The following is a 55793-nucleotide window of genomic DNA, read 5'->3' as shown; positions in this document are numbered from 1 at the left end:
ATTTCGACGCGACGCGTTCGGGGCCCTTCGTCGGCTCCCCGCTCGGTTCTCGCGTGAGGAGTTCGAACGACCCGATAACGGTAGCCAGCACGAACGCGACGGTGAAGAACCCGACCAGGAGCGTGTCGTCGGCCCACGGCCATCCGGCCGTCCCCTCGATTACCGGGCTTGCCAGGACGACGAGTCCGATACCGAGTGAAAGGGAACCCGCGGCTAACAACAGCAGACGAATCCTCGTGGCCACCCTCGTCATTCTATATCATCTTCGAGTTGATGCAGGGCGCGGCGTGCTCGTCGGCGATGCTCGGCGGTTTCGTCGATTTCCCCGTACTGCCGCTCTCGAAAGGTACGCGTGAGCTCGTTTACGGCATCGGCGTCGAGTCCGGCGTCGATCGCTGCATCGCCCCACTCCGCCGGCGTTCTGGCGGTCGGACGATCGACGTCGATCGCCGTCGTCATTTTCGCCCACGCTTTGTCGACGTCGGACTCGGGATCGATCGGCGGCCAGCTCTCGTCCGTCGACGATCGCGTGGGCGACTGCTCCGAGCGGGACTGACCCAGCAACCGGGAAGTGAGTACGTCCGTCGAGGAGACTGAAAACCGACGTGCGGCAAGGTAAAACGCCCCGACGACGAGACTGACCGTCAGAAGGGGCACGATGACTAGGACCAGCCCGCCCGAAGCGCCGGACGCGCCAGAGAGTCCGATCTGATCGAGTTCGACGCCGAAAACCAATTCGACGAACGCGGACACGAACAGGAACAAGACGCCCATCAGCGAGAGTCCGTCAGCGCCAGCGTCCGCGTCGGCTGATACGTCGTACGGAGTGGAGATCGCTGTCGACTCGAGAACGGGAGCGGCGGTCGCCAAGACGAGAACCGCGAGAAGCGTGGTACCAAGTGGAAGAAGCCGGTTCCGTCGCATTAGTCCACCTTCTTGTTGTGTGGACAAAAAACTATTCTTACCGAATACTGTCGGAGATTTTCCTCGTCGACATCTCCCCTACATACCTGCCGAAGTGAGCTTCGCCTCGGTACGGCTGTCTATCGAATACTGTTGTCGAAACGAACAGGTGACATCGTTGCCGAGACGGATAGCTAACGTCGTCTCCGAGACGGCAACTCAGTAACCGACAATCGGTAGTATCGCTTTCCGCTTCTCTCTGTCCGACAACGCCTAAATACAGCCGCGGATCGATCGCGGAAAATCATGTTCCACGCTATCCGACTTGTGGATACCATTAATGCACGGCTCGAGGTCCGTTCACCGTATCATGGCATACGGCACTAATCCCGGAGAACGATACAGTTACGGCGAGGTGAGTAGTGAAGACCGACGCGAATTTTTGAAAGCGCTCGGTGTCGTCGCCGGTGCGGGCGCCGTCGGTGCGACGCTGACCGACCTTCGCGCCGAAGTCTCGAGCGGGGCCACCGGAGAACTCGCCGAGATGGGCGAGGCGATCCGCGCCGGAATGACGGGGTCGCTCGACGCGGCGCTTTTGAACAGCGAACTGTCGGCGCTCGCGGAGCGATTCGAGAAGCTCCCCGAACTCGAGGCGATGGGTATCCCCGGGGCGGGGTCGTCGGCCTACGCGGAGCTGACAGAGCCGGCGTGGGCGATCAACGAGCACCTGGCGGACGTCAGTTTCTTCGCCAGTGCCGAACAGAACCTGCCGGCGTTCGAACCGGAACACATCGAGACGACGACGCGCCAGCTGTTGAACATCGAGACGCTGCCGGCCACGCTCTCGGAAGTCGGCTTCACCGAACCCGAACAGACGGCGCTCGTCGTCAACATCGTAAACACTCGAGAGCAGCTCTCGTGGTGGATGCCGACGGTCGACTATCCGTCGGCCGAGGTCGCCGAGGAAGGTGTCGTCCACGAGTACGTCGCACCGCTCCACCAGCGATCCGCCGAAGGCTCTCTCCTGTGGATCGACGGACTGGACAACTTCCTCTGGCAGAACGAGGTGCTGTTGACCGACCAGATGATCGATCGTGGTCTGTGGGACGTCAAGTCGATGCTCGGTGGCTACTATCTGATGGGTGCCGCCGCTCGAGACCTCGCCGAGGGATCGATAGCCGACGAGCACCTCTCGACGCTGATCAGCGGCAGTTCGGCGATCATGATCATCGGACAGGAGTTCCTGATCGACGACGTGATCCGCATTACCGACGACAAACGCGCCTCGATAGCGGTGTCCGGGTGATACCAATGACGTTCGAATCACACCTCGAAGACTTACCGGAGGATGCACCGTGGGACGAAAAGCCGGGCGAATCGGAGGTCGAACAGTACGATACCGACCAGATTCCCGAAGTCGACATCACCGAAGAGGATCTCCGCGAGTCGCGGGAGAACCCCGAAAACTGGCTGCTCTACGGGAACGACTATCAGAACCGCCGTCACGTGACGGCCGACATCATCACGCGGGACAACGTCGAGGATCTCGAACTCGAGTACCGACTCGAGCCTGGCGACGAGACCAACGACTTCCAGGGATCGCCGCTGATCATCCACGGCGATCCGCCGATCATGTACTTCACGATCGGACCGGATATGCTGTACGCGATAAACGCGCGTACCGGGGACCTCCTCTGGACGCACTTTTACGAACCGTACGTCGGTGCGTCGGACGAAACGCCCTCGGCCGAACGGGGGCCGGTGGTGCTCGGAGACACAATCTACAAGAGCACATTAGATCTCGGCGTCCTCGCGATCGATCGGTACACCGGCGAAGAGGAGTGGTACTACAACGGCGCGGCGGTCTACCGCGGCGAGGTCGCGGATAACCTGATGCACGAGGAGCTCCAGTGGGAGCGTTCGCGAGGGACGACGTCCTCGTGGCCGCCGCTGATCTACGATGGCCTGTTGATGAAGGGCAGTTTCGGCGGCGAGTTCGGGGTTTCCGGCTTCTTCGACGCGATCGACCTCGAGGGTAACCCCGAGTGGCGAGTCAACATGACGCCGGAGCATGAGTGGGTCGGCGATTCCTGGATGCACGGCGGTGGCACCGCGTGGCCGCTCGGGGCCATCGAACCCGACGAAGGGACAATCATCGTCCCGTCGGCGAACCCCGGACCCTGGTACGGCACCGTTCGGCCCGGATTCAATCCGTACACAGCAGGGAAAGTCGCGATCGACATCGAGACCGGCGAACACGAGTGGCACTATCAGGACGCACCTCACGACTGGTGGGACTACGATTCCTCGGCCCCGCCGCTGGTTTTCGAGGAAGAACTCGACGGCGAGACGACGCAGTTTGCGACGTGGCCGTCAAAGACCGGCTGGGTCTTTACGGTCAACATGGAGACCGGACAGCTCCACCAACGCAGCGAGGAGTACGTCCAGCACCTGAACACGTTTTCCCTGCCGCCCTACGACGACCTCGAGTCCGCGCCGTGGATCATGCCCGAACTGGCCGGCGGGACCAATCCGTATCCGGCCGGATACGATCCCGAAACGCGAACGATGATCGTCAAGGGGTTCAATCGGCCGATGCGATTCTCGTGGTTCGAGGTCGAGTACGAACCCGGCGAGAATTATATCGGCATGGACACGATCCGGGCGGAACTGCCGGGTGACGCCGACGTCGAGGAGCCGGACGATCCGGTCCACGAGGGAGAGGTCGTGGAAGATCCCGACGACGAGGTGGATGACGAGGAAGAAGAAGAGGAGGAAGAAGACGAAGAGGAAGACGTCGACGATGAACTCACGGAACCGCCGGAAGAGTGGAACGGCCACCCGGGTGCAATCGCCGGGATCGATCCACTCACCGGCGAGTTGAAGTGGCGCGAGTGGACCGCTCCGGGTGATCCGCCACCGCGAGGCGGCGCGTTGACCACGCCGACCGGGGTCACCTTCGCGGGTATCGCGACCGGTCTCATGATCGCCTACGATACCGAGACAGGCGATCAGCTAGCCCAGCTCGAAGTGGGCCCTCACGGCGTCGACGGCGCACCGATCAGCTGGTACGATCCCGGCGAAGGAAAACAGTTCGTCGCGATCACCGGCGGCGGCGGAACCCACACCGACGCCGAAGACGGAAACACGCTCGCCGTCTTCTCGCTCGAGGAGTAGTCGGCCGCCCTCGAGTCGAACAACGTCAACCGCCACTTCGATTTTCAACTCGTACGGAAAAGCAAAGAGTCGTCAGTCTGATTCGTTGCCGTCGTCTCCGGTTTCGCTGGGTGCGTTTTCGTCGGTATCCGCGTTGTCCTCGCCGTTGTCCGTCTCGGCTTCCACTTCGTCATTATCCTCGTCATCTTCCGTCTCTTCGTCGTCCTCGCCGGGGACGATCCGGTGAACCTGCCCCTCGCCTTCGATGGTCGACGTGTTGGAGGTGAGAACGTACACTTCGCCGTCGTCGTCCCGGCCGAAGCCGTAGACGAGGTGGTTCAGTTCGCCGTCCTCGACGACGTCGCCGTCTCCCTCGACGGAGAGCTCTTCGATCTGCCACACGCCGAGTTCCTCCTCTTCGTCTTCCTCGTCCGCTTCATCGTCGTCCGCTTCATCGTCGTCTTCGTCGTCTTCGTTCGGTGGGTCGACGAACATGTCCTCGAGTTCGTCTTCGTCGTCCTCGTCAGCTCCGTCGTCCTCGTCTTCGTCCGGCGGGTCGACGAACATGTCCTCGAGTTCGTCCGCCTCGTCGTCGACGTCTTCGGGCCAGTCGTCGGGTTGGCGCGCCAGAAAGAGCGTTCCCGGCCCTTCGCCGTCTTGACTCCAGTCGCCGAAGACGTACGTGTCCTCGAGGTCAGTCACCTCGTCGCCTTCGTACGTGTACCCGCCGACGACGGCGGTTCCGATACGCTCGTCCGCTTCTTCCTCGCCGCGGTCGACGTCCTCGTCGTAGGCCAAATCGTCCGGATGCTGGGGATACTCTATCACCGGTTCGAGCAACGATTCGCCGCCGCGGACGTCTTCGGGCGTCTCGAGAGGGCACTCCTCCGGAGGGTCCTCGGGTGAGTCCGTACTGAAACAGTGCCGTCCTTCACGAACGTTCCAGCCGTAGTTGCCACCGCTCTCGACGTGGTTGATCTGGTTGAAGTTGTTCTGGGCGACGTCCGCGGCCAGGAGTTCGCCGTCTTCGGTGAACGACATCCCCCAGGGGTTGCGCATTCCCCACGCGTAGTACTCCTCGAGACCTTCTCCCTCGAGGTCCTGCCCTTCGGCGAAGGGGTTGTCGTCGGGGATACCGTACGCTCGGTCGTCGTTCGCGTTCTCTTCGTCCGTCTCCTCCCCGTCGACGTTCGCTTCCTCACCGTTCGCTTCGTCCGCGTCCTCTTCGTTTGCGTTTTCGTCGTCTTCATCCGCTTGCGCCTCGCCGTCGGCTTCGTCGTTCGCACCGTTTCCGTCATCGACATCGATCCGAAGGATTCCGCCCAGGAGGTTTTCCTCGGTGTCCTGTCCGTTGCCGCCCTCGTTCTCGTCGTACCAGTCCTCGACGTGGCCCGGATCGGCGTCGTTCTGGCCGCCGCCGTCGCCGGTCGCCACGTACAGGTAGCCGTCGTTGGGCCCGAACGCGATCGGCCCCGCGTTGTGATTGAACTGGGGTTGGGGGATCCGAAGGATGATCCGCTCGGAGTCAGGGTCGCCCTCCTCGAGCCCGCCGCCCGCCTCGAATTCGGCCAGCACGTCCGTGTGGTCGAACGCTTCGGGAACGTCGTCTCCGGGAATCTCTTCTTCGTCCGGCGGCGCGCTGTAGCGGACAAAAAATCTGCCGTTCTCTTCGAACTCGGGGTGGAACGCCAGCCCGAGGAGGCCCCGCTCGTCGAATCCCTCGTCGAGATCCACCATCCGATCCTCGATGTCGAGGAACGGTTCGTCTTCGACGCCGTCCTCACCGAGGACGTGTATCTGTCCGGTTTGGTCGACGACGAACCGCCGATCCTCCTCCTCGTTCGCGACCTGAAGGCTGACCGGAGCACTTAGGCCGTCTGCGACAGTCTCGAGGCCCACGGTCGGTCCGTCGCCGATGATCTCGTCCGGGTCGTCTTCGATTTCCTCTTCTGGTTCTTCGTCCTCGTCGACGAACTCGATCTCGCCGCGCATCGATTGGGGATGCGGGCCGCAAAAGTACTCGGCCATGCCCTCCTCGGCCGTGAACTCGACCGCTTGAGTCTCTCCCGTCCCGGAGATCACGTCGGTCTGGACGAACTCCTCTTCTCCCTCCTCGTCTTCGATGACGAAATTGTGTCCGGCTCCGTCCCCGTTCTCCCAAGTGAGGGTGTACTCTTCGCCCTCGACCAGTTCGAGGGTCGGATTTCGCTCACCTTCGATTTCGTCGGGCGATTCGCCGATCCAGCCGCTCGTCCGGCCCTCGAGTTCGATCTCATCGTCGACCTCGTTCTCCTGACCGACGGCGACCGTCGCTCCGAAAATCGTTGCCGAGCCCACTGCGGTCGATTGTAGTACGGTTCGTCGTGAAACGTGGTAGTTTTGATTTCCTGACATTGTTGGCGTATGATCGCTCACTATCTCCCTGTCGCGCCGTGACAACTCCCAATCGCTACCGCTCACTGGTGGTAGAAAGAGTAAGTCGCGTTCAATAAGCGGGGCCGATCGTTCTTCTCACAACACGATCTTAGCCGAAACTCTCGGCCAAAACGTCGAATTTTCCACAGTAATCCGATTTTTCGCCGAAGCGTGCGACTAGGGAGTCGATCGAAACCTGATCTCGTCGCTGGCGAATCTCGAGGGGTCTCTCGGGTTCTCGTGGTCGTTGCAGCGGTCGGGAGGGCGATACTCGCACCGACGGTCTTCAACGCCGTTCGTCGGGTAAACTGGACTATCGGGAACGCCTCCACCAAACCTGTCGGTATGCATCCCACCACCGGTCACATTTTCCGCAACCTCGCTTCAGCGCTCGATCAGGAACAGGAAACGATCGATTTTCGACATCATAACAGATATGTGATTGTTCCGCCCAGTTACGAACAGCCCTGGGGTTGTGGAAATACGTCCTTTGAGTCCGTGCAATTTCCTCACGAGGACATTGCGTGTATACGTTTCCAAGGGAAGATCCTCTCCAAATACCGAGGTTTATACTCGCGTCCCCTGAGTCAGTGATATGCTCGAGTCGAACGGACTCTCGAATCGACGGACGTACCTCCTTGCGACGGGCGCGCTCTCGGCGAGTCTCTTGGGCGGGTGTCTCGACGCCGACGACGGGTCGGATGTTCTCGGGGATCCCGAGTACGCGGAAGATCGACCCGATCCGGGAGGGGTTTCGATGGAAGAGATGCCGGACCTGAACGGATCGCTGACGGTGTACTCGGGGCGCAGCCAACCCCGAATCGGCGAACTGATGGAGTACGTCGAGAATCTGTACGACGATTTCTCCCTCGAGGTTCGGTACGACGATACGGCGGATCTCATCAGCGCCATCGAAACGGAGGACGAAACGCCGGCGGACGTGTTCTACGGGAGCGAGACCCAGTCGATGACTCACCTCAAAGACGAAGGATACACCGTCTCGCTTCCCAACGATGTCCTCGAGTTGGTGGCTGAGGACTCCGTGGATCCGGACGGCTACTGGACGGGGTTTACCCGGCGGTTCCGGGCGATGGCGTACAACACCGACAGCTTCGACGCGGACGAACTCCCCGACGACATTTTCGCGTACGCGGAGGACGAACGCTTCCGGGGGACGCTGATGTGGCCTCCTGACCAGGGCTCGTTCCAGGCATTCATCACGGTGATGCGACTGCTCGAGGGGGAAGAGGCGACTCGGGACTGGCTTCGTGCGATGGTCGACGAGCAGGATGTCGTCGCATCGCCCGGGGGCGACAGCGCGTTGGCACAAGCCGTGGGCGACGGCGAGGTCGGCGTCGGGTTGACCAATCACTACGTCGTCCGCGATCACGGCGGCGATTCGATCGACCTGGCGTTTACGAACGATGACGCGGGTGCGATGTACAACGTCACCGGCGGCGCGGTTATGGCCGACAGCGACGAGCAGGAAACTGCCGCCGACTTCGTCCGCCACCTCGTCTCGGCGGAGGCTCAGGAGTACTTTGCGACGACAACCTGGGAGTATCCCACGATAGACGGTGTCGAACCGCTTGAGGAACTGCCCGGAACCGACGAGTTCGATCCGCCCGATTTCGACCTAAACGAACTGGCCGATCCCGAACCGACGCTCGAACTGCTCCGATCGGAGGACGTGCTGTAGTCACCCAGCGGGAAATCACCGGTTTCGAACCCCGGTGGGACACCCGAAGACGGTCGATCACGGAGATTCAGAATGCCAGTCACTGATCCGTTCGAAGTCGACGAGAGGGACCCCGACGCGGACGATCACGTCCGCGACGACGAGCGCGAGTCAGCACTTCCGGTCGGACTCACGTTGCTCGCCGCCGCCGTCGCAGCGGTGGTCGTCGTTCCGGTGCTCTGGATCGGCTTCCTCGCGCTGAGCGTCGACCCCGAACGGACGCTTTCGATCGTCGTTCGACCGACGACCCTCGAGGTGCTGTCGAACACGCTCTTGCTCATTACACTCGTCACGACGTTCTCCGTGCTCATCGGCGTCCCGCTGGCGGTACTGACCGTTCTGACTGATCTCCCCTACAGCCGGTTCTGGATGGTAGTGCTCTCCCTGCCGCTGGTGATTCCGAGTTACACCAGCGCGTACGCCTACATATCCGTCTGGGGCCCGCACGGACTGGTCCAGTCCCTGCTCGACCCGTTTGGCGTCGCATCGCTTCCCGAGATATACGGGATGCCCGGAACGGTGTTCATCCTCACGCTGTATAACTACCCGTTCGTCTACATTACGACGGTCGCGGGATTGCGCTCGTTCGACAAAACGTACCTCGACGCCGCGCGCACGCTCGAGACGGATCTGCTCTCGGTCTTCAGACGCGTCGTGCTCCCGATGGCGAAACCCGCGATCGCCGCGGGGGCGCTTCTCGCGGCCCTCGAGACGGCCGGCGACTTCGGCGTGCCGGCGATGTTGCGGCTGAACGTCTTCACGCGCCAGATCTATGTCGAGTACAACGCGCTGGCCCACGATTACGCCGCGCTTCTGTCCTTGCACCTCGTCGCGATCGCGCTCGTCATCCTCGCGATCGAATACCATGTTCGCGACCACCAGTCCGTCCACGGCGGTGCACGCGGGGGATCGCGCTCGTACACGATTTCCCTCGGGCGTTTGAAATGGCCCGCCCTCGCCGCCTGTTCGCTGGTCGTTCTCCTCGCAATCGTGCTCCCGATCGCCTTTTTGCTGTCGTGGCTCGTTCGCGGCCCCGAGACGTACGTCGGGGCCTTCGGATTTCGGCCGGAGTACGCGATCAACTCGATGTTCGTCTCTCTGCTCGCCGCACTCGCTGCCGCAGTGCTCGCGCTGCCGGTTGCGTATCTGGCCGCCAATCATCGGTCGCCCGTTTCGACCGTCCTCGAGCGTGCGACCTACGTCGGCTTTGCAATCCCTGGCGTCGTCATCGGGCTGAGTCTCGTCTACTTCGGGTCGTCGTACCTGCCGGCGCTGTACCAGACGCTCCCGATTCTCGTCTTCGCGTACGTCGTGCTCTATCTCCCGCTGGCCGTCGGAGCGGCGCGCACGTCGTTCGTATACGTCAACCCTCATTTCGTCGAGGCCGCTCGGACGCTGGGGTGTACCCCGACGCAGGCATTTCGACGGATAACGCTCCCGCTGGTGGTTCCAGGAATCGTCGCCGGCGGCTCGCTCGTCTTCCTCCACGCGATGAAGGAACTCCCGGCGACGCTGTTGCTTCGACCCACCGGCTTCGAGTCCCTCGCCACGTTCATCTGGATGGCCGAGCGAAACGCCTACTACAGCTACGCGGCGGTGCCTGCGCTCGTTCTCGTCTGCGTTTCCGGCATCGCGATCCTCGGTGCTCTCCCCGGAGACGGGCGCAAGTACTGGTCGTTCCTTCGCCGCGGCACCGGTTTGACCGACGATTCGGATACGGGAACCGACGGCGAAGGGACGAGTGGGGACCAAGAAAATCCGGGTGACGGTGGTTTCGGCCGCGCGAGTGAGGACTTCCGTACTGAACGGGACCACGACCGTTCCGGGACTCCCGCTCAACCGAAGGGTATTACGAACCCTACGGACCGAACTCGAAGCGCGCCGGACGGCGGCTACTCGAGAGCTCCCGCCGAATCCGGTTCGGCTATCGTTCCCCCGGATGAATACGGGGAGGCTACCGCGGACGAGGATGTCGTGCTCGAACTCGAGACGGTGACAAAGGCGTTCTCCGGGGAAGCCGCCGTCGACGGCCTCTCGATTACGGTTCGCGAGGGCGAACTACTCACGCTCCTCGGCCCGTCCGGTTGTGGCAAGACGACGACGCTCCGGCTCATCGCCGGGTTGGACCGTCCCGATACGGGTACCGTCCGGTTCCACGGTCGAGCCATCGCCGGCGAGGCCGAGTTCGTCCCGTCCGAGAAGCGCGACGTGGGGATCGTATTTCAGGACTTCGCGCTCTTTCCCCACAAGACGGTCGCGGAGAACGTCGCCTTCGGGCTCGAATCCGAGACGGAGACGGAACGGGACGAACTCGTCGAGGAGGTACTCGAGTTGGTCGGCCTCGCACAGTATCGAGAACGGTATCCAGACGAGCTGTCGGGCGGACAGAAACAGCGGATCGCGCTCGCACGCTCGCTCGCTCCCGAACCCGACCTTCTGTTGCTCGACGAACCGCTCTCGAACCTCGACGCCGGGCTTCGCGTCCGGATGCGCGAAACCGTCGCCGAGATTCTCAACGCCGTCGACGTGACCGCCGTCTGGGTCACGCACAACCAGGAGGAGGCGCTCTCGGTCGGCGATCGAACCGCCGTCATGAACGGAGGATCGATCGAACAGATCGCGTCGCCCCGACGGCTCTTCATGCGGCCCGCGTCGAGAATGGTCGCCGACTTCCTCGGCCGGGCGAGTTACCTCACGGGTCGCCCCGCTGACGGTGCGCTCGAAACCCCAATCGGCCCTGTCGAGTTCGACAAACTCGTGACGTCGGGGGACCGGCCGTCGGAACCGCTCGAGGTCCTGCTCCGTCCGGACGATATCGCCGTTACACCGCGGTCGGCCGACGACGCGGACGGGTGGATCGTCAACCGGCAGTTCAACGGGCCGACGGTTCGGTACCGGATCGAACTCGAGAACGGTACCGTCCTCGAGAGCCGACACTCTCACGAGGAGTGGCTCGAACCCGGGACGCCGGTTGCGGTGACGATCAGCGCCTCGCACGAGTTACCGACGTTCGAATCGGCGCGCGAATAACTGCGTCCGAAATCCCTCTCAAGTGATAGCCGTCTGTCCTCGAGCGATCGCTGTCCGCAGTCAAGCGATAGCCGTCTCCCACTCGAGCGTAACCGCCCTCGTCGTCCCGCTTGCGTTCACTGACCCGCCGTTTCCGTCTCCGTCTCGATTTCTTCGGTCTGAAGGACGAACGTGCGTTCCGGCGGCGGGGCGATACGCAACTCGAGGGACTGACGGAGCACGTAGTACTTCCGGTTCCCCCGCATGTACCACTCGACCAGTTCCGCTTCTTCGAGCGTCGAGAGGTGATGCACCGCCGTTTTCCCGTCCATTCCGGTCGCCTCTGCGAGCTCGGAGACGTACATCGGTTCCCGGGAGAGTTCGCGCAGAATCTCGAGGCGCGTCCCGTTCCCGAGCACGTCGATGAGTGACATACGTACATCTTCGACGGCCGGCACAAGAAGGATTTCGCAGGTACGATGCACCTACGTTTCGGATACGCTGAACGTTGGTCCCGACTTTATCACGTGGATCGTCGTACGCTGACCTATGAGCGACCGGGTCACGTTGCCTGAGGATCGAGACCGAGAACTGCGTACGATCACCGACGGCTTTTTCGAACGGGAGGTGTACCTCTCCCGGACCGAAACGGCCGCGTTCCTTCGGGATCTCGCCGACCAGCTCGAGGCCGACACGTCGATTACGGTCGCCGGGTCGGACTGGGAGATCCCCTTCGAGTACCGCGATCCGATCGAGGTCGAAATCGAGTTCACGAAACAGCGAGAGCGCGAACTTGAGATCGAACTCGAGTTTTCCGAAGACAGCGGCGGGAAGGGACTCTCGATTCGATAACTCTCGTCCGGTTCTCGGCGATAGCTCTCGGCCATTCCCCACCGATAACTCCCGTTTCAGTCGCTCCGTCGGCCGCGCATCATTTGGGACCTGACCGATAGTCGGTAGCGGTGTTTCTCATCGATAAGTTACCTGTCTACCTGGATGAACGTTTTGAAAGGTGACCGTCTCGAGATACAATTGATGGTGAACGAAGGCTATTAACACATTTCCTGGAACCGTTTTTCACCCTCGCTTCTGGAACGGCCCAATATGGTTCGCACGCGAAGAGCACCTCGCGGCGGCGGGCGGGACTGCGATGGGCGCGCTGGCGGGGTGTTTCGGCGACGATAGCCCCGGCGAATTGCTCGAGCCGGGCACGGATAGCGTCGGTCTATTGTTAAACTGGCAGCCCGGAGGGCTCCACGTGCCGTACTACGTCGCCCGCGATCAGGGGTTCTACGAGGAGCACGGCATTTCGGTCGATCAGATCGAACGCGGCCAGGGATCGGACTTCTCCGCCACCCGGCCGGACTCGAACACGTCGAGTAGTTTCCGGGTCCGTTCGGGCCGCGGCGTTTTCCCCCGCGACCCGCCGGAGGAAGGTGACGTTCTGAAGCGCTGTCTTCCGGGGGAAAGAGGCTGAGCTGCTGAAAGACGTACCCTAGGTTCGCCGCCGCTCGCGCAGCCGACGGATCGTCCCCGTCGACCAACACCCGTCCGCTCGTGGGTTCTTGCAGGTCGCCGATCGCACGCAACAGCGTGGTCTTCCCGCAACCGGACGGACCGCTGATCGTGACGAACTCGCCGGAATCGATCGAAATGTCGACATCTTCGACCGCCATACCATCGTCGAAGGCGACCGTCACCCCGTCGACTTCAATCATCGTTGGATACTCCATTCTGCGTGCCTCCCCGACTTTCGTCGAACGCTCCACCCTCCGCGAGCGCCGCGCGGAGGTTACTCCACGGCTTCGGTGCGTGCCACCCCCAACCGTGTTTTCGCACGGCGTCGCTGGTTCCAAACGCCTCCCGCGCCCGTTCGAACGTGTTGACGATCCGGTCGGCGGATTCGTCGGAATCGGCGGCGATATCGGCCGCCGCAGGCTCGGGATCTTCGATCGCGCTCGCCCAGCCGTCGACGATCGCCGCCAGCACCCCTTCGAGCATCGTCGGTCGGGTCTCGAGCGTCGATTCGTTCGCGATAACGACGGGTCCGTAGACGGGGAACTGGTCGGTCATCGTGAGAACCTCGACCGTCCGCGTCGACGACTCGACACGATGGGGATCCGGTCCCATTCCCGTCACGACGTCGACCGAACCCGATTCGAGCGCGTCACGCTCTTCCCCCTCGACGTCGACGACTTCGACGGCCTCGCGAATCCCCGCCTGCTCGAGGAGCAACCGACCGAGCAACCCCGTCTCCGTGCCGGTCGGCATTCCAACTCGTCGCCCGCGAAGACGCTCGAGCGAGTCGAACGATCCGCCAAATTGCTCGCGCGTCGTAAAAAGCACGACCGTCGAGCGCTGGAAGAGGACGGCGATCGGGACGATCGGCCGCCCTCGTTCCCGTTCTCGAACGACCGTCGCCGCGCCCGCGATTCCGACGTCGCTCTCGCCCGATTCCACGCCGTCGATCACTCGTCGGGACCCGGTGTATTCTCGAAACGCGAACTCGACCGAGGAGCGGGAATCGTCGCTCGCCCGAGCGGCAAACAGCGGGAGGTGAAGTCCGTTTGGCTGCCAGTTGAGACCGATCGAGACCAGGTTCGGCCGGGCCAAGCGATCCGCTTCATCGTCCGAATCGCTACCGCCCGTCCCGTCGGCGGCTCGAGTCTCTGGCAACCGAGCTTCGACGCGCTTGCTTTGCTCGAGCAACCGCTTCGCGTGGTGTGCGTACAGCCGACGAGCTGTCTCGTCTCGAGTCGAGACCGCGCGCCACGCTTTGGGCGGGCGACCGGGATCGGTCGTTTGCACCGTGGTTTCTTCGATGATCGTCGCCGAGGTCAGTTCGGTGAGAGAGCGTTTGGCGGCGCTCTTGCTAACGCTCGTTCCGACGTGAACCGCCGTTTCCGTCGACGTGTCCGAAAACTCGTCGTCCTCGCGCCGACACTGGAGGTAGGCGAGCACTCGAGCGGCGTCGTCGCCGAGACCGATCGCGAACTCGTCGATCAGCTCCCGGTCGGCCTCCGTAAGCACGGGGAATTCTCGAACATCCATCAGCCGACGTACCACAGGGAGGGATAATTTTGTTGGTGGTGGGTCGATTATCGAGCGTCCGATTTGGCGGTCACACCGACGAGGCGTCGTCCGGAATCGGCTGACAACGCGCGCTGTGGGGGCCCGAATTCGAACGTTCGGTTCTCCTCGGCGGGCAGAGATGTTTCGGTAAAGAGAAAGGCCCGAAGCGATCGGGCGTACTCGTACTGGATAACGTGCGTTTCGTAGGTGCTATCTATCCGTTCGGGCCGCCAGTCGAGGTCGTTCTCGATTACCGTGAACCGCGCGTTCGGCGTGAATTGATAGGGGAACATCATCCCTCGCGCGTTCTCCACCTCAACCTGGGCGGTCTCGTCGGGGGAGGCGGACGCACCGACGGCGTGTGGTCCGCCGAGGAGGACGCCGGTGGTCGCGAGCAGTCCGTGTTTTATTAGCCGTCGCCGCGACGGTCCCGCGCTCGTGGAGGGGTTGTCGCTCGTCATCTGAAATCAGTCTCTCAACCGGACTACTCGATCCGCAAAAAAGCTTCGTGAGGCCTGAAAGAGACCTTCTCCAGGACGATCCCTTCCCGAACACCGGTATCTCTCTGCAGAGTATATTTCCAACTACTGCAAGTGAAATATTTATCCGTCGAATCAATGTCGGGAGCGTGAAGTATGTTCTTCCAAGAACCAGAACTCCAGTATGAGGTTACGGTCGAAGAGCCGGATCCGCACTTCGCGAAACTTCTCCAGCAGGCCATCGGCGGCGCTGAAGGCGAAATTCGCGTCGCGATGCAGTACATGTTCCAGGCGTGGGCGCTCCCGGCCGAGTACAGCGAATTTCGAAACCTGTTGATGGAAACCGCAGCGGAAGAGTTGGGTCACATCGAAATGCTCGCGACCGCGGTGACGGAGAATCTTCGGGGTGCGCCCGACGAACTTCGCGAAGAGGCAAAACAGAACTCGGCCGTCAACGCGGCGATGACGGGCCAGAACCCGCGTCACTTCCTTTCGGCCGGCCTCTCGGCGATGCCCGTCGACAGTAACGGCGTTCCGTTCAACGGCGGCTACGTCGTCGCCTCGGGGAACCTCGCGGCGGACCTCTACGCGAACGTGATGGCCGAATCGACCGGTCGTCTGCTCGCGACGCGGCTGTACGAGATGACCGACGATCCCGGGATGGAGGACATGCTCTCGTATCTCATCGCTCGAGACACCATGCACCAGAACCAGTGGCTCGAGGCGATCGAGGCGCTCGACGATCCGATTCCGATCCCCGCGAGTTTCCCACAGGAAGCGGAAAATCAGGACGTCAATTACGCGTTCATGTCGACGCGCAGGGATCCACAGGAGGATCCGAACCTGCCGTGGACGGAGGGCTCCTCACCGGACAGCAAGGGCGAGTTCTCCTATCTCGCCGAACAACCAGGCGACGGAGAGGTGGCCGCCCCCGAACCGGATCCGCGAACCTACAACGACCCGAAATAAGGGGTATACGACCCGAAGTAACGGATCTACGACCCGAAGTAACGAATCTACGACCCGAAGTAAGAGGTCTAAACGACCTCGATTCGCACGGATCGAGTTGGCGACTCACACCGACCTAGACCAGATCTCCCGTCCCGCGTCCGGACGGGTTCGTCTCGAGCGAGGGAATTTCTCCCGTCTCCGCGAGGCTTTTGAACCGATTGAGCGTTTTCTCCGCGAGCGTGCCGGGAATGATATCGATTCCGTTCATCACCGCGTTTCCGAACGGGCCGCCGGGTGGATGGAACTCCAACTGGAGGGTTACTTCCGTTCCTCGATCGGCGGGTGCCTGCTGAAACTCGACCGATCCGTTGCTCGAGAGACGTTCCCCATCGAGCGTTTCCCAGTGGATGTACTCCCCGGACTGTTCGTCGACGAGTTCGGTCTCCCAGGTCACGGCCTGCTCGAGCGGTCCGGGGATCGTCCACCGCCAGCGCCCCTCGTCTGCGTCGACGGTCTCGATCTTCCCGCCGGGGCCGACAATCCGTTCGAGCGTGGCCGGCTCGAACCAAAGTTCGTAAAGCTCCTCGGGCGACGCCCCGATGGTAATCGACCGCTCTATTCGGGGCGTATTCGTGTCGATCTCGGAACGAATACGGTCGACGATCGCACTCGTATCGACGCTAGAGAGGGGGGTAATTTCGGAATCGATGCCCGGTTCGGAGTCCGCTTGGGCTTCTGAATCAGTGCCGGACCCTGCGTCGTGACCGAGTTCCATACCCGTCTCGGCATCGGCATCGTATTTTGGCTCGGGCCGGTCCCGGCCCGTGACTCCACGGTAGACGAGCCATCCGCCGGCGATCGCGGCTATCGACCCGATCACCGAGCGGTTTTTGAGTCCGAACAGGACGAGCCCGCCACCGATCGCCGCGGAGGCGATTCGCCTCCACCGCGGGGGTTCGGTAGCGGCGCCGATCATCGCACCATCTTCACCGGTTTCGAAGGCGGCTTTCAGTGACATAGCAATAACGAGCCTCGGTCTGGTATCGCGCCAACGTGGCTCTTGGTTGTTTGGGGTGCAACTGCAGTGTGTGGCGAACAACTCCGCGTTGTGTTTCTCGAGACGCGTCGATATGCGGTCGCTCATTGTCTCGGCGAGGGCGCTTCCGACGGCCCGGGTGTGAATCTCAGCAACGTCTCTGGGGACGCTCTCGCGTTGGGAGGCCCGCTGGACGAATTCGTCGAACGAGTAGTCCGTGGTGGGTTCTTTCTCCGAGTCGGTGATCGCCTTCTCGGACGGATCCGCTCGCCGAACGTGTACAACGTCGCGGTCGTTACGGCTCGCGCCTCGTCTGTCGATTCGAACGGTCCATTCTGGCGAACGGTCTCGAGGACTTCCTCGTCGTTCATGGTGTTCGAAAGCAGTGACGCTCTGGGTGTGTGCCGACGACGCTTCGTTTGAATATAGTCCAGGCAGCGTACTGCAGGCAGCTCGGGCACGGAAACGCCTCGACAGAGGTTCGGAGTTTGGTTCTGCTACAAACGAAGAGACGTTCAATACAAGAAAACTATCTCTGAATTATTGTAAAGAAGACTAACTGGACTGCACGGATGATACTCACCTTTCAGAGACGAAAAGTGTGGTGTGAAAATAAGGAAGAGAAGAGAAGGCTGTTGCTACCCGAAATCGAGAACTCGAGAGAAATAGACCTGCTTAGTCCGGTGGATCGAAGCCATCGAGGAACGTATCGATACAGCCCGACGACGTGACTACCGGCTTCAAGCGGATCTCGTCATCACCCTTCTCGTAGTCATCATACGTTGCCTTGACGAGTACCTTCACGAGGTGGTCAACCATTCGCCAGAGGTTATAGAGTAGCACGCCGAAGATGAAGGTGAAACATCGCATCCGGTAGTCCGTCGACGCGATCGACGGCAGGAACGACTTGATCGACTTGTACTCATTTTCGATATCCCAGCGGCGAGAATACTGTGACGTCAACCCCATTGCTTCATCAGGAGATACCTCGTCTCGGTTCGTGATGAACACGGCATAGTTGCCCCCATCTGTGGCAGCGAACTTCTTGTTTCTTGAGGCCACGAACATGAAGTTCACATCATGACTGTGTTCATCATCAATGTGTAACGGAACATCTGGGAGGACAGCAGCATCTGCAACTGGATGGTCTTTCACCTTCTCAATATCCTCCAGATCTTTCTCGTATTTCTTCTTTGGAATGAGATACGTTACTCCCCATTGATCAAGGATATCCTGAACACCGTGGGAGCCAAACTCCCTATCTGCCATCACTTTATGAATATCGACATGTTGGGTCGCCTGCTCCATAAGCCGATCGACGATCTCGTGGTTCGGCATTGATTTCCCGTCGTCGCCTTCCCATCCCGAGTTCCGCCGGACTGGTTCAACGGCGATGACGATCGGAGCGTTGCGTCCAACGATTGAGAGTGTTGCATACTCATACCCATACGAGTGCTCGTCCTTCTACCCGTGTACCATTTCTGGATAGTCTTCTTTCGGTACTTTCGTCTTCCCTGTCGTCTCGTTCACAACCATTCGTTCGTCATCTGGTTCGATATCTTCGGGTGATTTCCACGGTGACGAATGGAATGGGACAACTGTGTAGTCGATCGCAGCGATTACTGGCTCTTGAAAGCCCTCAGTTCCTCGAATCGAACTCAGTAGACACGAGGTCGCCTCATGGAACGGATCTTGAATTGTCTCCGCGATCCGATTTGGTGATGGGATTGCGGACTGATCAGGAGTGGTAAAGTCATCCAGAGAATACTGATATGTTTTCGGTGTAGCCAGCTTCTTGATAGCTCTCACGTGCGTATCATTATGGAGTGTATCCTCCTGCTTTCGATTCAACATTCGATAGATACCTCGTGAGCCAACTCGCTTCATCAGGCTCATTTTTGTCTGGGATTCCCAGATTGCCATATCACTGTGTTTGGTATTCGATGCTCTCTCCGTATCAAACGCTGAGAAGATATGTTCCCGACCGAGATCGATGATCTTGGGGACATGCTGGTCCACATAGTGATGCAGTGGTTGTGGAGTCTCAGACTCAGTATCGTCGCTGAGAGGCGGTGCAAGCTCTTCCGAGACGATATCTTGCTCGTGTGCTTCTGTATGGATCGCTCGTGCAACTGCCTCAACCACCCGCCGAAGTGGCGGTGTGAATCGGTTTCGCCACGTATACGAGAGCGTTCCTTGCGACGGTCTGTTCTTGAGTCCGAACCGCTGTTGAAGGTATGCCCAGGTCTCGAACCGATCGGCCAGTTTCAGATCGCTAAAGTCACCCACTTCCTTGTAGATGAACACCCGAATCATCGACTCGAGCTCAAAGATTCGATCGCCCGATTTGGTGTAGGTGTCGTCGATCTTGGAAACGGGGATCTCGAGTTCTTGAACGACTTTTGAAATGCTATCATGAACTTGGAGAAGGGTATTCGCCTGCTCGACGAGGTTTTCCGTGAGTACAGGATACTGGTCTCGGCTCATCTGGGCATCACCAGCAGAATAGATGAAATGGCTCTGGTGAATCGCACGACTGCGTAGACTTCGACCGTCAGAACTAGGGAGTTGAAGCGGGAAACCGCGGATGCTCTATGTCCAAAATTTCCCGCTTCACTGGGAAGGTCGTGACGTTGGCTAAAAATGCTGTTGGTGGTCGAGGCGAATCCGCCGCCCCGCAAGGTGGCGGCGGATTCGCCGACTACGCCGTCGTTTCGCTGCATTGTCTGCGAATTCACTTGGAGAAGTCCTACCGCGAAGCGCTCGACCTCTTGAGCGAGATGCCACAAATATTGGCGGAGATCGGCCTTGAGAAGGCCGATCTCCCAGATCACTCGACGCTGGTGAAAGCGTTTGACAGGATCAAGATGGCGGTCTGGCGAGTGCTGCTGCGCCTGTCGGCGCAGCTGCACGAGCCATCTGGTCACGCTGCGATGGACGCGACGTTTTTCGACCGCGAAAACGCCAGCAAACACTACTGCCGTCGCACGAATTATCGTGTTCAAACACTCAAAACAACCGCTCTCGTCGATACAGCGTCACAAGCTATCCTCGACGTTCACTGCACAACCGAGAAACGTCACGACACGCAGATCGGCTGGCAACTCGCCCGCCGCAACGCGGGCGAGTTGCACAGCCTCGCTGCCGACAAAGGCTACGACTGGCAACGGTTACGTGATAAACTCCGAGAAGAGGACGTAAGACCGCTGATCAAGCATTGAGAGTTCCGTCCCATCGATCACGCGCATAACGCGCGTGATCGATGGGACTCTCTACGGCCAGAGAGCGTTGTCTGAGACCGTCTTCTCGGTGATCAAGCGCACGCTCGGCGACGCCGTGCGTGCGCGATCTTGGTATCGTGAGTTCCGTGAAATCGTTCTGATGTGTGTCGTCTACAACATCAAGCGTGCCGTCAACTAGCCAAATCAAGCGCCGTATGGCGATTCACCACGGCCCTCTAAACCAAAACACATACATTGATCCGGAGAAACGAATCTACTATACATCGACGTCGTTTTCTTCTAGCTTCAACATCTGCTCTTACGATCCTATCCACAGGTTGCAGTAGCATACCTTTCCTTCGTAGTTACTCGATCCAAGTTTACAACTACTCACCAGATGCGCATTCTATTAGTCTTCGAACCAGTGACGACAACACGGACACGATTTTTGAGGAGACGTTTGAAATGGACGCAGAGACTGCTAACGATAGCATCTCGATTGATGGCACTCCATCCAACATTCACGTTAGAATAGGTTCTGAAAGTGAACAAGAGTCTTCATGGCCAACTAACGACTCAGATCAGCGGTTTGAACATGTGGATATTTGGTACGATCCGGAACGTCAAGCTGACCAAGATATATTCATTTACGGTGAATGAAAAGACACGGATCACATCCGCTCAGCTTGCAGCTGTAGTGAGCTAAAAGGATGTGTTATTATAATCCAGAAGAGAATTCCTTTTCTGGGACGTATTATATAGGTCCGAATTGAGAGAATATGGACCGATTGGCACTGACGGTATCGCTGAGCGACTTCTTCCCACTCGCCGCGTCGCTCGCATTGCTTGCCAGTTCTTCTACTTGAGAGCAGCCCGCAATCAAAACCGACCCAGAGGCAGCAGTCCTGAGGAACGCGCGTCTATCCATATATCAATGAAGCAAACCTATTAGAAAATAAGCATTTGATTAATAATATTTCTTGATGGGAAATAGTCGAATTTGGACTGGGTGATCTAATCAACCACTCGTCTATTGGCCTAATTATATTGATCAGTATGCAGCTATACTTGCCGTGTGCTCAAGTTCACAGAGAGGGTACACGAACTGTCCTATGACACACTACAGTTCCTAGAAATCTTCCATAGACCAGCTTTGTTCCCTCGAATAGTCATATGTGATCTAGTGGTTTGTAGGAATCTATCTTCCGAACCTCTGGCCTCGACGAGTTCACTCAAACGATATAGCTAATACGGGTTTACGGGATCCCCCTGAAGGGACAAGCCGTTCTGTTATCCACCCGTTCTTGTTCATCACTGAGGAGTGAGTACGATAACCGGGAAATAAACGTGGGTCATTCCGGACGGATACATTTCCGAGAAGAGTACCGACCCCGAACTCGAGACGATCAGCCACGAAGCAGTCTACATCCTGAACACCGGCGAAGCGGATGCGACGGTCGAAATCACGGTATTTCACCGATCGCGAACCGACCGGTCCGTACGAGGAGACGGTTCCGGCGGAACGAACCAAACACGTTCGTTTCAACGACCTCGAGGATCCGGAGGAACTCCCCAAGGGCGAGGACTTCGCGAGCGTGGTCGAATCGGATGTCCCGGTCGTCTGCCAGCACACTCGCCTGGACTCGCGACAGGCCGAGAACGCCTTGCTCTGATTGCGTACTCGGGTGACTCGTGATGGTGTCACCGGTCCAGCCGACGTCGAACACCTCGTTCGGTTCGTACTCGAGTGACTAACGATGGGACAGGAATCGTTGGAAGACGAGATGACCGAGGAGTGGACGAACTGGTCGGGGAGCGTCTCGGCCGAGCCGGACTGAATCGTCGCGCCCGAAACCGAATCCGAGTTTCAGACGATCGTCCGTCGCTGTCGGGAGGAAAACAAGAACGTCCGCGTCGCCGGACGGGGCCACTCGTGGACGCCGGTCGTCCGGACGGACGATGTCATCGTTTCGCTCGAGAAGATGACGGGGATCGTTAGCCACGACGCGGATGCCAAAGAAGCGACGATACGGGGCGGTACGACCCTGGAGGACGCCGGTGTCGCCCTTCAGGAACGGAACCTCGAGATGCCGAACCTGGGCGACGTGACGATGCACATCGTAACGCCTCACTGCGACGGAATCGATTCCATGTCGTAGCTCTCGGTCAGTTCTTTCAGTTTCTCGAGGGCGTCTTGCTCCTCGCGGAGGTTATCCTCGAGCATGTCCGCGGCGTCGTCAAGCCCGAGTTGACCGGCCAACGGAATGAGGTTCCCGTAAGCGGCGATTTCGTAGTGCTCCGTCTTCTCGGCTGCGGCCATGTTGTGGTAATCGAGGACGTTCTGGTCGGGATCCGTTTCGAGGAACCCCTCGTACTCCGAGATCAGTCCCTCGATCCCCTCGCATTCTTCTTTCTCCGGCGGCGCCCCGAACTCCTCGAAGACCTGCTCGAGCCGATCGATCTGGTCTTCGGTCTCCTGACGGTGCTGGGCGAACGCCTGTGCGATTTCGTCGTCTTCCGTGTGTTCTTCGAGGTCCTCGAGTGCGTCGAGTAGCTCGTGCTCTGCGTGGTAGATGTCCTCGAGGCCGTGCTCGAAGAGGTCCTGAATCGTTTCCGTGCTCATGGGACTTCGTGTCGGTCGTCACCGACCGGGCCGAAATGGTCCCAGCCTGCGACGGCAGGGTTGTAGCCGGGCGGTCGACTCGCGAAGCGGCGCCGACTCGCTATCGGATCTCGAGGATATTCGCCTCTCGCTGGTTCACGTCCCCCCGTCCGAATCGTCTTCGATCGGTTGCACCGACTACGCCAAAACGTTTGGCGCTACCGGTGGAAGCGGATTCCTATGACGACGCTCGAGATCGCGGAATTCGTCCAGGAGACCGAATACGACGACCTCTCGGCGGAAACGCGGGATGCACTGAAACGGCGCGTCCTCGATTCGGTCGGTATCGCCGTCGCCGCCGAGGCCGCTGACCCCACGCAGGTGGTGTTTCGAACCGTCCGGGAACTCGAGGCGGGCGGCGAGTGCACGCTCTGGGGTCGCGACGCCAGCGCCTCGCCGGTACAGGCGGCGATGCACAACACGGCGCTGGTCCGCTATCTCGATTATATGGATTCGTTTCTGGCGCCGAGGGAGACCCCGCACCCGAGCGACAACCTGGGAGCCGTCATCGCCGCCGGGGAGTACGCCGATCGATCGGGCGAGGCGTTGCTCTCCGCGCTCGCGATCGCCTACGAGATTCAGGCCGAACTCGCGTGGAAGGCCCCCGTTCGAGACCGGGGATTCGACCACGTCACCCACACCGTCGTTTCGGCGGCGGCCGGCGCAGCGAAACTCCTCGACCTCGATCTCGAGGAGACCCGCGACGCAATCGGTATCGCGGGGACCGGCCACAACGCCCTGCGGGTAACTCGAACGGGCGGCATCAACGAGTGGAAAGGAATAGCGTCGGCGAACGCGGCGCGAAACGCGGTTTACGCCGCGGTGCTCGCGAAAAACGGGATGGACGGACCTCGAGACCTCTTCGAGGGTCAGAAGGGGTGGAAGGACGTGATATCGGGACCGTTCGACCTCGAGCTGACGCCGGGCGAACGCGTTCACGACGCGATGAGCAAACGTTACGTCGCGGAGACGTACGCCCAGTCCGCCGTCGAGGGGGTGATCGAGCTGGCCGAGCGCGAGGATCTCGACCCGGACGACGTCGCGGGGATCAAACTCGAGACCTTCGGCGGCGCGAAGCTCATCATCGGCGGCGGCGAAGGGAACCGGTACGAAGTCGAAAATAGGGCACAGGCGGACCACTCGCTCCCGTACATGCTCGCGGCGGCGCTGATCGATCGCGAACTGTCGCTCGGGCAGTACGAACCGGAGCGCATCCGGCGCGACGACGTCCAGCAGCTGCTGCGCATCGTCGACGTGAGCGAGGACCGGGACCTCACCGACCGGTTCGAAGACGGCGAAATGCCGGCGGTGATCGATGTCGCGATGGACGATGGAACCACGTATCGGGTCGAAAAGGAGGCGTTCCGGGGTCATCCGCTCGATCCCCTCGGTTGGGACGATCTGGAGGAGAAGTTCGACGCGATTACGGACGGGAACCTCACGGACGAGCGCCGCGACGACCTCGTCGAGACGATCGAAACGCTCGAATCTCGCGACGTCTCGGAGCTGACGGCCCTGCTTGCGTGACCCGCCGGACCGGTTGCACGAACTGAGCACCTTGTCGTACGACCCGTTTTCGGTCGTCCACCGCGGGATCGATCCGCTGGTCGGCCATACTTGAGCGGATCCGAGGGCGTGTTAGCATTTTGGCCCTGCTCGTGGTGACCGGTCGTATGTCCGATCGCGCATTCGACTTCCTGCACGTCAACGAACGCGAGGAAAAGCCCCGCGAGAGCGGTATCACCGAAATCCGCGGGCCGTACTACGATCCGATGGGATCGCGCGAACTACAGGACATCCTCGAGACCATGGGAGAGTACGTTGACATCTACAAGTTCTCCGGCGGTTCGTTCGCGCTGATGCCCGAGACGGCCGTGACGGAGTTGATCGAGATTTGTCACGAACACGATGTGTTGGTTTCGACGGGCGGGTTCGTCGAGCACGTCCTGATCCGAGATTACGATCAGGTCGAGCGGTACGTCGAGGAGGCGGGAGATCTCGGGTTCGACGTCGTCGAGGTATCGAGCGGCTTCCTCGCGATCGACGTCGAGGACATGGTCGCGCTGACCGAACTCGTCCAGGATCACGGGATGAAGGCCAAACCTGAGATAAACGTGCAGTTCGGAGCCGGCGGCGCCTCGAGCGTCGAAGAACTCGAGTCCGAGTCGGCGATCGATCCGACGAGCGCGATCGAGGAGGGCGAACGCCACCTCGAGGCCGGAGCGTACAAAGTCATGGTCGAATCCGAGGGGATCACCGAGCGGGTCCGCGAGTGGCGGACCGATGTCGCGTTCGAAATCGCGGACGGGCTCGGGGTCGAAAACTGCGTCTTCGAAGCGGCCGACCCCGAGGTGTTCGAGTGGTACCTAAAGCAGTTCGGCCCGAAGGTGAACCTCTTCGTCGATAACTCCCAGATCGTCGAACTCGAGTGCATGCGTTCGGGGCTCTGGGGCAAAAAGTCGACGTGGGGCCGGATCGCGAGTTACGATCGAGACTGATCGTCCCGAGCGCTCTCCGTGGCACCGTTCGAACGATACGACTCGTGCTTCGTAGTCCTCGCGCACGGTGATACGCCGCGAACACCGTGCATATCCACCTTCGTTCTCCCTCGGTGAATCTCGTCGAAAACGACATGATGAGGATCGATGTGCTGATCCAATGATGGCACATGTCAGCAGATAACTCGAAGCGTGACGCGGAAGTCGATCACGTCGAGTACGGAACCGTCGAGCACGCCGATCTGGGTTCGGCGAGCGACGACATGTGGGGCACCTACATGATTGACAGCGCGAGCGTCGCGTTCGACTGGGGCTTCGAAAAGCCGCCCGCAGTCGTCGTCGAACCGGCCGAGGAGACGTCCGCCGGCTTTCACCGGGCGATCAACGTCTCCGCGACGGGGTTCGAGACCCGATGGATGGTCTACCAGAGTAATTCGTTCGCCGCGCCGGACGCCCAGTGGGTCGCAGTTGGTCCATCATGAACGTCGAACGACGCGAGATCACGAGCTCGAGCGATCCCGCGGACGACCATCCCTGGTACGAACTCTCGGTCGACGAAGAGCTGGGACATTACGGAACGTCGACGAATCCGATGGCGGCCTGACGGCGACAATTTCGAACGGTGAGGAGACGATCGGCTCCGGGAGCGACCTCAGCCCCGACGGTGATCGAATCTGGGCGCTAACTGAGGAGGGAGAATTACTCTCCTACAGTCCGTCTGCGACCGAGGTGCCACCGCTTCGAGCTCATCTCGCCTGGTACCATGAGTCGACGGATACGCTCGAAGTGCTCGAGTTCGTCGAACCGTAGTCCCTGACGTTTGGAGTGTCGGTCGCTTTTATCTTTAGCCCCTCGGACGGGCGAGACTGCAGGAATCTCCGGACCTGTACGATTCTTTCGCGACAGCTGACGGTTGCTCCTCGGTTCTGATACCGACACAAAAGACTCGGAGTACTCGAGATGCTCGCAACAGAACCCGTATTAGAGTGGCGACTACTCTCGGAACTATGGCGAGTGAACGTGAGAAAATGGTGAACGGGGAGTTGTACGATCCCGATGATCCGCAATTAGTTGCCCGCCGGCGGGAGACAAGAGAGCTTACCGAGGAATACAATGAAACGCCAGTGTCCGACGAAGCACAACGTACGGAGCTTGTGAACGAACTGTTCGGCTCCGTCGGGGACGATGTGTACCTCGAGCCGCCGTTTCGCTGTGACTACGGCTTCAACATTCACGTCGGTGACGACTTCTACACGAATTTCGAGTGTGTTATTTTGGACGCCTGCCCGGTTACGATCGGGGACGACTGCATGCTCGGTCCTGGTGTCCATATCTACACCGCGACGCATCCACTCGAGGCAGCCGAACGAGTGAAAGGTCCCGAATACGGAAAACCAGTGACGATCGGCGACGATGTCTGGATCGGCGGCCGAGCGGTTCTCAACCCCGGCGTGACCATCGGGGACGGAGCAGTAATAGGATCCGGTGCGGTCGTCACCGAGGACGTTCCCGAAAACGTCGTCGTTCAGGGCAATCCTGCGGAAATCATCAAGGAAGTAGTGTAGATAAACCGGACCGCTGGAGCGTACTTCTCACCTGGCGGTTGTCCAGCGGCTAGTTAGGTTGTCCAGCGGCTAGTTAGTCTCTTCACCCGCGTAAATTTCTTCCCAGCTCACGTCCGCGGATCGCTGAACGGGCTCGAGGTAGATCCTCCCCCGTCGAATCCGGCCGTCAGGGATACTCTTGATAACGACGCCCCGGGCGTTCAGTTCGTCGCCGTCGGTTTGGGTCCCTTGCATCCGCATTTCGATCCAGGCCGTCTCGCCTGCGACCGTCGTTCGCGGAAACTCGACTGACAGATCGGGGGTCGTCTCGAACATCTGTATCCAGTTCTTTCGAACCTGTTCGCGGCCGGTAAACGAACGTTCGGGATGTGCCGGCGTTTCGCTCCGGTAGTCCTCGTGGAAACACGAGAGCAACGTCTCGAGGTCGTGGTCGTTCATCGCCCGCAGAAACCGATCCACGATGTCTTTGGTAGTTTGTTCCACGCTCTTTCATCCGACGGCGGCGGCGATAAACCCGTAGTTAGAAGACGGTGGACTGTTCCGAAAACCGGGCGATTCAGCGCCTGATGCGACCGATAGACGCCACCACGAAGAGCGAACATGTTGACCGTGACGGTTGCGAAACCGCCGTGGAAAATTCGAGCCGGGTCCGGATGACGGTCATATCGAACGATCCCCGGCATCGGATGTTACGTAGTCGAGAACAATTCTGACGATAAAATAGAGAATCGCAACAGCGAAGATGAAGCCCCAGTCGATGGCACCCTGCCAGTACTGAAACACGCTGAGAACGAGCACGACGATACTAGCACCGATGAGATGGCGTTGCAGGCGTAGCGAAGATGCGTCCATATTCAATGATATGTTGGTGCTCAAATAAAACTATCCTCACCGGTTCGTGGTCGTTCCGCCCGGAGCGTAAACACGGTCCCATGCATGTACGTACTGAACTGGTCGTATCCTCCGAACACGTCAGCTATCACCTGTGGGACGTGCTCGTCCGTGTTCCAATTCGCGTACCACCGAAGGAATCGTCGCAACAACGGATTGAGCGCTTTTGCGGGTCCGGACTGAAACTCCTGCAGGTCGAGAACACCGATCGTTCCTCCCGACTCGAGTCCGGCGTAGACGTTTCGAACCGCCCGTTCGATGTCGGGCATGACGCTCAGAGAAAGCGTCGCAACGACCGCGTCGTAGGGGCCGCCCAGATCGGCAGTCGTCGCATCGGCGTGGATCACCTCGACGTTCTCCCAGCCGTTTTCTTCGACTCGATGAGTCGCCTTCTCGACCATCGCTGGACTGTAATCGATCGCCAGTAGCCTGCCGTCTTCGCCGATAGCGTTCCGAATCAGATCGAAATTGACGCCCGGCCCACAACCGATCTCGAGGACGGTATCTCCCTCGCTGACCTCGAGGTCCGCGATCAGTTCCTCGCGGATCGGCTCGAAATCGCGTTCGCTCATTCCGTACCAATTACTCCATCGGTTCCAGACGGATTCACTGCGCGCTAAATGGTCCCCGTATTCCGTTTCGGCTTCCGGTTGGCGGTCGATTTCCGTCATCGGTGTGGCCTCGAATTTGACGAGTTCCGGACGATTGTGTCTTCTACTGCCGGCTGTAACTATGTGAAGGTTTTCGTACCCTCGAGGCGACGAGAATCCTGAACGACTGACAGCCGACAGTATCAAGAACTGCTCGGATCCTGCTCCGTTCAAGACCATTTCGTCGACAAAGTCTCTTCTGTTCGAACTACCGGTTCGGGTTTGCCAGGTGATAGAGCGGGTCGAAATCGCCGGCGTTCTCTCCGTCCTCGAGACAGTTCCACATGAGACCGATAGCGCGAGCGTTGCGTTCGACTGGGGCTTCGGGGACCCACCGGCTGTGATCGTCGAGCCGTAGGTCTGTAGCCGGTTCGTCGGTTGATCCCGTGTTCGGTTCCCCGGCATCGCTGTGCGGGTGGTCAGCGTCACACGTCCGATACCCGGTATTCACAGGATCGCTACTTTTGCTGGTGCTCGAGGACGACAGACCACTCCGGCTGCTCTCGTACCGGGAGACTCTCGAAGATGGTCCGGACTCACCGTTGCCGACGGTTGCAGGCACTCTCGTTATGCGAGGGTATTGAGTAACCTCAGTGGAGGAATTTATGAGCGAAACACCAACCGACACGGGCACTGATACCGAGGCTACGCAGAACAGAAATACCCTGAACACGGATACGATGCAGTGGGTGAGCGCCCTCATTGCACTGCTCGGGCTCTATCTCGTCGCATCACCGTTCATCTTCGAAGCCACGGAGGCGGCGATCTGGAACGATACGCTCGTCGGCACGGCGATCTTCCTGCTCGGCGGGTACAACTTCTACCGCATGAGTCGGGACCGGTTGGCGAGCGTCGGCGTCGCGTCGCTGACGGTTCTACTCGGGCTATGGGCGGTCATCTTGCCGTACCTCATCGAGATGGGTAGCAACGAACTCGCAACCGGAACGACGATCACGGGCGTCCTCGTTGTCGCTCTCGCCGCTTACAACGCCTACGCCAACAACAAAGCTGACTCGCCCGAACACGCTGCCACCCGTACGTAACGGGTCCCATAGTGGGATTCCACGTCGCCTTCGGGTGGTTCGAGAGAGCTTTGCTCTCTCGTCATCAAGCGAGACCTTAATGAATTAGCTAAGTTCTGGGAATGGGGTCTACCCCACTTATCGGCAGCTGGGGCCTGTAGTGGTACTCCCTCGTACAGCTGTTCCCAATACTTCTCTCGATCATTATGGTCTCGCGGACATCGCGGAGTCTGGCGGGAGAAGTCCCGCTGACCTTGCGGGAGCGCAGCTCCCGCTTAGCTTCGCTCCGCTCAGTCACGAAAGGCGCTCTGTGCCTTTCGAACGACTCCGCCCGATGCTTGAGGGATCGGAGGCCCCTCTCCGTTCACGGCATAAAGGAGCTCAGTCTTTCCGAAGCAGTGGGGCGCTTACAACAAGATTGCCTGAGCTAAGCCAAGGAAGACGAAAAAGCCTAACACGTCAGTCGCCGTGGTGATAAAGATCGTCGCGGAAGTGGCCGGATCGTACCCAATCCGGTCGAGCAATAGCGGGGTGATCGCACCGAAAAAGCCCGCAATCACCAGGTTTGCAACCATCGAAACACCGATAACTGCACCGAGTAGGATGCCGAACTCTCCGTAGGAGAAGGCGATAGCGATGATAGCGACAAGCGTCCCCGTAATGAGCCCGTTGATGGCTCCTGCGACAACCTCGTTGACGACGACGCGCTTTCCGGTGTTGAGCGAAACCTCGTCCAGGGAAATCCCCCGAACGGTGACTGCCATCGCCTGTGTTCCGGCATTTCCTCCCATCCCTGCGACGACCGGCATATACGCGGCCAGTATGGCGACGGCGGCGATGGTCGACTCGAACAGCCCAACGACCGCTGCAGCCATAAACGCTGTACCGAGATTAAAAATCAGCCATTTGTACCGCCTCCGCACTTTCTCGGCAGGGCTGTCGAGTACGCTCTCTTCTTCGGCGACGCCGGAAAACTCGTAGAGGGTTTCGCCCCTCGCCTCTTCGATCATCATCAGCAGATCGTCGGCGTGGATCACGCCGAGAATATCGTCCTCCTCGTCGAGGACTGCGACGGTTCGCTCGCGGTTCTCCCGGAACACCTCGAGCACCGCTTCGTCGTCGCGGTTATATCGGATGTGCGGTGTCTCTTGAACGTAGTCGGTAATCGTCTCGGTTTCCCGGTCAGCCACTGAGAGCGCCGCGCCCGGGAGTTCGCCGAGGAGTTCGTTCTCATCGGTGATGAAAATCGTCGGTACTCGACCCGTCCGATCTTCGAAGCGACGAACGCGTTCGGTCACTTCGTCGAACTCTCGAGACCCGTCGACGGTGACGAAATCAAGGTTCATCAACCCTGCCGCACTTTCAGGGTTGAACGACAGCAGAAAATTGATTTTCTCGCGCCGCTCGCTATCGAGGGTGGCGAGTACGGCCTCGCGGGCCTCTTCGTCGACGTGCTCGAGGACATCCGTCACTTCGTCCGGATCAAGCCGAGTAACAAACGTGTTCAACTGCGAACGGCTCATATCGGCAACGACTCTCTTCCGAACGTCCTCTGGGAGCGCGAAAAACATATCGCGCCACTCGTTTTGCGGTAGATCGGTGAACGAATCAGAGGGGTTTGGAGATGTTGCAATACTCTCCCGGACATCCCTCAGTTGACTGGGCATACGTTGAAACTACAGGTGCGGCACTTGATTGTACCGGGATTATCGCCACTGTCAAACCCCTTCTCCGCTGAGAAGTCCTGCAGGGACGGTTGTTCGGCTACGGTAGTGTGTTGGAACTCAGTTTGCTAGAAAGAACATACGCACCAACCACCGGTGGGGCGATACCGTCTTTGCCGTCCGTACTACTGTGTACTCATTGGACACTGTTTAGACAGTTTGAACATTCTATCACGAGTTGCGTCGCGCGGTTTGACAACTGTGCTCGAGCCGAGATTTTGCGACAACGTCTTCACCTCTCTCCCGGTTATGACTGCCAGACGGGGAACCGATGTCGGTACGTCGGCTTTATTGTCAATGTCGTAGTCCGACTGCTATGTCTCCCGACTACTTCGAGGGTGAGTTCGAGGGCCAACTCGAGCGTGCGCTCGGGAAAGTCTACTACGGCTGTGCGGACGTCGGCGAGTGTTTCGCGACTGCCGATCGAATCGATGGGGGCGACTACGACAGCTGGTACGACGAGTGGTTCGCGACGGCCGAAACGGTCGAGAACCGCGCACACGACTCGCGCGAGGACAATCATCTGGTAAGCGCCCGCGAATCGTTTCTTCGCGCGACCGAGTACTACCGGTCGGCGTACTACTTCCGCAGACACGACCTCGACGATCCGGATCTGCACGAGGCTTGGCGTCGCCAGCGCGAGTGTTTCCGAGCGGCGGCTTCGTTGCTCGACCATCCTTCCGAAGTCGTTGACATCCCGTTCGAGGGGACGACGCTCTCGGGCTATTTCTTCGCTCCGGACGCCACGGGGGCGGTACGGCCCACGATAATCGGCTTTCCGGGCTACGATTCGCCCGTCGAGGAGTCCTATCCGATGCTCGCGAAGGCGGCCCTCTCCCGCGACTACAACTCCCTCCTCTTTGAGGGTCCCGGGCAGGGGGGAACACTGTACGAGAAACGCCTCTTCTTCCGCCCGGAGTACGAAACCGTGCTCGCCCCCGTCTTCGACTACGCCGTCCGGCGGCCGGAAGTCGATTCGTCTCGAGTCGCGCTGGTCGGACGAAGCTTCGGAGGCTACCTCGCGGCGCGAGCGGCCACGGGCGAACACCGCCTTGCCGCGCTCGTCGCCGACCCCGGAATTCACGATCTCGGCTCCCTCTCGCTACAGCTGGTCCCCGAGGAGCTACGGGAGGCCGTCCTCGAGGGAAATCCTGACGCCGACGAGGCGCTCGACCAACAACTCGAGGACCCACAGGGACTGGAGTTCTTCGGGGCGCGGATGGCCGCCCACGACGTCGATTCGCTCGGCGAGTACGTCCGCGAGTTGCAGGCGTACACGCTCAAAGGGCGCGCCGATGCGATCCGGTGTCCGACGCTCGTTACCGACAACGAGGCCGATCGGCTCGCCGTCCAATCGAAGGAACTCGCGGAGATACTTACGGCCCCGACGCGGTACGTCGAGTTCACCGACGCCGAAGGTGCCGGCGGCCACTGCGAGAGCATGGCCCAATCGCTGTTCCACCGGCGAACGTTCGACTGGCTGGACGAGACGCTCGGCCGGACGACGGGTGCCTAGAATCGCCGAACCCGAGCCCGTCGACTCGCCACCAGTTGTCTCGAGGCGATCCCGCAGGCGGTTGCTACACGACGACCGCCACTACCCGCGTCGAAACGCGTTACGCTTCGTTGTTGTCGGGGTTCGGATCGTAGCCATCACCAACGACCACCCGAAGCGCGCCACAGTCCGTCCCGAGGTTCACACGTTCGGACTCGAGGGTTTCGCCGTCGAGACTGTACGTGACCGGCGAATCGTCGAGGGACTCGATCGTCAACGCGCTCGCGCGGAGGCGGACGATGTGTTCGGCGTCGCGGCCGAACATCCCCTCGAGCACCGCATCGCCGAGCAGGTCGACGGCCGAAGCGTCCTCGACGACTGTCACTTCGAGTAGCCCGTCCTCCGCGTTTCCCTGAGCGGTTCGGGCGCTGGTAAACCGCCTGGCATTTCCGACGAGGACGAATGCGGCGTCGCCCTCCCAGGTTTGGGCCACCGATTCGTCGCGCGGTCCTGCGTTCGGATCCGTACGCGGGATCGTCGATTCGGACCCCGCGCCAGTTTCGACCCTGAGCGGAAGAGAGTCGAACGACCGGACGTTCTCAATCGTGCGGAACACGTACGCGAGCACGCCAAACTGGCGCTTTCCCGAGGATGTCGTCGCGCCGCTCGCCTCGGCGGTAACACCGGCGACACAGGAGTTGACGAACGCCCGTTCCTCGGCCGTCCCGAGGTCGATCGTCCGGCGGCGGTCCCGCCGGATGACGTCGAAGGCGTGGTCGATACCCTCGACGCCGATATTCGTCGCGAAGTTGTTTCCCGTCCCCGCTGGAACGACGGCGACGGTCGTCGTCGAAAGCGCATCGGCCGCGTACAGCCCGCTTACGACCTCGTTTACTGTTCCGTCTCCTCCCGCCGCGACAACGAGGTCCGTCTCCGCCGCCTTGCGGGCGATCCGCTTTGCGTCACCCTCGCCCTCGGTCATCCGCACCTCGAACCCGTGGTCTTCGGCCAGTTCGATGACGGTGTCGACGTGATCCTCGCTCCCGCTGACCGGATTCAAGATTAGGAGTCGTCGTTCGCCCGCATTCACGGTGGTATCCACGACGGGAACGTACAAAAGGAGCTCCCTGGCGCTGGTCGAGACGTGCGACGATTCAACTCCCTCCTGCTCGAGCGCGCATGCGTTCGATCGTGGCTTCTTCGGCACGAACTTCCGGCGACAACTATCGCCTCGCTACGGCTGTGAGGCGACATCCGATTCGACGACCGGACTGCGCTTTGAGCGGTGTGTCTCCCCACAAGAGCGAGGATGAGTACAGACGCGTCTCAAACGAGTTCGTTCTACCAGTATTCCCAGGGCCATCGAGAACCGGTCATCCGCCCGTAGAACAGAAAGTACCCGATATCACAAGCGAAGCCGACGGCAGGGTTCCACCCGAGAACGCCAAAGAGGATCGATGCTGCGAACCCAGCCACGAGCATCGAGAGGAGAGCGAACACAGTGTATAGCCTTCCGGATACTCCGCTGGCCACTTCCTCTTCTCCCTTCTCGATGTCGATATGATCTGCGCCCATTCGCACATACGTTTCATCGGGCCGACATATTATTGCTTCCGTTGCTACCCTCTCTGCCAGATACAAATTTCCGTGTAATTTGAGCACCCGTTCGAGACATACCGTCTTGGACCGCTTTCGGCGGCCTCCGTTCAGCCCACTTGCTCCCCTGTATCGTCGCTTGATTCCGATATTCCGTCGTTGACGACCGATCGCTCGGGGAGATCCGGTGCGGGTGCGCGACCGAGGGTGAGCAGTCGCTCGGTGAGTGTAATTTCGTCCCCGTGGGGATCGGGTTTTTGAATTTCTTCGTACTCGACGGCCACGCCGTCGGATTCGGCGCTGATACGAACGGCACAGAGCTGGTAGGACGGGTAGAAGACCGGCGGAAGTATCCCGGCGAAGACCTCCCGACGGTGCAGTCGTTTTAACCACGTGCCGGTGTTAACGAGCAATCTCTCCTCGAGTTCGGTCACTTTCGGCCGGTGGGTGTGTCCGTAGCAGAATATCGCCGTCTCCGGTCGTTCGTCGAACACCGCTCGCGCGGCCTCCTTGTACGGCTCGTCAGGGTCGACGGTGAGTTCCGTTTCGAAAATCCCGAACCGATCGACGGTCTTCGTGACATCACGGAGAATAAAGTAGATAGGAACGCTTACAAGGAGGATCATGCCGGTAACCACCGTGTTGACAACGAGGAGAAAGTGAACAGCCTCGCCGGCCACTCCCAACTGGTCGAGAACCACATCCGTCCGCTCGACCGGCATCGTCCAGATGCCGGCTACGTCCAGTCCGGCAAGCACCGCGATGAGTGCGCTGATATTGAACAACAACAGAAATGGGATCACGGCGTACCGCAAGAGCGGATTCATTTCTCGGTACAGATACTTCGAAACGAGCCAGCGAGGCACCCGCTCGGTCGGGGTAACCGCCTGCACGTCTTTCAACCAGTTGTTCCGCCCTCGATCGGAGAGTTGCCCCGCCCGACTCGTTACGAGCGCGTTGTAGAAGTACCCCAGCGGCGTCTCGTTGGGGTTGCCGAAATCTTCGAACCGATTGTTGGGATCTTGCTGATGGCCGTGTTCGAACCAGATCGTTCGGTTCCCCACCGGCCGGGTGATCGACTCGGATCGGACCAGGTCGACGTTGTACTCGGCTAACCGCTTTACGTACTCGTCGTAGGCCGCAAGTTCGCTGTCGTGATTACCAGGCAACAGCGTGATGGGGATCGACTCTCCGGTCGCACGTAACTGTTCGAACAACGCCGGGTAGCGCTCGATTAGCAGGTCGAATTTCGCAGGGCCGTCGACCTGCGTGAACTCCCACAGCCCGAACATATCTCCGTTGATGAGTAACTCCGCGTCCTCGTCGGTCGTCTCGAGACGCTCGAGGAACTCAACCAGCTCCTCGAGGAAGTCGATCTCTCCTAGCTGTTCGTCGCCGCCGATGTGAAGGTCGCTGATCACGTAGTAAGTCGGCTCGCCAGCAGCGTCGCCCATGGGCGAAGACGTTCGATGCCGACACGTATAGAGTTGAGCTCCCCATCTGAGGTAGGTTTCTCGTGGTAGATCCGTTTGTTGGCTACGAACCCGAAATCGCTTAGTCCCTGTTTCAGAGCTGGAAAGCCGAGTAATCGAATTAGGTTCCAGAGAACGGATCTCCTTGGGTGCTGTCCGTCACCCTTAACCGTGGTACGTAATCCCCTTCTGCAACTGAATCGAGCCCCTTAAATGGAAGCCGTCGTTTTGGTTTGTTACGAAGCAAAAACCCCTATGCAAGATAGGCGGGAGACGATGATCACGCTCGCTGTCTATGAGCGTGTAACCTGCCACGGGGTGAGTAGCGATCTGGATCCTTTGTGGATCCATGACTCGGGTTGAATCACGAACCGTGTCCCTTAAGTGGGAGACGGCGCTTTGATTTAATCCGAAGCAACGAACCAATGCACCACCCCGTGTAAGCGTGGGTGGGAAGGGTTAATGCAGGCCCGCTGTCTACGGGCGTGCAGATGAGACCGTGTGTACGTGTAGTCCAGGCGTCCACTGGACCCGTTCCCGGGTCACTACTGATCCGAAAGAACGTGGCTACTGTGCCAGCTGGTGGATCGCTCGGCTCAAGAGCTGAAGAAGGACGTGCCAAGCTGCGAAAAGCCTGAGGGAGCCGCACGGAGGCGAAGAACTCAGGATCTCCGAATGGGAATCCCCACCGCAATTGCTTCGCGCAATGGGGAACGTCGAGAATTGAAACATCTTAGTATCGACAGGAAAAGAAAGCAACCGCGATGTCGTTAGTAACGGCGAGTGAACCCGACACAGTCCAAACCGAAGCCCTTACGGGCAATGTGGTGTTCGGACTGACATTCAGCATCCGAAACTTGATGAGAAATCTCCTGGAACGGAGTACGAAACAGGGTGACAGTCCCGTACCGTCAAGAAGTACGATGTGCGTCAGCTCCAGAGTAGCGGGGATTGGATATTCCTCGTGAATGTTGCGGGCATTGACCGCAAAGACTCAATACTCCTTGAGACCGATAGCGAACAAGTAGCGTGAGCGAACGCTGAAAAGCACCCCAAGAAGGGAGGTGTAATAGGGCGTGAAATCAGTTGGCGATAGAACGACAGGGCACACAAGGTCCGACACACAATGAATCAGGTGCGAACCTGTAGTAAGCAGTGTCGGAAGCCGGTGTTCTGTCGTACGTTTTGAAAAACGAACCAGAGAGTGTGTCTGATTGGCGAGTCTAACCTGATCATCAGGGAAGGCATAGGGAAACCGATATGACCGCAGTGCTTTGCACCAGGGTCACCGTGTTCAAGCGCGGGGAGCCACTCGGACACGACCCGAAACCGGACGATCTACGCATGAGCAGGACGAAGCGTGCCGAAAGGCACGTGGAGGTCCGTTAGAGTTGGTGTCCTACAATACCCTCTCGTGACTTATGTGTAGGGGTGAAAGGCCCATCGAGTCCGGAAACAGCTGGTTCCAACCGAAACATGTCGAAGCATGACCTTCACCGAGGTAGTTTGTGGGGTAGAGCGACGGATTGGGAGACCGGCCTCCGAGAGGAGTTCGCCTCCCTGTCCAACTCCGAACCTACGAACGCTGTTGACGTGAGGAGTCCGGTGCGCGGGGTAAGCCTGTGTACCGTGAGGGAGACAACCCAGAGCTGGGTTAAGGTCCCCAAGTGTGGACTAAGTGCGATCGAAAGTGGTGCCGAGCCCTAGACAGCCGGGAGGTGAGCTTAGAAGCAGCTACCCTCTAAGAAAAGCGTAACAGCTTACCGGCCGAGGTTCGGCGCGCTGAAAATGATCGGGGCTCAAGTCCACCACCGAGACCGAGCGACACACCTTACAGGTGTGATTCCGTAGGTTGGCGTACTGTTCGGATGGAAGCATGGAAGAGATTTCGTGTGGACCGTTCAGTAACGAAAATTCTGGTCATAGTAGCAGCGTTAGTCGGGTGAGAACCCCGACGGCCGAACGAGTAAGGGTTCCTCAGCAATGCTGATCAGCTGAGGGTTAGCCGGTCCTAAGTCTCGCCGCAGTTCGAACGAGACAAAAGGGAAATAGGTTAATATTCCTATGCCAGTGTGAATTAGAAGTCGACGCTTTGGAGCCGCCCAGGCCGGGCATTCGCCCGGTGTAACCATCGAAATCCGTGGAAGCCGTAATGGCACGAAGCGGATGAATGGTGGGATGCCGCAAGCTGGGTCAATCTGGAGCCCGTGAAAAGACGATCACACTGTCCGTACCGAGATCCGACACAGGTACTCGTGGCGGCGAAAGCCAAGGTCTGTCGGGATCAACCGACGTTAGGGAATTCGGCAAGTTAGTCCCGTACGTTCGCAATAAGGGATGCCTGCCTCGGAGAGAGGCAGGTCGCAGTGACTCGGGCGCTCCGACTGTCTAGTAACAACATAGGTGACCGCAAATCCGCAAGGACTCGTACGGTCACTGAATCCTGCCCAGTGCGGGTATCTGAACACTCAGTACAATGAGACGAAGGACCCGTTAACGGCGGGGGTAACTATGACCCTCTTAAGGTAGCGTAGTACCTTGCCGCTTTAGTAGCGGCTTGCATGAATGGATCAACGAGAGCGCCACTGTCCCAACGTTGGGCCCGGTGAACTGTACATTCCAGTGCGGAGTCTGGAGACCCCCAAGGGGAAGCGAAGACCCTATAGAGCTTTACTGCAGGCTGTCGCTGAGACGTGGTCGCCATTGTGCAGCATAGGTAGGAGCCACTACACAGGTACCCGCGCTAGCGGGCCACCGAGGCATCATTGAAATACTACCCGATGGTGACTGCGACTCTCACTCCTGGCGGAGGACACCGGTAGCCGGGCAGTTTGACTGGGGCGGTACGCGCTTGAAAAGATATCGAGCGCGCCCCAAGGTTTCCTCACTCGGGTCGGAGACCCGAGTAAGAGTGCAAGAGCATAAGGAAGCCTGACAGTGTCGAGCACAACAATCGACGCTGACGCGAAAGCGTGGTCTAGCGAACCAATTAGCCTGCTTAATGCGGGCAATTGCTGACAGAAAAGCTACCTTAGGGATAACAGAGTCGTCACCCGCAAGAGCACATATCGACCGGGTGGCTTGCTACCTCGATGTCGGTTCCCTCCATCCTGCCCGTGCAGAAGCGGGCAAGGGTGAGGTTGTTCGCCTATTAAAGGAGGTCGTGAGCTGGGTTTAGACCGTCGTGAGACAGGTCGGCTGCTATCTATTGGGGGTGTTACGGTATCTGACGAGAACGTTCGTATAGTACGAGAGGAACTACGAATGGGTGCCACTGGTGTACCAGTTGTCCGAGAGGGCACGTGCTGGGCAGCCACGCACCACGGGGTAAGAGCTGAACGCATCTAAGCTCGAAACCCACTTGGAAAAGAGATACCATCTGAAATCACTCGTAGAAGACGAGTTCGATAGACTCGGGGTGTACGCACCAAGGCAACGAGGTGTTGAGCCCGCGAGCACTAACAGATTGAGCCACCATTCATACGCATTTGGATCATGTACGGACCCGGAAACGGGTCCAGGCGTGAACTGGACTACACGTACACACGGTTCGGCATCGTAACCGAGACTGGAGTCACACGCTCGTTAGTGGGCGTGTGTGGCGGTTCGAATCCGTAGCTCGGCGTTACGGCGGCCATAGCGGCGGGGTTCCTCCCGTACCCATCCCGAACACGGAAGATAAGCCTGCCTGCGTTTCGGTCAGTACTGGAGTGGGAGACCCTCTGGGAAATCTGATTCGCCGCCTCCATTCATACTTTATTACGCACCAAAGAGAGTCATCCATCGTGGTTGGCTCTCTTTTTTATTTACGCTTGAGGAGCGGTAGCTCCGCAATCCTCGTTCACACGGCGTCCGTCTCGGTAGTTTTCGACGGTAAGCCGCCTATACCGAATGGGCACCGTGTCAGAGGAATCAACCATGATCTCGAACGAAGAGCAGCGAGAGTAAAAATCACAAACAGATAATTCATAGCTTACCTATACGATAACCTTATTGGATATCTTGATATTATTAGCTACTCCGCGATTCTAATACAAATTAGGCCATACTCGTCCACTACTATCGGCGAATGTATCGGATAGACCAAGCTTTATCACGGGTGCCGTCGTATCAGTGTAGTGAATGGGACCTGTTAACATGCAACTCGTCGAGCAGGCCAGGTCGATCTTCGCAGAGCTCGGATACACTGTTGAAGGAGACGGCCCCGAGTTTCGAGCCCAGCGAGAATGGAAAGTCGTCCACGTCAGTACCGTCCTCGAGACAGGAACCCTCCCGAACGAATCGGGAGAATTCCACTGTTTCGTCGCACAACCAAGCGATGTAGATGAACTCGAGAGACGACTCAAACAGACAAATACAGACTACGAGTGGGCGATCATCGTGGTCGACGGAGACGAGTATCAGGTCGAACGAGCCCCGCCGGGACCGCGTGCAACAGCGTAGTCCGGCACTGTTTTTCGGTTATTCAGTGGTGTTGAGAGCGCGACGCGTCGCCGTGACCCCTTCCCCGGGGTCGACATTGGCTCCCATCGACTCGAGAACGTCGCCGAGTGCAGTCACGACGTAAATGACGTTTTCGGGTCGAGCGGAGTGGCCCATACAGCCGATACGGAAGATGTCACCTGAAAGATCACCGAGTCCGCCGGCGATCTCGAGATCATATTGTTCGATCAGGGCGTCACAGACGGCACCATCGTCGATTCCGGCGGGGACGCGGACTGCGTTCAGACTTGGGAGCCAGTACTCGTCGGGAGCGTTCATTTCGAGACCCATGCCTTCGACGCCAGCTTTCAGAGCGCCCGCGAGGCGTTTGTGGCGGGCCCAACGCGCTTCGATCCCCTCTTCGGCGACGAGGCGAAGCGCTTCCCGAAGTGCGTAGACGTTGGTGATCGGTGCGGTGTGATGGTACGCGCGTTCCTCGCCCCAGTAGCCCTCGAGCAATGAAAGGTCAAGGTACCAGGATCGGGGTTCCTCCTCGCGTGCGAGAACTTTGTCCATCGCCTCGTCGGAAAGCGTGAGGGGGCTCGCACCGGGCGGGCAGGAGAGACACTTTTGGGGGCCAGCGTAGGCGACATCGATGTTCCACTCGTCGACGCGAAGTTTGACACCGCCGATAGAGGTGACCGTGTCGGCGATGACGAGCGCATCGTGATCGTGTGCCGCGGCCGTGAGTTCGGGAACGTTCGGCTGGAGTACTCCCGTACTCGTCTCTGCGTGGACGAATCCGAAGACGTCCGGATCGTGTTCCGCGAGCGCTTCCTTGACGGTACTCGGATCGAGCGGTTCCCCCCAGGGTGCATCGACTTCAACGACGGTTCCTCCGGCGCGACGAGCCATCGACGCCATCCGTCCGCCGAAGTATCCGTTTGTCGGAACGAGCATCGTATCGCCCGGTTCGACGAGGTTTCCGATCGCGGCTTCCATCGAGGCCGAGCCGGTACCTGAGACGGGAATCGTCCATTTGTTGTCTGTCTGGAAGGTATACCGCAGTAATTCCTGGACTTCGTCCATAATCTCGACGAACGAGGGGTCAAGGTGCCCGACGAGGGGCGTACTCATCGCCTGAAGTACGCGGGGGTTGGCGTCGCTCGGTCCGGGCCCCATTAGCGTCCGATTCGGTGGGGTGAGTTCTCCAACTGCGGGCTTGGAACATGACTCATCAGTAGTCGTCATGTCGGAATGTGGTATCGGAACCCTCAAAAGCGTTGATTCATCGGCGACGATTAATTCGCTCGCCGTACGTTTAAGGGATATTGTGTCTTAGTAGCATAGGCAATGGTCTTCAAGAAGATTACGCTGATCGGGACGAGTACTGAAAGCTTCGATGCGGCGGCTGACAATGCGATCGATCGGGCCGAAGACACGCTCCAGAACGTGTACTGGATCGAAGTCGACGAACTCGGCGTCGAAATTGCAAACGCTGAAGGCCGAGAGTATCAAGCGGAAGTAACGGTCGCGTTCGAACTCGAGGAGTAGTGACCTATATCTCGAGCTAATAGTTGATTAAAAGCGTTTTCCGCCCGTCGCGAGACAGAGAGATGAGGAGGCCATCTAACGAGCCGGTAGTCGACGAAACGGCTTACGTCCGAAACGATTCGCCACAACCGCATTCGCTGACGACATTTGGATTCTCGACGTGAAACCCTTCGGCTTGTAGTCCGCTTTCGAAGTCGAGAACGCTTCCTTCGATGTACTTCAGGCTTGCCGGATCGACGAAGACACGCAGGTCGTGGTGTTCGTATATCGTGTCGTCGTCCTCGGGTTCGTCGTCGAACCGCATCCCGTAGGAGAGCCCCGCACAGCCACCTTGCTGGACGAACAATCGCAGCCCAGCGATATCGTCATCTAACCCTTCCCCCTCGAGCAGTGAGCGTGCCTGATCTGCGGCTTCCTCGGTTACCTCGATCTGGGGTCGCGCGTCCCCACCATCCATACTTTCGGTGCTCATATACTACCATTCCCGCGCAACGATGTTAACGTTGACGCCATTCGAGAGGCTATCAGTTTAGATGAAAAATCAGATCGTACTGTTACCATCCGATTGAACGGCGTTGTAATACTCTCCGAACCGTTTTTTGTCGTTCGGGGAAAGCTGAATGCCGTTGACTGCCAGCAGTTCAACCATCCGTTCGACATCGTACTCGTACCACATCGAGAGAATCCAGAGGTTCTTCTGGGCGTAATCGTAGTTACGTTCGAGCACCCGCCGATCGGTCGGATCGACGACGTCCGGTTGCATCTCGTCTTCGTCTCCATTATTCTCACACGTAAAACCAGCACCTGCTATTCTCTGGTTGAGAGTGTTCAGATTGCGAAAGGAGAACCCCTGAAGAGTTCTTTGAAAGATTACTCGTGATCGAATCGCATCCGGACGCTCTCGGCGTGGCCCTCGAGCCCCTCTGCTGTCGCCAGCGTTGTGATGGTCTTTTCTAGATTCTCGAGTCCGGTTTCGGAGAGCCGCTGGACGGTCGTCGACCGAACGAATGTTTCGACCGAGAGTCCGCCGGTCACGCGTGCGCCGCCGTTGGTTGGGAGCACATGGTTCGTTCCGCTAGCATAATCTCCCGCCGCAACCGGTGTGTGAGGTCCGAGGAAGACGCTTCCGGCACTGTCGATCCGCTCGAGGAGTTCCTCATCGTCGTCGGCGATAATCGAGAGGTGTTCGGGGGCGTACTCTTCGGTGAACAGAATCGCTTCGCTCATCGACCGCGCGAGCAGGACGCCGCTCGCGTCGTTCGAGAGCGCTGATCGGATCGTTTCTTCGCGCTCGCGCTCGTCCGCTTGACGCTCGAGCGCTTCGGTGATGGCTTCGGCGGTCGTCTCATCATCGGTGATTGCGACGACGGATGCGTTGGCGTCGTGTTCGGCTTGGGCGATTAGTTCCGACGCGACGAACTGTGGGTCGGCAGTGTCGTCCGCGATGACGACGACCTCACTGGGCCCGGCCAGGAAATCTATCGCAACGTCACCACGGACCTCGGCTTTGGCCGCCGTTACCCATCGGTTTCCGGGGCCGACGATTTTCTGGACGCGAGTAACCGACTCGGTCCCGTAAGCCAGTGCTGCGATGCCCTGTGCGCCGCCGACGCTGTAGACGGCATCCGCACCCGCGGCGTGAATCGCCGCGAGCGTTACTGGACTGATCTGTTCCGCTGGGGGCGTGACCACCGAGACGTGGTCGACACCGGCGACGACGGCCGGAACGATACCCATGATCGCGCTCGAGGGGTAGGCTGCGCTCCCGCCGGGCACGTACACGCCGACGCGGTCGATCGGACGGAATCGCCTGCCGAGTTCTCGTCCGTCGTCGAAGGACTCGCGCCAGTCTTCAGGGAGTTGTGCCTCGTGAAACTCCCGGACGTTCGCGGCGGCGGTATCGATTGCCTCGAGTAGTTCGCCATCGAGGTCGTCGTACGCGCGCTCACACTGGTCCGTAATCTCAAGGTTTCCGACCGAGACGTCGTCGAACTGCTCGGTGAACTCGCGAACGGCGACATCGCCTTCTTCGTGCACTCGTTCGACGATATCTCGAACGTCCGAACGGACGGACTCGACGCCGGCGTCGCGTTCGAAAAAGGCGACACGCTCGTCGGGGCCGAGTTCGGATACCTCCCGTTCCTGAATACTCATACCGCTGCTAATGTGGGCATCGCGAAAAACGGTTTCCTTCCGTTATGCGTCGCCTTTTTCAACGGTCCAGAGCCCTACTGCGTCGAGCGTCGCACGGACGAACAGGTACACGAGAAGCGAAAACCCGATGACGGCGATCGGGGCCTGGAGAATCTCGGCAATCTCGCGACCGAAAAGCAACTGGCTGAACCCGCGGACGAAGAAACTGAAGATGACGAGGCCGAACGCGATGACGGAGAGCTTGACGAATCCCGCACGGTCCATACGCCACTGTCCGGGCCGGTCCCCGAAAGTCGTATCGAAAGATCACGAGCGTAAGTATCGTAACGAGAACCGAATGGATCGATCGGACTGAGGGCAGTAGGCCGTCCATCGATTCGATTTGTCGTGGCAGTTGCGTAGCGCTCGAGCGGTAGGTCGGGTTCGTCAGTGACTATTTCCGGTTGACAGGCGATGCATAACTAATCCCAACTCACTGCATCCATCCGCTATGTGGCCCTGGGAACACGCAATCGTTGGATATGTGGCGTATTCGCTCTTCTGTCACGTCTATTATCGTGACTCGCCGGGCGGTCTCGAGGCGTTCGCCGCTGTTTTCGCGTCCGTTCTCCCGGACCTCATCGATAAGCCGCTCTCGTGGGAGTTCGGCGTGTTCGAGGCGGGGTATGCCATCGGGCATTCGATCTTTTTTGCGATCCCGCTCGCGATAGTCGTCGGTATCGGGACACGGTCGGTGGGGCGTTCCCGAACTGGGATCGCGTTTGGACTCGCCTATCTCCTCCATTTACCGTCGGACGTGTTTGACGCGTACGTTCGTGAAGATGTCGTTCACTACGAATTGATGCTGTGGCCGGTCGTAACGGTTGCAGACGGCGGGCACAATCACGGTTTTCTCGAGCAATTTTCGATCCTGTTCGATCAGTACCAGGCTGAGCTGTTCTCAAGTGATCCGTCGACGTATCTCTGGGGCCAACTCGGACTCGGGGTGTTTGCCGGGTTGCTCTGGTTGTACGACGGTGCACCGGTAGCCCGAGATCTCGTCGTCGGAGGCTTCAAGGTATTCACGGGTCTCCTCAAGCGCGTCGACGGATAAACGGGAAGACACCTTCGAGACGTTTATAAATAGTTATCAAGAGCGTTTTCTGATCCAGAAAATCGTGTTGTGGGATTACTATTATATGAGTCAATCATCGAACGAGGGCGCGATGTCCGGCTCTGAAGGACCGTGTTCCTCGATCATCAACTCGGTTGGGAGGTGCCTCTGACAATCACCTCTGACATTTCGACGATTCCCAACCGGGGCCACTCATACTCCATCAAACCGACTGAATTTCAGTGCTAACTCGAACAGATCTGTTCACGTCGAGACTGTAACCCAATTCGCCAGCACCGCTTGCTGGCGGGCACGTCTCTCACCCGGAAAAATCGAACCCACGTCATAACTCGAAGGCGGTGTCAGTGTCGCCCGTACAGCGAATACATGATGGACAACAATCCGAGCAACCGGCTCGTGTTCTCGAAGAACACGGTGACGACCTGCGACGGGCTGATAACCGTCGTGATGAAGACGTTGATCAGGAACGGGAACAACGTGAGTAACAGAAGACCGATCGAAAGGTACAGCATCGACATGCTGTCGTTTCGTCTGTACCCTCGGAACGCCTGGTAGGCGATGACCGTGCCGACGAGGGCGACGAGAAAGAGACTTGCGACCGTCAGTATCTCGAACAGTGGTGCTTCGTCGAGCCTGACGACGTTCTGGCTCATCGCATCCCCTCCCACATCTGTGTGAACTTATCTGCAACGTCCTGATCGCGATAGGAGAGGTCGAGAGAGAACTCACCTTCCTCGAGTGAAAGCTCGAGGCTGTCGAGATTGGCCGAGTAGACGCTGAAGTGGTTTCCGTCCTGTGCAAGTTCTGTTTCTTCGGTGATGAGTTGACACTCCGTGAGCCGATCGAGTCGACGATAAATCGTCGGCAATGAAGCGTCACACCGGTCGCTCAATGTACTGGCTGACATGGGTTCGACGCTCGTTTCGGTGAGGATCGCTCGTGCGTACTCGTCGTCGAGAACAGCGAGCAATTCCGTCAGGTCGCAGTCCTCACTCACTGGTAAGTTATCGTTTCGGGACTGATATGAAAAGGAGCCCGGTTTTTCTACTTCAGAAAATCCGCCTTGAACGAGCTAAATTCCACGTTTCGTTCCCTGTATACCGCCCGAACCGCGTGATTTGTCCTGCGTGTCTCCGCTCGACGGTTCGAACATGGAATCGAAGTCGAACTGGTTGAACTCCTCCGGTTTGAGATCTTCGGTGGCGTAAACGTAGAGCGCTGTCTTCGCAACGCCGGTAATGACACCGCCGACGAGCATCGAGAGGACGCCGAACGAAACGGCAATGGCGAGGGCAATCGCGACCATTGCCAGGCTCTGGGAGACAGCGATGATCCCAACCGCGAGGACGATGCCGGGAATCATGATGAGTGCAGGGATGATTCCCAGTCCAACTTTGGTCCCAACGGTTTCTCCCCACGTCTCTTTGAACGTCGATGCGCTCTCGGTAAACATCGAAGTCGCAGATACGTCGTCCTGGAAAACGATAATCGGGATGACGAAGAACGTCGCGACGGCCCAACCGACGCTGAATATCATCGCGGCAATCTGCGCACCGACTCCGCCGCGAGACTCGAGCGCCTGGATGAAGATACCCACGATTGCGCTCACGACCGACCAGATGAGCAACGTTCCCGACTTTCGTGATGCGGCTCGCAGACCATCCCCGATGTGGGGGTCGTTTCCGTGAAAGACCTCTCCGACGGAGTAGACCAGTCCGGCGTTGAACAGCGCGGTGATATACGTCGTGCCGAGATAGACGACGAACAAGACCGCAATCTCGATGCCACCGAGCGACATCTCGCTGGCCAGAAAGAGCGGTCCGAGTAGTGCAGCCATGAATACGGCCGACGCGATTCCGCTCACGAGCGGGTACAACGCGAGTTTTGGGTGAGATCGAAGTACTCGAAGGCTGGCAACCGACAGGACGAAGCCGGTCTTGAGGCGGCTGAAATAGCTCATGGGGCTGGCTAGGTGTTACCACCATATCAACATTCAGTAACGGTTTCTGGACCTGAAACTCTGCCCGAATAACACAATCGACCGATGTTCGAGGATGACGGAGTAGCTTACTTCACAATAACATCGATTTCGCCGACCTGATGTCCGTTGTGATAGTAACAGACGTACTGTTCCATCGCCTCGCTCGCTTCAACCTCGAGCGTTTCGGTCTCACCCTCGGATTCCACGCCTGTCGTCGCGTAGTCGTCTACGATTTCCCCGCTCTCGTCCCAGATTTCGAGGTTGTGTCGCATACCTTTCGCGTTCTCCCAGCTGATCTCGTAGGTCGATCCCGCCTCGAGGACGAGCGTGGGATTTTCGATGCCGTCGATGAGGTCCGCCGGCTCGACTCCCTCCCAGTGTCTGGCGTATCCGAGCAGGTGGATTTCGTCTCCGTCGATCCATTCCTCCGGATCAGTTACGCCGCCGCTTCCGTCGGCAGGGTCGGGGTCACTGAAGACGCCGCCCAGACAGCCAGCAACGGAAACGCCCCCGACCGTCGCGAGCGATGTCGTACAGAACCGTCGTCGCGTCGTCGATATGTCGGCCATCGATACTAGACGCATTCGAATCCGGAGACGTGAATAAGACACCACATTTTCGATTGGCGGGAGCGTGCCGACCATGTTCTGCGGTCGGCGAGACGACCATAGCCATTCGATGTTCGCGCTCGAGAACCCATATACGCCGCCGGGTACGAATATTTTTAAAGAGAGCCCCGAAACCGTCGCCCAATGGTCGACGGTGACGACGATCGCGTCTACTACGTTATCAGCGACATTCATCTCGGGGGCGACGAGCAACTCGAGGAGGCTGCGTTTCTGGACGAACTCCTCTCGTTTCTCGAACGTCTCGAGCGGACCGACGAGAACGCCGAACTGATAATAAACGGTGACGCGTTCGGTCTCTGGGAATTCACTCGCATCGAGGGAATCGAAAAGTTCGACGCGCTAAAAGGTGCGTATCCGGAGCTGTTCGAGCAGTTTCGTGCGACCGGCGAGAACACGCCGATCACGCTGTTGCCGGGAAATCACGACCACGAACTGGCCGCCTACGACGGATACGTCGAACGGCTTGCCGAGTATAACATCGATCTCGTTCAAGACCAGTCGATCAACCGGCCCGTCGGAGAGCAGGCAATTCACTTCGAACACGGACACCAGCAGGACCCGAACAACCGTATCGAAGACTGGGGAAATCCACACGCGTCGCCGCTCGGATACTATTATAACACGCTCGTGACGAGCCGCGCCGGCCAGGTGTCCGACCGAGGACGGTATAACTGGCTGAAGGACGTCCAGGCCGTCACGCCGACCGAGTGGATGCCGATCTGGCTCATTTCGAAGTACTTCTACCGCGAGATGAACCCGCTTATCCGGTACGCGATGGTTCCGTTCCTCCTGTTGTTCAACGTAAGTGCGATTTTAGCGATCCTCGCGGGACTCGATCTCGCCGGCGTCTGGTCGACGCCCGTCGAGGAAGCGACCGCATTTCTCGGACAGTTCGGTACCGCCGGCACGGCGGCCTGGTACGTGCTCGCGATAAACGTCGTCGTCACTGGCTTGTTGCTCCTGGTCGGGATTCCGCTGTACTTCCTACAGCGCGATATCAAGAAGACCATCGATCGCTTCGGGATTATGGATACCGAGATGACGGTCGATCCCGTCGCATCGTACGAGGAGGCCGCTCGAGACGTCTTCGACGACGATCCAGAGACGACGATATTCTGTTACGGACACACCCACCGTCCCGACGTCCGAGAGATCGACGGCGGATTGCTCGTTAACACCGGCACCTGGTTAAAGCGGCTCCACCGTCGAGACGGTGTGACTGGGCTTCTCCCGCCGGTGTTTTATCCATCGTATCAGCTCTGTGCGGTCCGTATCGCCGCCGAATCCGAGGGCGTCGTCGTCGAACACGAGGCGATCGAGAAACCGAGTCCCAGCGCCGACGAACTCACGCTCACCGAACGACTGCTCACGCTCGGCCGAGAGCCGAACCCCGAATTACCGGACCAGGCGGTCCTCGAGGATCGTGTGCAGGTTTCGACGCCCGAACCTGCCGAGTAACAGTGACGAACGCACACCCCTCGTTCGGATAGTATCGAACCGGTATGAATAGTGTCACCCGGAACACTAACGTCCAGCCTCATCCCGTGGCGGCATGCCGCGTCGGCTGGCTAACCCTCGTGCCGGGCGGGTGAGTTAGACGGCCTCACCATCCGTGTGGCGGTTTGGACCGCCAGACCGGTGATGAAACGCACCACCAACGTGTGTCGCGCGCCCGGGTTCGCCGTTCTATCATCGCACCCGAATGGGTAAGCTCGGACGGGGACTTGAGGCACGCATGTGACAGTAGCGTCCGCGTGCGTTTAAAGGCTATTGCGTGACCGCGGGAACGAACAACGGAGCCGCCGGCGGACCGAGCTGTCGTCCCAGCGTCGCTCTCTAAAACGAACCGAACTCAGTAGATGTATTCGTCCTCGCTGAACTGAACGTAGTTTCCGTTCCGGTACGCGAACTTCCGTTTCTTGTACGCCGCGAGGATTTTCGCCGCGCCGATTCCGGCGGAATACTTCTTCGAAATGATCGAGTCTCCGCCGCTCGAGCCCTGCATCTCGCGTACCGTTTCGAATGCCCAATCCCAGTCGTCCGGTTCGTAGTCGGCGACGATATCGGCGAACGCGACGTTCCGGCGGATTTCGTCGCCGATCGCGCGTTTCCAGACGTCGTTGTAGTTCCCGAGCGAGTCCGTCGCGGCGAGTCGACCCGCGATTTTGCCGGTTCGGACGGCGACGTGGTAGCCGCCTTCGTGGAACGCCGAGGTCGTTCCCATCGCGCCGCCCGCGACAGCGATGTTCGCGCCGACGGGTGACTCGACCGGCCGGGTCGACGAAATCGGATACGTCTCGGTTCCCTTGGACTTGCCCCGATCTTCGACGATCGGGAAATCCTCCTCGATGTCGTACTCGTCGCCGTACTCGAGCTCGAGCAGTCGGCGAATGTACTCCGAACCGGTCGGGATGCCATTGTCGGTGGCTTTCAGAAGCTTGTACGACTCGGGGTTGTCGACGTCGTCGAGGGTCATTCCGATGGGCATCGTGAGGCCAACGCGGGCGACCGTTCCGTCGTTGGGGAAGACCCACGGGTACGCAGTCTCGCCGGGCATGTAGCCCCACCAGAATTTGAGTCGATCCGATTCGAACAGTTCCTCGGGGAACTCTCGGTACTCCTGATAGGCAATATGGTTCGCTTCGGGCGGCGAGAGTTGTTCGGAAATACTCGAGCCGGGTTTCGTGAACTGATCGAGTGCATCGAGGGTTACCCGGCGCTGTGGGCCGTCGGCGAGAACGACGTACTCCGCTCCGACCTCGTCGCCGCTCGAGAGCGCCAGCGTGTGTGATGGGCCGGAGAGATCGGTATCGATCGATTTGACGCTGGTCCCGACGCGCAGGTCCGCACCGGCATCGATGGCGCGTTCGTGGAGCCAGTCGTCCATTCGGGCACGGTGGAAGGTGTATCCGAATTTCTGATAGGTGGCGTCCATCCCGGTCGTGTTCAACTCCACTGACGAACTGGGTCCGACGAAATCTGTTCCATCGAGCTCCCGGTGGACGACTTCGTCTGGGATCTCTTCAAACTCGAAGTCCATGATATCGATCCAGTAATCGAGCATCCCCGCGGCGTCGGTCGAATCGGGACCGGCTTCCGCACGGTCCTCTCGTGGGACGCCCTGTTCGAACAGGACGGTCTCCGCGTCGTGGTAGGCGGCCCGCTCGGCCGCGCTCGCACCAGCGGGACCACCACCGATAATCGCGACGTCGACGTGTTCCATACTCCGTTCGGACTCAGCGAGCCATATTAAACTGCCTGAAATTCGTATTCGCTATCCTGTGGTTCAGCATTGTTGATAGAGCGTCCCAACGAACAGTATCCGATTGTCGGATGGGAACGAACGTTTTTGGGGATACCACCCAACAGCACGGATATGGCCGACGAATTCGACGTTCTCGTTCTTCGCCAAGGAACGCACGGTATGCCCGTCGAGCAGTACGTTGAGACGCTACGTGACCGCCTCCCAAATCGAACCGTCGAACTCGCCCGAACGCCGGCGGCGGAACGGAAGAAGATTCGCGACGCGACGTTCGTTACCGGAATGACGCTCGATTCGGAACTACTGGAACACGCTGAAAACCTCGAGGTGTTCGCCTGCGCGTACGCGGGAACCGGTCACCTTCCACTCGAGGAACTCCGCGACAGGGGCGTAACGGTGACCAACGCCTCGGGCGTTCACGGCCCGAACATCGGCGAGCACGTGCTCGGTTCGATACTGTACTTTACTCGCCGGTTCCACGAAGGCGAGCGCCGCCAACGACGGCGGGAGTGGCGACACTACCAGGCCCACGAATTGTGCGGTTCGACGGTTACTATCGTCGGTCTGGGTGCGATCGGGGAGGCCGTCTGCCGACGGCTCGAGCCGTTCGACGTCGACACGGTCGGCGTTCGATACTCTCTCGAAAAGGGCGGTCCGACCGACGACGTGATCGGGTTCGAAGCTGACGCGTTCCACGATGCACTCTCCGAGACCGACTACCTCGTACTCGCGTGCCCACTCACCGACGACACTCGAGGACTGGTCGGTCACGACGAGTTCCTCACCCTCGATCCCGATGCCGTTATCGTAAACGTCGCGCGCGGACCGGTCATCGAAACGGACGAACTGGTCGATGCACTGCGCTCGAGTTGGATTCGAGGCGCGTCGCTCGACGTGACCGACCCCGAGCCGCTTCCCGAAGAACACCCGCTGTGGAACCTCGGGAACGTCCAGATTACGCCCCACAACGCCGGCCACACTCCCCAGTACTACGAGCGACTTGCGGAAATCGTCGCGACGAACGCGACACGAATCGCAGAGTCGGGATGGGACGCCGAACTCGAGAATCACGTCACGTTGTGACTTGATAGGGTCGGTTGTCAGTTATTTCCGGTCGTTCGCCACCCCCCTCTGGCGACGAACTGGTAAACAGGGACAACCGACCCTATGAGACGTTCGTGGCGAGCGGAGGGGGGAATCCTTGCAGAGACGACTCCACAATGTATTTAGTGACATAGGCGAAACAGTACGACGAATATGACGGTTCTCTCGACGGAAGACGAAGGCAAGTTCCTCATGGATGTCCGCGGCGAACAGATCGGTATCGTCACGGAGGTCGATGCGATCGAACAGTTCGCATACGTCGATCCCGAGCCGAAACTCACGAACGCGTGGATACAGAGCCTCGGATTCGGAGAAGCGGGTGAGGATGACATCAAGGTCCCGGCAGACAACGTCGCGACGGTAACCGATTCTGAACTTCGCGTCGATGCAGATCTCAGCAGCGAGTAACACGAACGCCCGTCGACCGGCTCCGCTCGATTGCTTTTATAACCGTCTAGGACGAACTCCTTTCTAATGAGTGGCCGACAGACCGACCCACAGACACGACGCCTCACGCGCCGACCTGCTTCGTTCGACGAGGTGAGCCGATGACACTGACGTTCGAGGGGACGATCGTGGTACCGCTGGCGGACCCCGACGACGCCGAGCGGACTGCGAGCGCGCTCGCTCCGCGCCTCGAGCCGACCGCGACGGTCACACTGGTGAACGTGATCGAGAAGGCAGGCGGAGGGATAGACAAGGCACCGATGGGTCAACGTCAGGAGTACGCCGAGGAAATTTTCGAAGCGGCACGCGGCGCTCTCGCGGACGCCCCCGGGGATATCGAGACGGACGTCCTTTACGGAACCGATGTCGTCGAGACGGTGTTCGACGGGGCACAGGAGAAAAACGCCGATGCGATCGCCTTTATTCCCCGAAGCGGGAACCGAATCACGGAGTTGCTTACGGGAGACGTTGCTCGGCGGCTGGTCAGGGAGGCGTCCATTCCCGTCGTTTCGCTTCCACAGTAGGAGTACTTCGACGAGTAGAACGGTACTCTGGTCGAATTCCCACGCCGTTTGTGCTTACAGAAACCCGTTCTCGAGCAACAGTTCGCCGTTGAGCACGCTCGCTCCGGCGGCACCGCGGATGGTGTTGTGTGCGAGACAGTTGTACTGCAGACCGAACGGCGACTCGCGAATGCCGCCCGCGGCGATGGCCATGCCGCCGCCGAGGGTGCGATCCATTCGCGGCTGTGGTCGGTCCGGCTCCTCGAAGACGTGAATGAGTTGATCGGGCGAGGATCGGAGATCCAGCGAGGGATACGACCGCATCGCCTCTGCGGCGTCTTCGGCCGTGATATCCTCCTCCGTTTCGACCCAGACGTTCTCGAGGTGGCCGTCGATGGTCGGAATCCGGTTACACGAGGCCGCGACCTCGACGCTGTTGTTCGCGAGTTCGACGCCGTCGAACTCGCCGAGCAGTTTCCGCGATTCGGTCTCGAGTTTGTCTTCTTCGCCCCCGATGTGCGGGATCGCGTTGTCGATGATCTCCATCGATGTCACACCGTCGTAGCCCGCCCCCGAAACGGCCTGCAGAGTCGAGACGTGGACCTTCTCGAGCCCGAACTGTGCGAGCGCCGCGAGCGTCGGAACGAAAGTGATCGTCGAACAGTTCGGGTTCTTGAGCATTGCGCCGTCCCAGCCGCGTTCCTCGCGCTGGACTTCGAGGAGATCGACGTGTTCTGCGTTGACTTCGGGGATCACCAGTGGGATGTCCGGATCCATCCGCCCGTTCGATGAGTTCGAAGAGAGGACGTAGCCCGCCTCACAGAACTCCGGTTCGACTTCGGCACCGACGCTCGAGGGGAGAGACGAGAATATGAGGTCGATGTCGTCGGGAACTTCGTCCGGATCAGTTCCAGTCACGGTCATATCCGAAACGTCGGCAGGGATCGGCGAGTCGACGCGCCACTTCGCGGCGTCGCGGTAGGAGCGACCGGCACTCGACGCGCTCGCGGTCAATGCCGCGATTTCGAAGGATGGGTGTGGGTCAAGGAGCTGAATCAACCGCTGTCCGACGGCGCCGGTTGCACCGAGAATTCCTACACGTACAGTCATTTTCCGCACCTCGGGTTTGTGCGCGCAAAACCGTTTGGATTTCCCTCGCACGCTACTGTCAGCGAAAATTGATTTGGTCGACTTTTGGGGAGTTCGACCCGGGACCACGAGACGAGCATAGAAGATATTAAGAAAACGTAGCCAAACAGTACGACCAATGGAACACAATCTGCGCCCGAATCGTTCAGTTATGACGATGTCGCCCGCCGATGACACGGATTCGATCGACACTCGAGTTGCCACCCATCGCTCGACCGGGTGGTCCAAATGAGCGGTTCGACCTCTGACTCGGCCGGTGTCGGACCGTTTAGCGGCGGATTCGGTATCGGAGCGGCTGCCGTCGGTGTCGTGAGTATCTTGATCGGTCTCCTGGCCGCTGTCGACGGCTACACGGAGATGGGAATGCTCGTCACCGGTGATGACCCGATACTCGAGGGGGTCATCATCCTGACGTTCGGTGTCGGGATCGGCGTCGTCGCGCTGTTTGCTGGCGCGTATATGGAGCCCGGATTCGGCGGCGACGATCACGAGCACTGATCGGCCGGCTCCGTGATCGAACGGGGCCCTCGAGTCGGTTCGGGTGAATAACAGACGACCGCTGTGACGTTTCTCACCGGGTAGGACGACATTCGGATGGATAGTGAAACCACTCTCCGGTACTAGAGTAGTCGTCGCGATAACACCTCGAAAAATTCAGGCAGCGACCTTTCCGCTCTTCTTTCGCGTGACGTAGCCCGCAATCCGGTTCCGAACGCCCTTCGATTCGATGTTCGTGAGCTTATCGACGCTATCTTTGTTCTGTTCGAAGTCAGTCGTGAACGCGTCCGGGTACTGCTCTAACAGGAGCGCTCCCGTCTTTTTGACGTAGGCCGGTTTGATTGCCATAGAGGGGTTTCCGTCTAGAGGGCCTTAATTGACTCCCTTTTCGTTCGACCGAAGGACGCGACTATCGGATCCCGTCTCCGCTGGCGATACTCTCGCTCGGTGGCTGAGAACCCTCCTCAGCCGATCGCCCGTCCGCCTTTCCGGCGAGTTCCTGAAACTTTTCCGATCGTTCCGCAACTCTGTCCATCATTTCGCTGTCGGGCTGCGTTTCTCGGGACTCGAGGAGGAAGGTGGTGATGACGACGGTCTTGACCCACGGTTTGAGAAATCCGGTGTAGATAGTCACAATCGTCCCGACGACGACCGCCCATCCTAGTAGCTGGTACTGGCCGGAAACACTTCCGAGAGTGGTTGCAACCGGTATCAGCGCCAAAGCCAGTACGAAAGCCACGGCGTACATTCCAACGACGATCAACAGCGTCGACCCGAGCACCGGCCTCCAGTTCTTGCCGTAGAGGACCACCCCGTCTCTGGCCGAGCGCCACCGATTTTGGTCGCTATTCGTGAACATGTATGCGATGATTGCTTCGTCGATATACGACGCCGCGATCGCAATCGCCTTTCCGAGAAGCTGAACGAGTTTCTGCAGATTTGGAACGACAGAAACCAGACTCGAGAACGAGACGACCGCCCCGTTGAACTGGGTAATGACCGCTTTGATCAGCTGGTCGACGGCAAAAAGTGCGCTCGCTTCGGTAAAGTGCTCGCTCACCTGCGACTTTCCATACTGGATCTGATTCGAGGGAACCTCGCCGGTTTCGATAACGTGAGCGATGACTGCGATATGAGCTACTTTGACGAGATACAGTACATACCTGCTGACCAGTCGCCACCCCGCTACGAACAGTCCGATAGAGAGGACCAGGCCGACGACCGCGACGAATTCGGAAATCGACCCCGACTCGAGCAGTCTGCGCCCGAACCAGGCGATGGCCCCGAAGTAGACGACGGCGAGAAGCCCACAAAGCAGTCCGATACCAAGCCGAAGCATCACGAACGGGAGCGTTTTCCGAAACACACTCGTCGCGGTTCTGAAATGAAACCTCATCTACGGGAGGGGTCCCGCCTAATCG

Annotated in this window: 54 protein-coding genes, 2 rRNA genes and 3 pseudogenes (1 of these 59 running past the window's edge); 28 read left to right on the top strand and 31 right to left on the bottom strand. The window is 59.2% G+C overall.

Going from position 1 to position 55793, the window contains the following annotated elements:
- Together ACYQ14_RS00295 and ACYQ14_RS00290 are read right to left on the bottom strand one after the other, a co-directional pair.
- A protein-coding gene (locus tag ACYQ14_RS00295) for a DUF7269 family protein (protein ID WP_459883632.1) crosses the window boundary here: on the bottom strand, positions 1 to 253 show its 5' portion. 332 nt of this gene lie to the left of the window's left edge; only the first 253 of its 585 coding nucleotides appear in the window; the start codon lies at positions 251 to 253; the stop codon falls past the left edge of the window.
- Positions 250 to 924: a DUF4129 domain-containing protein gene (locus ACYQ14_RS00290; protein ID WP_459883629.1), complete on the bottom strand. Its 675-nt coding sequence runs from the start codon at positions 922 to 924 to the stop codon at positions 250 to 252. Before ACYQ14_RS00290 ends, ACYQ14_RS00295 begins: the two co-directional genes overlap by 4 nt.
- 349 nt (positions 925 to 1273) lie before the next feature.
- Between ACYQ14_RS00290 and ACYQ14_RS00285 the strand changes: the two genes are divergently transcribed.
- Positions 1274 to 2209, top strand: coding sequence for a twin-arginine translocation signal domain-containing protein (locus ACYQ14_RS00285; RefSeq protein WP_459883626.1), 936 nt, complete (start codon positions 1274 to 1276; stop codon positions 2207 to 2209).
- A gap of 5 nt (positions 2210 to 2214) precedes the next feature.
- The gene (locus ACYQ14_RS00280) at positions 2215 to 4080 is read left to right on the top strand and encodes a dehydrogenase (protein WP_459883623.1); all 1866 of its coding nucleotides are present in this window, start codon (positions 2215 to 2217) and stop codon (positions 4078 to 4080) included.
- 72 nt (positions 4081 to 4152) lie between these two features.
- Here ACYQ14_RS00280 and ACYQ14_RS00275 read toward each other — a convergent pair whose 3' ends face one another.
- The gene (locus ACYQ14_RS00275; protein ID WP_459883621.1) at positions 4153 to 6453 is read right to left on the bottom strand and encodes a PQQ-dependent sugar dehydrogenase; all 2301 of its coding nucleotides are present in this window, start codon (positions 6451 to 6453) and stop codon (positions 4153 to 4155) included.
- A gap of 616 nt (positions 6454 to 7069) precedes the next feature.
- Here ACYQ14_RS00275 and ACYQ14_RS00270 point away from each other — a divergent pair.
- Both ACYQ14_RS00270 and ACYQ14_RS00265 read left to right on the top strand, forming a co-directional pair.
- The gene (locus ACYQ14_RS00270) at positions 7070 to 8173 is read left to right on the top strand and encodes an extracellular solute-binding protein (RefSeq protein ID WP_459883618.1); all 1104 of its coding nucleotides are present in this window, start codon (positions 7070 to 7072) and stop codon (positions 8171 to 8173) included.
- 72 nt (positions 8174 to 8245) lie between these two features.
- Positions 8246 to 11242 carry an ATP-binding cassette domain-containing protein gene (locus ACYQ14_RS00265; protein ID WP_459883616.1) on the top strand — a complete coding sequence of 999 codons (2997 nt, stop codon included), beginning with the start codon at positions 8246 to 8248 and terminating at the stop codon, positions 11240 to 11242.
- Positions 11243 to 11358: 116 nt separating this feature from the next.
- On the opposite strand, the gene ACYQ14_RS00260 is transcribed toward ACYQ14_RS00265, so the two are convergent.
- Entirely contained in the window at positions 11359 to 11655 is a 297-nt protein-coding gene (locus tag ACYQ14_RS00260; RefSeq protein WP_283838366.1) for an ArsR/SmtB family transcription factor, read from the bottom strand.
- A 115-nt stretch (positions 11656 to 11770) separates the two neighbouring features.
- Between ACYQ14_RS00260 and ACYQ14_RS00255 the strand changes: the two genes are divergently transcribed.
- Both ACYQ14_RS00255 and ACYQ14_RS00250 read left to right on the top strand, forming a co-directional pair.
- Complete coding sequence (locus ACYQ14_RS00255) at positions 11771 to 12073, top strand: amphi-Trp domain-containing protein (protein ID WP_459883614.1); 303 nt, start codon at positions 11771 to 11773, stop codon at positions 12071 to 12073.
- Positions 12074 to 12371: 298 nt separating this feature from the next.
- A complete protein-coding gene (locus ACYQ14_RS00250; RefSeq protein ID WP_459883611.1) occupies positions 12372 to 12698 on the top strand; it encodes an ABC transporter substrate-binding protein in 327 nt (108 codons plus the stop codon).
- Between the two features lie 37 nt (positions 12699 to 12735).
- Here the strand turns inward: ACYQ14_RS00250 and ACYQ14_RS00245 are convergent.
- The 3 genes and pseudogenes from ACYQ14_RS00245 to ACYQ14_RS00235 form a co-directional block, all read right to left on the bottom strand.
- Positions 12736 to 12897, bottom strand: a pseudogene (locus ACYQ14_RS00245) (ATP-binding cassette domain-containing protein); the annotation flags it as partial.
- 34 nt (positions 12898 to 12931) lie between these two features.
- Complete coding sequence (locus tag ACYQ14_RS00240) at positions 12932 to 14272, bottom strand: ABC transporter substrate-binding protein (RefSeq protein ID WP_459883609.1); 1341 nt, start codon at positions 14270 to 14272, stop codon at positions 12932 to 12934.
- A 47-nt stretch (positions 14273 to 14319) separates the two neighbouring features.
- Positions 14320 to 14754, bottom strand: coding sequence for a hypothetical protein (locus tag ACYQ14_RS00235; RefSeq protein ID WP_459883607.1), 435 nt, complete (start codon positions 14752 to 14754; stop codon positions 14320 to 14322).
- 174 nt (positions 14755 to 14928) lie between these two features.
- On the opposite strand from ACYQ14_RS00235, the gene ACYQ14_RS00230 reads away from it, so the two are divergent.
- The gene (locus ACYQ14_RS00230; RefSeq protein ID WP_459883605.1) at positions 14929 to 15741 is read left to right on the top strand and encodes a manganese catalase; all 813 of its coding nucleotides are present in this window, start codon (positions 14929 to 14931) and stop codon (positions 15739 to 15741) included.
- A gap of 115 nt (positions 15742 to 15856) precedes the next feature.
- Here ACYQ14_RS00230 and ACYQ14_RS00225 read toward each other — a convergent pair whose 3' ends face one another.
- The 3 genes from ACYQ14_RS00225 to ACYQ14_RS00215 form a co-directional block, all read right to left on the bottom strand.
- Complete coding sequence (locus tag ACYQ14_RS00225; RefSeq protein WP_459883602.1) at positions 15857 to 16741, bottom strand: SRPBCC family protein; 885 nt, start codon at positions 16739 to 16741, stop codon at positions 15857 to 15859.
- Positions 16742 to 17434: 693 nt separating this feature from the next.
- Positions 17435 to 18097, bottom strand: coding sequence for a transposase (locus ACYQ14_RS00220; protein WP_459883600.1), 663 nt, complete (start codon positions 18095 to 18097; stop codon positions 17435 to 17437).
- Between the two features lie 126 nt (positions 18098 to 18223).
- Positions 18224 to 19246 (bottom strand): hypothetical protein, encoded by a 1023-nt coding sequence (locus ACYQ14_RS00215; protein ID WP_459883598.1) that lies wholly within the window; start codon positions 19244 to 19246, stop codon positions 18224 to 18226.
- Between the two features lie 107 nt (positions 19247 to 19353).
- Between ACYQ14_RS00215 and ACYQ14_RS00210 the strand changes: the two are divergent.
- From ACYQ14_RS00210 to ACYQ14_RS00200, 3 genes and pseudogenes are all read left to right on the top strand, one after another.
- Positions 19354 to 20179 (top strand): annotated as a pseudogene (locus ACYQ14_RS00210) (IS5 family transposase).
- A gap of 1206 nt (positions 20180 to 21385) precedes the next feature.
- A pseudogene (locus tag ACYQ14_RS00205) lies at positions 21386 to 21653 on the top strand (sensory rhodopsin transducer).
- Positions 21654 to 21818: 165 nt separating this feature from the next.
- A complete protein-coding gene (locus tag ACYQ14_RS00200) occupies positions 21819 to 22139 on the top strand; it encodes an FAD-binding oxidoreductase (RefSeq protein ID WP_459884169.1) in 321 nt (106 codons plus the stop codon).
- Here the strand turns inward: ACYQ14_RS00200 and ACYQ14_RS00195 are convergent.
- Positions 22109 to 22603 carry a YciE/YciF ferroxidase family protein gene (locus tag ACYQ14_RS00195; RefSeq protein WP_459883596.1) on the bottom strand — a complete coding sequence of 165 codons (495 nt, stop codon included), beginning with the start codon at positions 22601 to 22603 and terminating at the stop codon, positions 22109 to 22111. The two genes, ACYQ14_RS00200 and ACYQ14_RS00195, sit on opposite strands and share 31 nt — an antisense overlap.
- A gap of 219 nt (positions 22604 to 22822) precedes the next feature.
- Between ACYQ14_RS00195 and ACYQ14_RS00190 the strand changes: the two genes are divergently transcribed.
- The 5 genes from ACYQ14_RS00190 (at position 22823) to ACYQ14_RS00170 (ending at position 26705) form a co-directional block, all read left to right on the top strand.
- The gene (locus tag ACYQ14_RS00190; protein WP_459883594.1) at positions 22823 to 24169 is read left to right on the top strand and encodes an MmgE/PrpD family protein; all 1347 of its coding nucleotides are present in this window, start codon (positions 22823 to 22825) and stop codon (positions 24167 to 24169) included.
- Positions 24170 to 24315: 146 nt separating this feature from the next.
- Positions 24316 to 25140, top strand: coding sequence for a phosphosulfolactate synthase (locus ACYQ14_RS00185; protein ID WP_459883591.1), 825 nt, complete (start codon positions 24316 to 24318; stop codon positions 25138 to 25140).
- Between the two features lie 170 nt (positions 25141 to 25310).
- Positions 25311 to 25622, top strand: a complete 312-nt coding sequence (locus tag ACYQ14_RS00180; protein ID WP_459883589.1) for a hypothetical protein — start codon at positions 25311 to 25313, stop codon at positions 25620 to 25622.
- Positions 25619 to 25744, top strand: a complete 126-nt coding sequence (locus ACYQ14_RS00175) for a hypothetical protein (RefSeq protein ID WP_459883587.1) — start codon at positions 25619 to 25621, stop codon at positions 25742 to 25744. Before ACYQ14_RS00180 ends, ACYQ14_RS00175 begins: the two co-directional genes overlap by 4 nt.
- Before the next feature lie 403 nt (positions 25745 to 26147).
- Positions 26148 to 26705 carry a sugar O-acetyltransferase gene (locus ACYQ14_RS00170; protein ID WP_459883585.1) on the top strand — a complete coding sequence of 186 codons (558 nt, stop codon included), beginning with the start codon at positions 26148 to 26150 and terminating at the stop codon, positions 26703 to 26705.
- A gap of 69 nt (positions 26706 to 26774) precedes the next feature.
- Here ACYQ14_RS00170 and ACYQ14_RS00165 read toward each other — a convergent pair whose 3' ends face one another.
- The 3 genes from ACYQ14_RS00165 to ACYQ14_RS00155 form a co-directional block, all read right to left on the bottom strand.
- Positions 26775 to 27188 (bottom strand): nuclear transport factor 2 family protein, encoded by a 414-nt coding sequence (locus ACYQ14_RS00165; protein ID WP_459883583.1) that lies wholly within the window; start codon positions 27186 to 27188, stop codon positions 26775 to 26777.
- A 177-nt stretch (positions 27189 to 27365) separates the two neighbouring features.
- Complete coding sequence (locus tag ACYQ14_RS00160) at positions 27366 to 27557, bottom strand: hypothetical protein (RefSeq protein WP_459883581.1); 192 nt, start codon at positions 27555 to 27557, stop codon at positions 27366 to 27368.
- Between the two features lie 20 nt (positions 27558 to 27577).
- The gene (locus tag ACYQ14_RS00155; protein WP_459883579.1) at positions 27578 to 28267 is read right to left on the bottom strand and encodes a class I SAM-dependent methyltransferase; all 690 of its coding nucleotides are present in this window, start codon (positions 28265 to 28267) and stop codon (positions 27578 to 27580) included.
- Between the two features lie 208 nt (positions 28268 to 28475).
- On the opposite strand from ACYQ14_RS00155, the gene ACYQ14_RS00150 reads away from it, so the two are divergent.
- A complete protein-coding gene (locus tag ACYQ14_RS00150) occupies positions 28476 to 28604 on the top strand; it encodes a hypothetical protein (protein ID WP_459883577.1) in 129 nt (42 codons plus the stop codon).
- 247 nt (positions 28605 to 28851) lie between these two features.
- A complete protein-coding gene (locus ACYQ14_RS00145; protein WP_459883575.1) occupies positions 28852 to 29289 on the top strand; it encodes an SPW repeat protein in 438 nt (145 codons plus the stop codon).
- Between the two features lie 386 nt (positions 29290 to 29675).
- Here ACYQ14_RS00145 and ACYQ14_RS00140 read toward each other — a convergent pair whose 3' ends face one another.
- Positions 29676 to 30935, bottom strand: coding sequence for a magnesium transporter (locus ACYQ14_RS00140; protein ID WP_459883573.1), 1260 nt, complete (start codon positions 30933 to 30935; stop codon positions 29676 to 29678).
- A gap of 373 nt (positions 30936 to 31308) precedes the next feature.
- On the opposite strand from ACYQ14_RS00140, the gene ACYQ14_RS00135 reads away from it, so the two are divergent.
- Entirely contained in the window at positions 31309 to 32508 is a 1200-nt protein-coding gene (locus tag ACYQ14_RS00135; protein ID WP_459883570.1) for an alpha/beta hydrolase family protein, read from the top strand.
- Between the two features lie 100 nt (positions 32509 to 32608).
- Here ACYQ14_RS00135 and ACYQ14_RS00130 read toward each other — a convergent pair whose 3' ends face one another.
- The 3 genes from ACYQ14_RS00130 to ACYQ14_RS00120 all read right to left on the bottom strand — a co-directional run bounded on the left by ACYQ14_RS00130 (position 32609) and on the right by ACYQ14_RS00120 (position 35537).
- Positions 32609 to 33589 (bottom strand): diacylglycerol/lipid kinase family protein, encoded by a 981-nt coding sequence (locus tag ACYQ14_RS00130; RefSeq protein ID WP_459884166.1) that lies wholly within the window; start codon positions 33587 to 33589, stop codon positions 32609 to 32611.
- A 239-nt stretch (positions 33590 to 33828) separates the two neighbouring features.
- Positions 33829 to 34062, bottom strand: coding sequence for a hypothetical protein (locus tag ACYQ14_RS00125; RefSeq protein ID WP_459883568.1), 234 nt, complete (start codon positions 34060 to 34062; stop codon positions 33829 to 33831).
- Between the two features lie 131 nt (positions 34063 to 34193).
- Positions 34194 to 35537 (bottom strand): metallophosphoesterase, encoded by a 1344-nt coding sequence (locus ACYQ14_RS00120; protein WP_459883566.1) that lies wholly within the window; start codon positions 35535 to 35537, stop codon positions 34194 to 34196.
- A gap of 576 nt (positions 35538 to 36113) precedes the next feature.
- Between ACYQ14_RS00120 and ACYQ14_RS00115 the strand changes: the two genes are divergently transcribed.
- From ACYQ14_RS00115 to ACYQ14_RS00105, 3 genes are all read left to right on the top strand, one after another.
- Positions 36114 to 39035 (top strand): 23S ribosomal RNA (locus ACYQ14_RS00115).
- 146 nt (positions 39036 to 39181) lie between these two features.
- A 5S ribosomal RNA gene (gene rrf / locus ACYQ14_RS00110) occupies positions 39182 to 39303 on the top strand.
- 389 nt (positions 39304 to 39692) lie between these two features.
- On the top strand, positions 39693 to 39998 hold the full coding sequence (locus ACYQ14_RS00105; protein WP_283838760.1) for a DUF7116 family protein: 306 nt from the start codon (positions 39693 to 39695) through the stop codon (positions 39996 to 39998).
- 18 nt (positions 39999 to 40016) lie between these two features.
- Here the strand turns inward: ACYQ14_RS00105 and ACYQ14_RS00100 are convergent, their stop codons facing one another.
- A complete protein-coding gene (locus ACYQ14_RS00100; RefSeq protein WP_459883563.1) occupies positions 40017 to 41228 on the bottom strand; it encodes a pyridoxal-phosphate-dependent aminotransferase family protein in 1212 nt (403 codons plus the stop codon).
- A 102-nt stretch (positions 41229 to 41330) separates the two neighbouring features.
- Between ACYQ14_RS00100 and ACYQ14_RS00095 the strand changes: the two genes are divergently transcribed.
- Positions 41331 to 41531 carry a dodecin gene (locus ACYQ14_RS00095; protein WP_459883561.1) on the top strand — a complete coding sequence of 67 codons (201 nt, stop codon included), beginning with the start codon at positions 41331 to 41333 and terminating at the stop codon, positions 41529 to 41531.
- Positions 41532 to 41634: 103 nt separating this feature from the next.
- Here ACYQ14_RS00095 and ACYQ14_RS00090 read toward each other — a convergent pair whose 3' ends face one another.
- From ACYQ14_RS00090 to ACYQ14_RS00075, 4 genes are all read right to left on the bottom strand, one after another.
- Positions 41635 to 42003: a HesB/IscA family protein gene (locus ACYQ14_RS00090; RefSeq protein ID WP_283838755.1), complete on the bottom strand. Its 369-nt coding sequence runs from the start codon at positions 42001 to 42003 to the stop codon at positions 41635 to 41637.
- Between the two features lie 69 nt (positions 42004 to 42072).
- Positions 42073 to 42294: a hypothetical protein gene (locus ACYQ14_RS00085; RefSeq protein WP_459883558.1), complete on the bottom strand. Its 222-nt coding sequence runs from the start codon at positions 42292 to 42294 to the stop codon at positions 42073 to 42075.
- Between the two features lie 107 nt (positions 42295 to 42401).
- Positions 42402 to 43685, bottom strand: coding sequence for a histidinol dehydrogenase (hisD, locus tag ACYQ14_RS00080; protein ID WP_459883556.1), 1284 nt, complete (start codon positions 43683 to 43685; stop codon positions 42402 to 42404).
- A gap of 42 nt (positions 43686 to 43727) precedes the next feature.
- Positions 43728 to 43949, bottom strand: a complete 222-nt coding sequence (locus ACYQ14_RS00075) for a hypothetical protein (RefSeq protein WP_459883553.1) — start codon at positions 43947 to 43949, stop codon at positions 43728 to 43730.
- 226 nt (positions 43950 to 44175) lie between these two features.
- Here ACYQ14_RS00075 and ACYQ14_RS00070 point away from each other — a divergent pair, with 226 nt between their 5' ends.
- Positions 44176 to 44778, top strand: a complete 603-nt coding sequence (locus ACYQ14_RS00070; RefSeq protein ID WP_459883550.1) for a metal-dependent hydrolase — start codon at positions 44176 to 44178, stop codon at positions 44776 to 44778.
- A gap of 362 nt (positions 44779 to 45140) precedes the next feature.
- Here the strand turns inward: ACYQ14_RS00070 and ACYQ14_RS00065 are convergent, their stop codons facing one another.
- The 4 genes from ACYQ14_RS00065 to ACYQ14_RS00050 form a co-directional block, all read right to left on the bottom strand.
- Positions 45141 to 45452 carry a DUF7521 family protein gene (locus ACYQ14_RS00065; protein ID WP_459883547.1) on the bottom strand — a complete coding sequence of 104 codons (312 nt, stop codon included), beginning with the start codon at positions 45450 to 45452 and terminating at the stop codon, positions 45141 to 45143.
- A complete protein-coding gene (locus ACYQ14_RS00060; protein ID WP_459883545.1) occupies positions 45449 to 45796 on the bottom strand; it encodes a helix-turn-helix domain-containing protein in 348 nt (115 codons plus the stop codon). The genes ACYQ14_RS00065 and ACYQ14_RS00060 overlap by 4 nt, the downstream gene beginning before the upstream one ends.
- Positions 45797 to 45871: 75 nt before the next feature.
- Positions 45872 to 46759 (bottom strand): DUF6159 family protein, encoded by an 888-nt coding sequence (locus tag ACYQ14_RS00055; protein ID WP_459883542.1) that lies wholly within the window; start codon positions 46757 to 46759, stop codon positions 45872 to 45874.
- Positions 46760 to 46866: 107 nt separating this feature from the next.
- Entirely contained in the window at positions 46867 to 47349 is a 483-nt protein-coding gene (locus ACYQ14_RS00050; RefSeq protein ID WP_459883539.1) for a hypothetical protein, read from the bottom strand.
- Between the two features lie 183 nt (positions 47350 to 47532).
- Here ACYQ14_RS00050 and ACYQ14_RS00045 point away from each other — a divergent pair, with 183 nt between their 5' ends.
- A complete protein-coding gene (locus ACYQ14_RS00045; RefSeq protein WP_459883537.1) occupies positions 47533 to 48867 on the top strand; it encodes a metallophosphoesterase in 1335 nt (444 codons plus the stop codon).
- 394 nt (positions 48868 to 49261) lie between these two features.
- Here the strand turns inward: ACYQ14_RS00045 and ACYQ14_RS00040 are convergent, their stop codons facing one another.
- Complete coding sequence (locus tag ACYQ14_RS00040; RefSeq protein ID WP_459883534.1) at positions 49262 to 50632, bottom strand: NAD(P)/FAD-dependent oxidoreductase; 1371 nt, start codon at positions 50630 to 50632, stop codon at positions 49262 to 49264.
- A gap of 153 nt (positions 50633 to 50785) precedes the next feature.
- Here ACYQ14_RS00040 and ACYQ14_RS00035 point away from each other — a divergent pair, with 153 nt between their 5' ends.
- The 3 genes from ACYQ14_RS00035 (at position 50786) to ACYQ14_RS00025 (ending at position 52746) form a co-directional block, all read left to right on the top strand.
- Complete coding sequence (locus ACYQ14_RS00035) at positions 50786 to 51754, top strand: D-2-hydroxyacid dehydrogenase (RefSeq protein ID WP_459883531.1); 969 nt, start codon at positions 50786 to 50788, stop codon at positions 51752 to 51754.
- 174 nt (positions 51755 to 51928) lie between these two features.
- Complete coding sequence (locus tag ACYQ14_RS00030; protein WP_283838743.1) at positions 51929 to 52183, top strand: hypothetical protein; 255 nt, start codon at positions 51929 to 51931, stop codon at positions 52181 to 52183.
- Positions 52184 to 52323: 140 nt separating this feature from the next.
- Entirely contained in the window at positions 52324 to 52746 is a 423-nt protein-coding gene (locus ACYQ14_RS00025; RefSeq protein ID WP_459883529.1) for a universal stress protein, read from the top strand.
- Between the two features lie 54 nt (positions 52747 to 52800).
- On the opposite strand, the gene asd is transcribed toward ACYQ14_RS00025, so the two are convergent.
- A complete protein-coding gene (gene asd, locus ACYQ14_RS00020) occupies positions 52801 to 53835 on the bottom strand; it encodes an aspartate-semialdehyde dehydrogenase (RefSeq protein WP_459883527.1) in 1035 nt (344 codons plus the stop codon).
- Positions 53836 to 54102: 267 nt separating this feature from the next.
- Between asd and ACYQ14_RS00015 the strand changes: the two genes are divergently transcribed.
- On the top strand, positions 54103 to 54372 hold the full coding sequence (locus ACYQ14_RS00015; RefSeq protein WP_459883525.1) for a hypothetical protein: 270 nt from the start codon (positions 54103 to 54105) through the stop codon (positions 54370 to 54372).
- A gap of 156 nt (positions 54373 to 54528) precedes the next feature.
- Here ACYQ14_RS00015 and ACYQ14_RS00010 read toward each other — a convergent pair whose 3' ends face one another.
- Together ACYQ14_RS00010 and ACYQ14_RS00005 are read right to left on the bottom strand one after the other, a co-directional pair.
- Complete coding sequence (locus tag ACYQ14_RS00010) at positions 54529 to 54720, bottom strand: 30S ribosomal protein S17e (protein WP_283838739.1); 192 nt, start codon at positions 54718 to 54720, stop codon at positions 54529 to 54531.
- A 61-nt stretch (positions 54721 to 54781) separates the two neighbouring features.
- Positions 54782 to 55768, bottom strand: a complete 987-nt coding sequence (locus tag ACYQ14_RS00005) for a hypothetical protein (RefSeq protein WP_459883521.1) — start codon at positions 55766 to 55768, stop codon at positions 54782 to 54784.
- Between the last annotated feature and the right edge of the window lie 25 nt (positions 55769 to 55793).

It is taken from the genome of Halostagnicola bangensis (genome assembly GCF_054653435.1).
The sequence above is the reverse complement of the archived record's forward strand: the minus strand, read 5'-3'. Positions and strand labels throughout refer to the sequence as shown.

What these genes read in the sequence shown, in the direction of transcription:
- ACYQ14_RS00180 (WP_459883589.1), top strand. Translation starts at nt 25,311, where the DNA reads ATGTCAGCAGATAACTCGAAGCGTGACGCGGAAGTCGATCACGTCGAG.
- ACYQ14_RS00185 (WP_459883591.1), top strand. Translation starts at nt 24,316, where the DNA reads ATGTCCGATCGCGCATTCGACTTCCTGCACGTCAACGAACGCGAGGAA.
- ACYQ14_RS00215 (WP_459883598.1), bottom strand. Translation starts at nt 19,246, where the DNA reads ATGAGCCGAGACCAGTATCCTGTACTCACGGAAAACCTCGTCGAGCAG.
- asd (WP_459883527.1), bottom strand. Translation starts at nt 53,835, where the DNA reads ATGACTGTACGTGTAGGAATTCTCGGTGCAACCGGCGCCGTCGGACAG.
- ACYQ14_RS00290 (WP_459883629.1), bottom strand. Translation starts at nt 924, where the DNA reads ATGCGACGGAACCGGCTTCTTCCACTTGGTACCACGCTTCTCGCGGTT.
- ACYQ14_RS00235 (WP_459883607.1), bottom strand. Translation starts at nt 14,754, where the DNA reads ATGACGAGCGACAACCCCTCCACGAGCGCGGGACCGTCGCGGCGACGG.
- ACYQ14_RS00090 (WP_283838755.1), bottom strand. Translation starts at nt 42,003, where the DNA reads ATGAGCACCGAAAGTATGGATGGTGGGGACGCGCGACCCCAGATCGAG.
- ACYQ14_RS00045 (WP_459883537.1), top strand. Translation starts at nt 47,533, where the DNA reads ATGGTCGACGGTGACGACGATCGCGTCTACTACGTTATCAGCGACATT.
- ACYQ14_RS00190 (WP_459883594.1), top strand. Translation starts at nt 22,823, where the DNA reads ATGACGACGCTCGAGATCGCGGAATTCGTCCAGGAGACCGAATACGAC.
- ACYQ14_RS00065 (WP_459883547.1), bottom strand. Translation starts at nt 45,452, where the DNA reads ATGAGCCAGAACGTCGTCAGGCTCGACGAAGCACCACTGTTCGAGATA.
- ACYQ14_RS00280 (WP_459883623.1), top strand. Translation starts at nt 2,215, where the DNA reads ATGACGTTCGAATCACACCTCGAAGACTTACCGGAGGATGCACCGTGG.
- ACYQ14_RS00265 (WP_459883616.1), top strand. Translation starts at nt 8,246, where the DNA reads ATGCCAGTCACTGATCCGTTCGAAGTCGACGAGAGGGACCCCGACGCG.
- ACYQ14_RS00275 (WP_459883621.1), bottom strand. Translation starts at nt 6,453, where the DNA reads ATGTCAGGAAATCAAAACTACCACGTTTCACGACGAACCGTACTACAA.
- ACYQ14_RS00250 (WP_459883611.1), top strand. Translation starts at nt 12,372, where the DNA reads ATGGGCGCGCTGGCGGGGTGTTTCGGCGACGATAGCCCCGGCGAATTG.
- ACYQ14_RS00240 (WP_459883609.1), bottom strand. Translation starts at nt 14,272, where the DNA reads ATGGATGTTCGAGAATTCCCCGTGCTTACGGAGGCCGACCGGGAGCTG.
- hisD (WP_459883556.1), bottom strand. Translation starts at nt 43,685, where the DNA reads ATGAGTATTCAGGAACGGGAGGTATCCGAACTCGGCCCCGACGAGCGT.
- ACYQ14_RS00260 (WP_283838366.1), bottom strand. Translation starts at nt 11,655, where the DNA reads ATGTCACTCATCGACGTGCTCGGGAACGGGACGCGCCTCGAGATTCTG.
- ACYQ14_RS00010 (WP_283838739.1), bottom strand. Translation starts at nt 54,720, where the DNA reads ATGGCAATCAAACCGGCCTACGTCAAAAAGACGGGAGCGCTCCTGTTA.
- ACYQ14_RS00125 (WP_459883568.1), bottom strand. Translation starts at nt 34,062, where the DNA reads ATGGGCGCAGATCATATCGACATCGAGAAGGGAGAAGAGGAAGTGGCC.
- ACYQ14_RS00160 (WP_459883581.1), bottom strand. Translation starts at nt 27,557, where the DNA reads ATGGACGCATCTTCGCTACGCCTGCAACGCCATCTCATCGGTGCTAGT.
- ACYQ14_RS00055 (WP_459883542.1), bottom strand. Translation starts at nt 46,759, where the DNA reads ATGAGCTATTTCAGCCGCCTCAAGACCGGCTTCGTCCTGTCGGTTGCC.
- ACYQ14_RS00035 (WP_459883531.1), top strand. Translation starts at nt 50,786, where the DNA reads ATGGCCGACGAATTCGACGTTCTCGTTCTTCGCCAAGGAACGCACGGT.
- ACYQ14_RS00075 (WP_459883553.1), bottom strand. Translation starts at nt 43,949, where the DNA reads ATGGACCGTGCGGGATTCGTCAAGCTCTCCGTCATCGCGTTCGGCCTC.
- ACYQ14_RS00255 (WP_459883614.1), top strand. Translation starts at nt 11,771, where the DNA reads ATGAGCGACCGGGTCACGTTGCCTGAGGATCGAGACCGAGAACTGCGT.
- ACYQ14_RS00155 (WP_459883579.1), bottom strand. Translation starts at nt 28,267, where the DNA reads ATGACGGAAATCGACCGCCAACCGGAAGCCGAAACGGAATACGGGGAC.
- ACYQ14_RS00170 (WP_459883585.1), top strand. Translation starts at nt 26,148, where the DNA reads ATGGCGAGTGAACGTGAGAAAATGGTGAACGGGGAGTTGTACGATCCC.
- ACYQ14_RS00070 (WP_459883550.1), top strand. Translation starts at nt 44,176, where the DNA reads ATGTGGCCCTGGGAACACGCAATCGTTGGATATGTGGCGTATTCGCTC.
- ACYQ14_RS00100 (WP_459883563.1), bottom strand. Translation starts at nt 41,228, where the DNA reads ATGACGACTACTGATGAGTCATGTTCCAAGCCCGCAGTTGGAGAACTC.
- ACYQ14_RS00220 (WP_459883600.1), bottom strand. Translation starts at nt 18,097, where the DNA reads ATGCCGAACCACGAGATCGTCGATCGGCTTATGGAGCAGGCGACCCAA.
- ACYQ14_RS00040 (WP_459883534.1), bottom strand. Translation starts at nt 50,632, where the DNA reads ATGGAACACGTCGACGTCGCGATTATCGGTGGTGGTCCCGCTGGTGCG.
- ACYQ14_RS00270 (WP_459883618.1), top strand. Translation starts at nt 7,070, where the DNA reads ATGCTCGAGTCGAACGGACTCTCGAATCGACGGACGTACCTCCTTGCG.
- ACYQ14_RS00025 (WP_459883529.1), top strand. Translation starts at nt 52,324, where the DNA reads ATGACACTGACGTTCGAGGGGACGATCGTGGTACCGCTGGCGGACCCC.
- ACYQ14_RS00085 (WP_459883558.1), bottom strand. Translation starts at nt 42,294, where the DNA reads ATGCAACCGGACGTCGTCGATCCGACCGATCGGCGGGTGCTCGAACGT.
- ACYQ14_RS00145 (WP_459883575.1), top strand. Translation starts at nt 28,852, where the DNA reads ATGAGCGAAACACCAACCGACACGGGCACTGATACCGAGGCTACGCAG.
- ACYQ14_RS00120 (WP_459883566.1), bottom strand. Translation starts at nt 35,537, where the DNA reads ATGGGCGACGCTGCTGGCGAGCCGACTTACTACGTGATCAGCGACCTT.
- ACYQ14_RS00030 (WP_283838743.1), top strand. Translation starts at nt 51,929, where the DNA reads ATGACGGTTCTCTCGACGGAAGACGAAGGCAAGTTCCTCATGGATGTC.
- ACYQ14_RS00135 (WP_459883570.1), top strand. Translation starts at nt 31,309, where the DNA reads ATGTCTCCCGACTACTTCGAGGGTGAGTTCGAGGGCCAACTCGAGCGT.
- ACYQ14_RS00230 (WP_459883605.1), top strand. Translation starts at nt 14,929, where the DNA reads ATGTTCTTCCAAGAACCAGAACTCCAGTATGAGGTTACGGTCGAAGAG.
- ACYQ14_RS00005 (WP_459883521.1), bottom strand. Translation starts at nt 55,768, where the DNA reads ATGAGGTTTCATTTCAGAACCGCGACGAGTGTGTTTCGGAAAACGCTC.
- ACYQ14_RS00015 (WP_459883525.1), top strand. Translation starts at nt 54,103, where the DNA reads ATGAGCGGTTCGACCTCTGACTCGGCCGGTGTCGGACCGTTTAGCGGC.
- ACYQ14_RS00095 (WP_459883561.1), top strand. Translation starts at nt 41,331, where the DNA reads ATGGTCTTCAAGAAGATTACGCTGATCGGGACGAGTACTGAAAGCTTC.
- ACYQ14_RS00225 (WP_459883602.1), bottom strand. Translation starts at nt 16,741, where the DNA reads ATGTCACTGAAAGCCGCCTTCGAAACCGGTGAAGATGGTGCGATGATC.
- ACYQ14_RS00140 (WP_459883573.1), bottom strand. Translation starts at nt 30,935, where the DNA reads ATGCCCAGTCAACTGAGGGATGTCCGGGAGAGTATTGCAACATCTCCA.
- ACYQ14_RS00050 (WP_459883539.1), bottom strand. Translation starts at nt 47,349, where the DNA reads ATGGCCGACATATCGACGACGCGACGACGGTTCTGTACGACATCGCTC.
- ACYQ14_RS00175 (WP_459883587.1), top strand. Translation starts at nt 25,619, where the DNA reads ATGAACGTCGAACGACGCGAGATCACGAGCTCGAGCGATCCCGCGGAC.
- ACYQ14_RS00195 (WP_459883596.1), bottom strand. Translation starts at nt 22,603, where the DNA reads ATGAGCACGGAAACGATTCAGGACCTCTTCGAGCACGGCCTCGAGGAC.
- ACYQ14_RS00105 (WP_283838760.1), top strand. Translation starts at nt 39,693, where the DNA reads ATGCAACTCGTCGAGCAGGCCAGGTCGATCTTCGCAGAGCTCGGATAC.
- ACYQ14_RS00285 (WP_459883626.1), top strand. Translation starts at nt 1,274, where the DNA reads ATGGCATACGGCACTAATCCCGGAGAACGATACAGTTACGGCGAGGTG.